Origin of the sequence: Chelativorans salis (assembly GCF_025336525.1) — a bacterium.
GTDB classification, from domain to species: Bacteria; Pseudomonadota; Alphaproteobacteria; order Rhizobiales; family Rhizobiaceae; genus Chelativorans; species Chelativorans salis.
Map to the genome: position 1 here is coordinate 1191928 of NZ_JAOCZP010000001.1, position 51063 is coordinate 1242990.

Annotated in this window: 51 protein-coding genes (1 of these 51 only partly in view); 31 read left to right on the forward strand and 20 right to left on the reverse strand. The window is 63.5% G+C overall.

Annotation, left to right across the window (positions count from 1 at the left end):
• From N5A92_RS05545 to N5A92_RS05560, 4 genes are all read left to right on the forward strand, one after another.
• Positions 1-207 carry the 3' end of a 3-hydroxyacyl-CoA dehydrogenase NAD-binding domain-containing protein gene (locus N5A92_RS05545; protein WP_260900895.1) on the forward strand. 2016 nt of this gene lie to the left of the window's left edge, so 207 of the gene's 2223 nt are visible here — the last part of the coding sequence; its start codon lies beyond the left edge, outside the window; it ends in the stop codon at positions 205-207.
• A gap of 6 nt (positions 208-213) precedes the next feature.
• Entirely contained in the window at positions 214-759 is a 546-nt protein-coding gene (locus N5A92_RS05550) for a thioesterase family protein (RefSeq protein ID WP_260900896.1), read from the forward strand.
• A 123-nt stretch (positions 760-882) separates the two neighbouring features.
• Complete coding sequence (locus N5A92_RS05555; protein WP_260900897.1) at positions 883-1518, forward strand: 2-hydroxychromene-2-carboxylate isomerase; 636 nt, start codon at positions 883-885, stop codon at positions 1516-1518.
• A gap of 68 nt (positions 1519-1586) precedes the next feature.
• A complete protein-coding gene (locus tag N5A92_RS05560) occupies positions 1587-2222 on the forward strand; it encodes a S24 family peptidase (RefSeq protein WP_260900898.1) in 636 nt (211 codons plus the stop codon).
• A 231-nt stretch (positions 2223-2453) separates the two neighbouring features.
• Here N5A92_RS05560 and N5A92_RS05565 read toward each other — a convergent pair whose 3' ends face one another.
• A complete protein-coding gene (locus N5A92_RS05565; protein WP_260900899.1) occupies positions 2454-4115 on the reverse strand; it encodes a lysine--tRNA ligase in 1662 nt (553 codons plus the stop codon).
• A 143-nt stretch (positions 4116-4258) separates the two neighbouring features.
• On the opposite strand from N5A92_RS05565, the gene N5A92_RS05570 reads away from it, so the two are divergent.
• Together N5A92_RS05570 and N5A92_RS05575 are read left to right on the forward strand one after the other, a co-directional pair.
• Positions 4259-4675: a tellurite resistance TerB family protein gene (locus tag N5A92_RS05570; RefSeq protein ID WP_260900900.1), complete on the forward strand. Its 417-nt coding sequence runs from the start codon at positions 4259-4261 to the stop codon at positions 4673-4675.
• A 58-nt stretch (positions 4676-4733) separates the two neighbouring features.
• Positions 4734-5558 (forward strand): sterol desaturase family protein, encoded by an 825-nt coding sequence (locus tag N5A92_RS05575; protein WP_260900901.1) that lies wholly within the window; start codon positions 4734-4736, stop codon positions 5556-5558.
• Here N5A92_RS05575 and N5A92_RS05580 read toward each other — a convergent pair.
• Positions 5552-6385, reverse strand: a complete 834-nt coding sequence (locus tag N5A92_RS05580; protein WP_260901018.1) for a transporter substrate-binding domain-containing protein — start codon at positions 6383-6385, stop codon at positions 5552-5554. The two genes, N5A92_RS05575 and N5A92_RS05580, sit on opposite strands and share 7 nt — an antisense overlap.
• Positions 6386-6838: 453 nt before the next feature.
• Here N5A92_RS05580 and N5A92_RS05585 point away from each other — a divergent pair, with 453 nt between their 5' ends.
• Positions 6839-8779 carry a glycosyltransferase gene (locus N5A92_RS05585; protein WP_260900902.1) on the forward strand — a complete coding sequence of 647 codons (1941 nt, stop codon included), beginning with the start codon at positions 6839-6841 and terminating at the stop codon, positions 8777-8779.
• Here N5A92_RS05585 and ppk2 read toward each other — a convergent pair.
• Positions 8701-9600 carry a polyphosphate kinase 2 gene (gene ppk2, locus N5A92_RS05590; RefSeq protein ID WP_260900904.1) on the reverse strand — a complete coding sequence of 300 codons (900 nt, stop codon included), beginning with the start codon at positions 9598-9600 and terminating at the stop codon, positions 8701-8703. The genes N5A92_RS05585 and ppk2 overlap by 79 nt on opposite strands.
• 85 nt (positions 9601-9685) lie before the next feature.
• Between ppk2 and N5A92_RS05595 the strand changes: the two genes are divergently transcribed.
• Both N5A92_RS05595 and phoU read left to right on the forward strand, forming a co-directional pair.
• Positions 9686-10951, forward strand: coding sequence for an ATP-binding protein (locus N5A92_RS05595; RefSeq protein ID WP_260900905.1), 1266 nt, complete (start codon positions 9686-9688; stop codon positions 10949-10951).
• Between the two features lie 120 nt (positions 10952-11071).
• The gene (gene phoU, locus N5A92_RS05600; protein WP_260900906.1) at positions 11072-11794 is read left to right on the forward strand and encodes a phosphate signaling complex protein PhoU; all 723 of its coding nucleotides are present in this window, start codon (positions 11072-11074) and stop codon (positions 11792-11794) included.
• Positions 11795-11836: 42 nt separating this feature from the next.
• Here phoU and N5A92_RS05605 read toward each other — a convergent pair whose 3' ends face one another.
• Both N5A92_RS05605 and N5A92_RS05610 read right to left on the reverse strand, forming a co-directional pair.
• Positions 11837-12517, reverse strand: a complete 681-nt coding sequence (locus N5A92_RS05605; protein ID WP_260900907.1) for a dual specificity protein phosphatase family protein — start codon at positions 12515-12517, stop codon at positions 11837-11839.
• A 304-nt stretch (positions 12518-12821) separates the two neighbouring features.
• A complete protein-coding gene (locus tag N5A92_RS05610; RefSeq protein WP_260900908.1) occupies positions 12822-13334 on the reverse strand; it encodes a GcrA family cell cycle regulator in 513 nt (170 codons plus the stop codon).
• 385 nt (positions 13335-13719) lie between these two features.
• Between N5A92_RS05610 and N5A92_RS05615 the strand changes: the two genes are divergently transcribed.
• From N5A92_RS05615 to N5A92_RS05625, 3 genes are read left to right on the forward strand one after another with little or no spacing between them, the layout of a single operon-like run.
• Positions 13720-14913, forward strand: coding sequence for an aspartate aminotransferase family protein (locus tag N5A92_RS05615; protein WP_260900909.1), 1194 nt, complete (start codon positions 13720-13722; stop codon positions 14911-14913).
• 14 nt (positions 14914-14927) lie between these two features.
• Positions 14928-15842: an ornithine carbamoyltransferase gene (argF, locus tag N5A92_RS05620; protein WP_260900910.1), complete on the forward strand. Its 915-nt coding sequence runs from the start codon at positions 14928-14930 to the stop codon at positions 15840-15842.
• Positions 15839-16822 carry an Hsp33 family molecular chaperone gene (locus N5A92_RS05625; protein ID WP_260900911.1) on the forward strand — a complete coding sequence of 328 codons (984 nt, stop codon included), beginning with the start codon at positions 15839-15841 and terminating at the stop codon, positions 16820-16822. The genes argF and N5A92_RS05625 overlap by 4 nt, the downstream gene beginning before the upstream one ends.
• 13 nt (positions 16823-16835) lie before the next feature.
• Here N5A92_RS05625 and N5A92_RS05630 read toward each other — a convergent pair whose 3' ends face one another.
• Positions 16836-17858 carry a sugar-binding transcriptional regulator gene (locus tag N5A92_RS05630; RefSeq protein WP_425248530.1) on the reverse strand — a complete coding sequence of 341 codons (1023 nt, stop codon included), beginning with the start codon at positions 17856-17858 and terminating at the stop codon, positions 16836-16838.
• 121 nt (positions 17859-17979) lie between these two features.
• Here N5A92_RS05630 and N5A92_RS05635 point away from each other — a divergent pair, with 121 nt between their 5' ends.
• Complete coding sequence (locus N5A92_RS05635) at positions 17980-18780, forward strand: hypothetical protein (protein WP_260900912.1); 801 nt, start codon at positions 17980-17982, stop codon at positions 18778-18780.
• A gap of 210 nt (positions 18781-18990) precedes the next feature.
• Here the strand turns inward: N5A92_RS05635 and ptsP are convergent, their stop codons facing one another.
• From ptsP to N5A92_RS05660, 5 genes are read right to left on the reverse strand one after another with little or no spacing between them, the layout of a single operon-like run.
• Entirely contained in the window at positions 18991-20949 is a 1959-nt protein-coding gene (gene ptsP, locus N5A92_RS05640; RefSeq protein WP_260900914.1) for a phosphoenolpyruvate--protein phosphotransferase, read from the reverse strand.
• A gap of 30 nt (positions 20950-20979) precedes the next feature.
• Complete coding sequence (locus N5A92_RS05645) at positions 20980-21363, reverse strand: PTS glucitol/sorbitol transporter subunit IIA (protein ID WP_260900915.1); 384 nt, start codon at positions 21361-21363, stop codon at positions 20980-20982.
• Positions 21364-21386: 23 nt separating this feature from the next.
• Positions 21387-22409: a PTS glucitol/sorbitol transporter subunit IIB gene (srlE, locus tag N5A92_RS05650; protein ID WP_260900916.1), complete on the reverse strand. Its 1023-nt coding sequence runs from the start codon at positions 22407-22409 to the stop codon at positions 21387-21389.
• A gap of 16 nt (positions 22410-22425) precedes the next feature.
• On the reverse strand, positions 22426-23184 hold the full coding sequence (gene srlA / locus N5A92_RS05655) for a PTS glucitol/sorbitol transporter subunit IIC (RefSeq protein WP_260900917.1): 759 nt from the start codon (positions 23182-23184) through the stop codon (positions 22426-22428).
• Positions 23185-23227: 43 nt separating this feature from the next.
• The gene (locus N5A92_RS05660) at positions 23228-23668 is read right to left on the reverse strand and encodes a transcriptional regulator GutM (RefSeq protein WP_260900918.1); all 441 of its coding nucleotides are present in this window, start codon (positions 23666-23668) and stop codon (positions 23228-23230) included.
• Between the two features lie 154 nt (positions 23669-23822).
• On the opposite strand from N5A92_RS05660, the gene N5A92_RS05665 reads away from it, so the two are divergent.
• The 3 genes from N5A92_RS05665 (at position 23823) to N5A92_RS05675 (ending at position 27190) form a co-directional block, all read left to right on the forward strand.
• Positions 23823-24470, forward strand: a complete 648-nt coding sequence (locus N5A92_RS05665) for a hypothetical protein (RefSeq protein ID WP_260900919.1) — start codon at positions 23823-23825, stop codon at positions 24468-24470.
• An 86-nt stretch (positions 24471-24556) separates the two neighbouring features.
• Entirely contained in the window at positions 24557-26227 is a 1671-nt protein-coding gene (locus tag N5A92_RS05670) for a Na/Pi cotransporter family protein (RefSeq protein WP_260900920.1), read from the forward strand.
• A gap of 51 nt (positions 26228-26278) precedes the next feature.
• Entirely contained in the window at positions 26279-27190 is a 912-nt protein-coding gene (locus N5A92_RS05675; RefSeq protein ID WP_260900921.1) for an SMP-30/gluconolactonase/LRE family protein, read from the forward strand.
• An 18-nt stretch (positions 27191-27208) separates the two neighbouring features.
• On the opposite strand, the gene N5A92_RS05680 is transcribed toward N5A92_RS05675, so the two are convergent.
• Positions 27209-27727, reverse strand: coding sequence for an A24 family peptidase (locus N5A92_RS05680; protein WP_260900923.1), 519 nt, complete (start codon positions 27725-27727; stop codon positions 27209-27211).
• A 165-nt stretch (positions 27728-27892) separates the two neighbouring features.
• Positions 27893-28078: a Flp family type IVb pilin gene (locus tag N5A92_RS05685; RefSeq protein ID WP_260900924.1), complete on the reverse strand. Its 186-nt coding sequence runs from the start codon at positions 28076-28078 to the stop codon at positions 27893-27895.
• A 292-nt stretch (positions 28079-28370) separates the two neighbouring features.
• Between N5A92_RS05685 and N5A92_RS05690 the strand changes: the two genes are divergently transcribed.
• The 11 genes from N5A92_RS05690 (at position 28371) to N5A92_RS05740 (ending at position 39307) form a co-directional block, all read left to right on the forward strand.
• Entirely contained in the window at positions 28371-28802 is a 432-nt protein-coding gene (locus N5A92_RS05690) for a pilus assembly protein N-terminal domain-containing protein (protein ID WP_260900925.1), read from the forward strand.
• Positions 28803-28931: 129 nt separating this feature from the next.
• Positions 28932-29477, forward strand: a complete 546-nt coding sequence (locus N5A92_RS05695) for a TadE/TadG family type IV pilus assembly protein (RefSeq protein WP_260900926.1) — start codon at positions 28932-28934, stop codon at positions 29475-29477.
• Positions 29453-30124: a TadE/TadG family type IV pilus assembly protein gene (locus N5A92_RS05700; protein WP_260900927.1), complete on the forward strand. Its 672-nt coding sequence runs from the start codon at positions 29453-29455 to the stop codon at positions 30122-30124. Before N5A92_RS05695 ends, N5A92_RS05700 begins: the two co-directional genes overlap by 25 nt.
• 87 nt (positions 30125-30211) lie before the next feature.
• On the forward strand, positions 30212-31444 hold the full coding sequence (locus N5A92_RS05705; protein ID WP_260900928.1) for a phosphopentomutase: 1233 nt from the start codon (positions 30212-30214) through the stop codon (positions 31442-31444).
• Positions 31437-32330, forward strand: coding sequence for a bifunctional DNA-formamidopyrimidine glycosylase/DNA-(apurinic or apyrimidinic site) lyase (gene mutM, locus N5A92_RS05710; protein ID WP_260900929.1), 894 nt, complete (start codon positions 31437-31439; stop codon positions 32328-32330). The genes N5A92_RS05705 and mutM overlap by 8 nt, the downstream gene beginning before the upstream one ends.
• 141 nt (positions 32331-32471) lie before the next feature.
• Positions 32472-33245, forward strand: coding sequence for an enoyl-CoA hydratase (locus N5A92_RS05715; RefSeq protein ID WP_260900930.1), 774 nt, complete (start codon positions 32472-32474; stop codon positions 33243-33245).
• A gap of 153 nt (positions 33246-33398) precedes the next feature.
• Positions 33399-33665, forward strand: coding sequence for a 30S ribosomal protein S20 (gene rpsT / locus N5A92_RS05720; protein WP_260900931.1), 267 nt, complete (start codon positions 33399-33401; stop codon positions 33663-33665).
• A gap of 832 nt (positions 33666-34497) precedes the next feature.
• The gene (gene dnaA, locus N5A92_RS05725; RefSeq protein WP_260900932.1) at positions 34498-36027 is read left to right on the forward strand and encodes a chromosomal replication initiator protein DnaA; all 1530 of its coding nucleotides are present in this window, start codon (positions 34498-34500) and stop codon (positions 36025-36027) included.
• 190 nt (positions 36028-36217) lie between these two features.
• Positions 36218-37336: a DNA polymerase III subunit beta gene (dnaN, locus tag N5A92_RS05730; protein ID WP_260900933.1), complete on the forward strand. Its 1119-nt coding sequence runs from the start codon at positions 36218-36220 to the stop codon at positions 37334-37336.
• Entirely contained in the window at positions 37333-38511 is a 1179-nt protein-coding gene (recF, locus tag N5A92_RS05735; RefSeq protein WP_260900934.1) for a DNA replication/repair protein RecF, read from the forward strand. The genes dnaN and recF overlap by 4 nt, the downstream gene beginning before the upstream one ends.
• A gap of 31 nt (positions 38512-38542) precedes the next feature.
• Positions 38543-39307, forward strand: a complete 765-nt coding sequence (locus tag N5A92_RS05740) for a molybdopterin-synthase adenylyltransferase MoeB (RefSeq protein WP_260900935.1) — start codon at positions 38543-38545, stop codon at positions 39305-39307.
• A gap of 76 nt (positions 39308-39383) precedes the next feature.
• Here N5A92_RS05740 and N5A92_RS05745 read toward each other — a convergent pair whose 3' ends face one another.
• Complete coding sequence (locus N5A92_RS05745) at positions 39384-40385, reverse strand: 2-hydroxyacid dehydrogenase (protein ID WP_260900936.1); 1002 nt, start codon at positions 40383-40385, stop codon at positions 39384-39386.
• Between the two features lie 209 nt (positions 40386-40594).
• Between N5A92_RS05745 and N5A92_RS05750 the strand changes: the two genes are divergently transcribed.
• Positions 40595-41149: an SH3 domain-containing protein gene (locus N5A92_RS05750; RefSeq protein ID WP_260900938.1), complete on the forward strand. Its 555-nt coding sequence runs from the start codon at positions 40595-40597 to the stop codon at positions 41147-41149.
• Between the two features lie 162 nt (positions 41150-41311).
• On the opposite strand, the gene N5A92_RS05755 is transcribed toward N5A92_RS05750, so the two are convergent.
• Positions 41312-41485 carry a hypothetical protein gene (locus tag N5A92_RS05755; RefSeq protein WP_260900940.1) on the reverse strand — a complete coding sequence of 58 codons (174 nt, stop codon included), beginning with the start codon at positions 41483-41485 and terminating at the stop codon, positions 41312-41314.
• A 296-nt stretch (positions 41486-41781) separates the two neighbouring features.
• Positions 41782-42213 carry an iron response transcriptional regulator IrrA gene (irrA, locus tag N5A92_RS05760; protein WP_260900941.1) on the reverse strand — a complete coding sequence of 144 codons (432 nt, stop codon included), beginning with the start codon at positions 42211-42213 and terminating at the stop codon, positions 41782-41784.
• Between the two features lie 235 nt (positions 42214-42448).
• Between irrA and fabA the strand changes: the two genes are divergently transcribed.
• From fabA to fabI, 3 genes are read left to right on the forward strand one after another with little or no spacing between them, the layout of a single operon-like run.
• Positions 42449-42961 carry a 3-hydroxyacyl-[acyl-carrier-protein] dehydratase FabA gene (fabA, locus tag N5A92_RS05765; RefSeq protein ID WP_260900942.1) on the forward strand — a complete coding sequence of 171 codons (513 nt, stop codon included), beginning with the start codon at positions 42449-42451 and terminating at the stop codon, positions 42959-42961.
• Positions 42962-43008: 47 nt separating this feature from the next.
• A complete protein-coding gene (fabB, locus tag N5A92_RS05770) occupies positions 43009-44229 on the forward strand; it encodes a beta-ketoacyl-ACP synthase I (RefSeq protein ID WP_260900943.1) in 1221 nt (406 codons plus the stop codon).
• 10 nt (positions 44230-44239) lie between these two features.
• The gene (gene fabI, locus N5A92_RS05775) at positions 44240-45070 is read left to right on the forward strand and encodes an enoyl-ACP reductase FabI (protein ID WP_260900944.1); all 831 of its coding nucleotides are present in this window, start codon (positions 44240-44242) and stop codon (positions 45068-45070) included.
• Between the two features lie 6 nt (positions 45071-45076).
• Here the strand turns inward: fabI and N5A92_RS05780 are convergent, their stop codons facing one another.
• From N5A92_RS05780 to N5A92_RS05795, 4 genes are all read right to left on the reverse strand, one after another.
• Positions 45077-46081, reverse strand: coding sequence for a class I SAM-dependent methyltransferase (locus N5A92_RS05780; RefSeq protein ID WP_260900945.1), 1005 nt, complete (start codon positions 46079-46081; stop codon positions 45077-45079).
• Positions 46082-46161: 80 nt separating this feature from the next.
• Entirely contained in the window at positions 46162-48309 is a 2148-nt protein-coding gene (gene pnp / locus N5A92_RS05785; RefSeq protein WP_260900946.1) for a polyribonucleotide nucleotidyltransferase, read from the reverse strand.
• Positions 48310-48566: 257 nt separating this feature from the next.
• The gene (gene rpsO, locus N5A92_RS05790) at positions 48567-48917 is read right to left on the reverse strand and encodes a 30S ribosomal protein S15 (protein WP_313958388.1); all 351 of its coding nucleotides are present in this window, start codon (positions 48915-48917) and stop codon (positions 48567-48569) included.
• 63 nt (positions 48918-48980) lie between these two features.
• A complete protein-coding gene (locus N5A92_RS05795; protein ID WP_260900948.1) occupies positions 48981-50720 on the reverse strand; it encodes a sensor histidine kinase in 1740 nt (579 codons plus the stop codon).
• Positions 50721-51063 lie beyond the last annotated feature (343 nt).

The following is a 51063-nucleotide window of genomic DNA, read 5'->3' on the forward strand; positions in this document are numbered from 1 at the left end:
GGCTTCGCGCCGTATACGGGCGGCACGCTGTCATACATCGACGGCATGGGGGCGGAAGCGTTCGTCGATCTCGCCAAGGGCCTGCAGAAGAAGTACGGCAAGCAGTTCAAGCCGCCGAGGCTTCTTCTGGAGATGGTGGAGAAGGGCGAGACCTTCTACACCCGCTTTGCGCCCGACGGCGCGGGAGAGATGAAGAAGGCTGCCTGATCCGCGATGTATGTCTGGATGCGGCTTCTGCGGGTCGCGGCGACCTACAAGCGCCGCGGCCGCGTCACGGTGGGCGAGGAAGGCCGGCTGGCCTTCCGCTGCCTGCCGACCGACCTCGATATGAACTTCCACCTCAACAACGCCCGCTACATGATGCTGGCGGATATGGGGCGCATCGACATCTTCCTGCGCGGTGGCCTCGTGGCGGCGGCAAGGAAACGCGGCTGGGGTCCGCTTCTGGGCGGGCTGCAGGTGGCTTATGTACGCGAAATCCGCCTGTGGCAGCGCTTCGAGCTGGTCTCCAGCATCGAGACCTGGGAGGACACGCAGATCATCGGACGCCATCGCTTCCTCCTGCAGGATGGCCGTACCGCAGCGATCATCCTCACCACCGGCGGCATCTACGACTTCAAGGGCCGCCGCTTCGTGGAGGCCGGGGCGGTCATGGCCGCGATCGGCAACGACGCACCCCCGCGCCCGCCTCATGAAGCGGAACAGACATTCATGGCTTCGCATCGGGGGCTGAGAACGGTAGCGACGAATGGCTCTTGAACCGGCAGTTTTTGCTTACGGACGCGTGGAGATCCTGCGTATCTTGCATTCCTCACGCTATGTTGTTCTGTCGGCGCTATTCAACGCATGAGCGAGCGAATAGGACCGGTTTCGGAGGCTTCCATGTCAAAGACCATCGACTACTACATGACGGCGCTGTCGCCGTTCTCCTATCTCGGGCACCAGGCCCTGCGTGCGGTGGCGCAGAAGCATGGCGTGTCGCTCAAGGTGAAGCCGGTGAGCCTGATGGGGCTTTTCGAGAATTCCGGCGCCGTGCCGCCGGCCAAGCGCCCACCGGTGCGCCAGCGCTACCGCTTCCTCGAGCTGCAGCGCGTTGCCGACTATCGCGGCATGCCCATCAATCCGAAGCCGCGATACTGGCCGGTGAACCCCGCCTTGGCCGACCAGACGATCATCGCCCTGGTGGAGGCCGGCCACGACCCGCTGGGCTACGTGGCGCAGGTTTTCGCTGCCCTGTGGGTGAATGAGGAGGATATCGCCGACCGCGCGGTGCTTGCCGCTCATCTGCGCGCAGAAGGGTTCGATTCGGAGGTCATCCTGCCGGCGGCCAACAAGCCGGAGACCGCCGCCATCCGCGCCCGCAACACGGAAGAAGCCATCGCCGCCGATGCCGTGGGCGTGCCTGCCTATGTGCTTAACGGCGAGGTCTTTTGGGGGCAGGACCGGATCGAGTATCTGGACCATGCACTGGCCAGCGGGCGGCCGGCATTTTCCGCAGCTCCGTTTATGGACAAGTAATCCCCGACGGGTTAGAAAGGCTGGACAGGTATTTTTTCCTGTTTCGGCTGTTTCGGGAGGAATGGGGCGTGCTTTCGCACGAAAAGGTGTGGTCTGCCATTGACGCGCTCGCCGCGCGCTACGCGCTGTCCGCATCCGGGCTTGCCCGCAAGGCTGGGCTCGATTCCACCGCCTTCAACCGCTCCAAGCGCTATTCCGCCGATGGCCGTCCGCGCTGGCCTTCAACAGAATCGCTAGCCAAGGTGATGGAAGCCACCGGCGCCTCGCTCAACGAGTTCATGGCGCTGGTTGATGACAACGGCGCGCGAGGGTTGGCACGCTCCAGCGTGCCGCTGATCGGCTTCGCCCAGGCCGGCGCCGGCGGTTTCTTCACCGATGCGGGCTTTCCCGTCGGCGAGGGGTGGGAGCATGTCGACCTGCCGGGCAAGATGAGCGAAGGAGCCTATGCGCTGGAGGTGCAGGGCGATTCCATGCTGCCGCTCTATCGTGACGGCGACGTTCTCGTGGTCGAACCGACTGCCCGGTTGCGCCGCGGCGACCGGGTAGTCGTCAAGACTGTCGAGGGCGAGGTGATGGCCAAGGTGCTGGAGCGCCAGACGGCGCGCCAGATCGAGCTCCTGTCGCTCAACACCGACCATCCCAACCGCTTGCTGCAGAGGAACGAAGTGGAGTGGATTGCCCGTATTGTCTGGGCTAGCCAATAGGGATGGAGGGCGGCATCCCGCTCTCGTGGTTCGCCCTTCGGCAAGCTCAGGGGCTCACCAAGAGGTGGCGTTTGTGCCTGCCCTTCGACGTCAACGCCTGCAGAGCGCTGCCTTGCCTTTTACCCTCATGGTGAGCCTCCTGAGCTTGCCGAGGGTAAAGGCACGCACGAACTTTCCACCGCGTGTTTGATAACGCCTGGAAGCGTAGCACCGATTCTGCTGCTGTCTCCCTTATGCGGCTAATTCCCCGGCCAGCGCCTTTTCGATCAGCGCGCGGGTCTCCGCGATGCCGTAGAGGGCCGCGAAGGAGCCGAAGCGGGGGCCGCGTTCTTGGCCGAGAAGCACCTGATAGAGCATCTGGAAGAAGGCGACGGAGACGCCGGGGCCGCCGGTCGGGCTCGTGCGCTTGTGGTCCTGGTAGCGCTCGATCCCGCGTGCCACGTCGAGCGCCGCATTCTGGATGTCCTCGCCGCTGGCGTCCGGCGGTAGAGTTAAAAGCTTCTCCGCGAGTTCGGCGAGGGCCTGCCGCTCGACCTCGTCGGGCGCCCGGAATTCCTTTGTCGGCTTCACGAAATCATCAAAGTACCGGATGGCATAATCGGTCAGCCGGTCGAGCGCGGGATGCGTTTCGGCGGTCACGCCTGACGCGTAGCGCGAGATGAAGCCCCAGAGCACCTCCTTCTCGTGCGCATTCGAGGCGCTGACGAGATTGAGGAGCAGCGCGAACGGTACCGGCAGGTCGATATCCGGCGGATTGCCGTCGTGGATGTGCCAGACGGGGTTGCCGAGCCGGTTTCGCCAGTCCTGCCTCGGATAGGCGGACAGGAAGGAATAATATTCGTCCACCGCCTTCGGGATGACGTCGAAATAGAGCTTTTTGGCCGCTTTCGGCTTCTGAAACATGTAGAGCGACAGGCTCTCCGTCGGCGCGTAGGCGAGCCACTCGTCGATGGTGATGCCGTTGCCTTTGGACTTGGAGATCTTCTGTCCCTTCTCGTCCAGGAACAATTCGTAATTGAAACCCTCGGGGGGGCGGGCGTCGAGTGCGCTGCAAATCTGCGCCGCCAGCTTCACGCTGTCGATCAGGTCCTTCCCCGACATCTCGTAGTCGACGCCAAGCGCCGCCCAGCGCATGGCCCAGTCCGGCTTCCACTGCAGCTTGGCCTCACCGCCGGTTACCGGAGTCTCGAAGCGCTCGCCGGTTTCGGGGTCGCGCCAGACGATAGTGCCAGCGTCAAGCTTGCGTTCGTCGATGGGCACCTGCATGACCACGCCGGTCTTCGGATGGATGGGCAGGAAAGGCGAATAGCTCTGCGCCCGCTCCTCGCGCAGCGAAGGCAGCATGATTGCCATCACCTCATCGAAGCGTTCCAGGACCTTCAGCAGCGTCGCGTCGAAGCGGCCGGAGGTGTAGTAGTCGGTGGAGGACGCGAACTCGTAATCGAAGCCGAACTGGTCGAGGAACGCCCTGAGCCGCGCGTTGTTGGCGGCGCCGAAGGAAGGATACTCGTTGGAGAACGGATCCGGCACGCGCGTCAGCGGCTTGCCGAGATGCGCGGAGAGCATTTCGCGGTTGGGTACGTTGCCCGGCACCTTGCGCAGGCCGTCCATGTCGTCCGAGAAGCACAGGATCTTGGTCTTCACCCGATCCTCGGTGAGGATGCGGAAAGCGTGGCGCACCATGGAGGTGCGCGCCACCTCGCCGAAGGTGCCGATATGTGGCAAGCCGGACGGTCCGTAGCCGGTCTCGAACAGCACCGTCTCCGGGAAACCAGCCCCCTCATAGCGTTTGACGATCCGCCGCGCCTCCTCGAAGGGCCAGGCCTTGCTCTCGGCGGCCGCCTCGAGCACCTCAGGCGTGAGTTCGAGCGCTTTTCTCGTGGTGGTCGTCATGTTCGTTGTCCAGTGGCAAGGCTGTTTCCGTCGCTGGTCTAAGGCTGGCCTCGCGGTGCGTCAATCGAGACCGCGATTTTTCGTTGCGGTGACCGGCGGCGGTGCATAGGCTCGGCGGACTTGGAGAAGGAAAGGGACGCCGAATGAGCCTGCAGCCGTCAGCCCATGAAGCGCTGATCTATCTGATGGTCGTGATGTCGGCGGCCGACCGAGACATGACCGATGCCGAACTGGGCAGCATCGGCAGCGTCATCCATCGGTTGCCCGTCTTCAAGGATTTCGACGAGAACCGCATCATCGAGGTCGCCCGCCAATGCCAGCAGATCCTGCAGGAGGATAACGGGCTGGAGCGTATCCTCGCTGCGGTGCGCGACGTCGTGCCGACCAGGCTGCACGATACGGCCTATGCGCTGGCCGTGGAGGTGGCCGCGGCGGATCTGCACGTGGAACCGGAGGAAAAGCGCATGCTGCAGATCGTGCGCAGCCGCCTCCATATCGAGCCGCTGGTTGCCGCGGCGATCGAGCGCGCCGCGCGTGCCCGCCACCGGCCCCTGGTCTGACACGCCCGCTCAAGCGCATGTGACTGGCTTCTGGGCCACAGGCGCGGAATAAGAGGGCATGGAAAATCTAATGCTTTCCGAGGCCGCGATCCGGCTCCTCGCCTTTGCCGTCATCTTCGCGGCCATGGCAGCCTACGAGCTGTGGTCGCCACGGCTGGAGCGCGATGAGATGGCCGGCGCGTGGAAGACACGGCGTTGGGTGACAAATCTGTCGCTGGTTCTCATTTCCTCTGCGATCCTACGCGTCGTTTTCCCGGCCGCTGCCGTGGGCGCGGGGCTGTGGGCGGAGGCCGAGGGATGGGGTCTTTTCCGCTATTTCGGCCTGAATGCAGTGCTTGCCGGAGCGCTTTCTTTCGTGCTGCTCGATTTCGCCGTCTGGCTGGAGCATGTGGCGAGCCATAAGATCCCGCTCCTATGGCGCATTCACCGCATGCACCATGCCGACAACGGCTTCGACGTGACCACTGGGCTGCGCTTCCATCCCTTCGAGATCCTGATCTCCATGCTGTGGAAGGCGGCGGTGGTGGTGGCGCTGGGGGCGCCGGTGCTGGCGGTGCTTGTCTTCGAGATCGTGCTCAACGGCACGTCGATGTTCAACCATTCCAACATCAACATTCCGCGGCCCGTCGACCGCTTCCTGCGGCTTATTCTCGTCACGCCGGACATGCACCGCGTGCACCATTCGAGCATCCGCGGCGAGACCGATTCGAACTACGGCTTCAATTTTCCGTTCTGGGACCGCCTGTTCCGAACCTATGTGGGCCAGCCGCGGCGCGGCCATCGGGACATGGAGATTGGGCTCAGGCAGTATCGCGGCGCCGGCACGACCAAGCTTCTATGGGCGCTGGTGCTGCCGTTCCTTGCCAACCGGCGCGATCAATAGAAACCGACCGGGAAGTAGCGCAGATAGAGCTCGGCGAAGGTGCCGCGCTCTTCGATCTTCTGCAATGCGTAGTCGAGTGCCCCAGCCAGCGCCGGCTGGTCCTTCCGCACAGCGATCGCCAGCCCGTGACCGAGATATTCCGGCGCCAGGTATGGCCCGCCGGCAAAGACGCAGCAGCCTTCTGCATCCGGGCCGACGAGCCAGAAGCCAAGCCGCATGCCGTCGCCGAAAACGGCATCGAGCTTGCCCGCTTTCAGGTCGCCGAGGAGCCATTCCCGTCGCGAATAGGTTACCACACGCGCCTCGGCGAACAGGTCGCGCAGCATCTGTTCGTGTGCCGTGCCGGCCCTGACGCCGACACGTTTGCCGGCGACCTTCTCATGAAGGGGCTCGGCAAAAACGGCATCCTTGGGTGTGACGAAGCGGGCGGGAAACTGCAGATAGGAGCGCGAGAAGAGATATTTTTCACGCGCCTCCCGTGTGATCGCCAGGCCGGCGATCAACGCCTCACCCTGGCCATCATCCAGCGCAGCTTCCAGTTCGTCGAAAGGCAGAGCCTGGATTTGGCAGCGGTCCTCCAACTCGAGCGCTTCGCAGATGGCGCGTGCCAGATCGACGTGGAAGCCAGCGAGACGGCCATCGGAATCGAGGAAGTTGAAAGGGAAGAAATCTGTCGTCGTCAGGAAACGCAGCCGCTGAAGGGGCAGGACCTCCGGCTTCGGCAGGCGTTGCTTCGCGTCCCATATCTGTGGGATCCGTGTCTCCGCAGCGCCGGGCGATGCGCTGCCCAGCACCATGACGATGGCCAGAAACACGGCGGCGAACATGCGCAAGATATCGATCCTCCATCCCGCTTTGGGCAAGCTATAGCCTAAACGGCTGACCAGTGAAACGCTGGCTGCGGCTACAACCACCACCTGTATTGCCCTCATATGTACGGTGTTGACCGCTGCGTCGGAATGACACAGTATGAAAAGCGTTGGGGACATCAGTTGGAGCAATATCGGCTCCAGTCTGAAATCAGGGGCGCAAAATGCAAACGGTACCTTCAAGGGGCCGGCGCTGGTGCTGCCGCATCACTGCCGGAAGGGGAATATTGTGTGCTAAATCCAGCACGTCCGCGTTGCATCCGAATTTGAGATACTTTTTCCGGCGAAGTCCAAGCCAGCGACGCTCCGCCTGCTGAGGTGCGGTCACGAGTTCCCGCGCTTCGGCGCACATGTCGTTGGTGATGCATGTTTGTACCGGATAGAGTTGAGGCGGCCGGCCGCAGAGGACCGGTGTCGCAAGGCGATACAAGAGCGCCGTCGGGACTGGCGGAGTGGTGGCCGATCCTAGAGAAGCTTGGCCTTCCCTATAGTGAACTTCGCGGCGTTGAGGGCCGCGCCAGCCTGGCCGGCGTTCCGTTTCAGGCGGAGCTTATAGCTTCCGGGCTGGTGAACGAGGCCAAGCTGTTTCGCGCTCTCGCGCAGCATCTTGGGCTCGGCTTCGTCGCCGATGTCCGGCCCGAAAGCCTGCTCATGCGCCAGCATCATTGTCTGAGCGCCCTGCGCCGCGTCGGCGGCGTGCGCACCGCAGCTGCTCTGGACGCCGCGGGCCAGCCAATGCTTCTGATCGCTCCGGACGGCCTGAATATCGCGGCAATGCTGCGCTACCTGGAGCGCTATCCGCGTATCGCACGGGCAATGCGCGTCGTGGCGCCCTCCGTCCTGAGGCGGGCTGTCTTGGGCCGGGCAAGGGAGAGCCTTACACGCATAGCGATCAACGGGCTTTTCGAGGCGTTGCCGAAGTTTTCCGCGCGTTTCGTCGTCAATGCGTGGCAGGGTGCCACCCTCGGTGCGCTTGCGGTGGCCTTGCCGGCGGGCTTGCTTCTATGGCCGAGCCAGGTGCTGCTGGTGCTGCATGTCGTGCTGTCGCTTTCCTTTCTGTCCTGTGTCGCCCTGCGGCTGGCGGTCGCCAGCAGCGTGCGCCAGGCGCCGCCCATGACGGTTCTCAAGGCCGTCAAGACGGAGGAGATGCCGGTCTATACGGTTCTCATTGCGCTCTACAAGGAAGCGGAGATCGTTCCGGATCTCCTGCTTGCGCTGGGGCGCCTCGTCTGGCCACGCAGCAAGCTGGAGATCAAGCTCGTCTGCGAGAGCGACGACAGCGAGACGCTGGAGGCCCTTCGCGCGCAGGAATTGCGCTCCTATATCGAGGTGGTCGAGGTGCCCCCGGAAGGACCGCGCACGAAGCCGAAAGCGCTGTCGTACGCCCTACCGATGACCACCGGCGAGCTTCTCGTTCTCTACGATGCGGAGGACCGGCCGCACCCTTTTCAACTCGTCGAAGCCTGGCAACGCTTCCGCGAGAGCGGCGAGGAACTGGCGTGCCTGCAGGCGCCGCTTGTCATCTCGAACCGTCGCGAAAGCTGGATCTCGGCGATGTTCGCCTTCGAATATTCGGCGCTGTTTCACGGCGTTCTGCCGTGGCTCGCGCGCCATGGCCTCGTGTTGCCGCTGGGCGGCACCTCGAACCATTTCCGCCGTGCGGTTCTGGAGCGCGTCGGCGGATGGGACCCATGCAACGTCACCGAAGACGCCGATCTCGGCCTGCGCCTGCGGCGGCTCGGCTATGAAACGGACACCATCACCTTCCCCACCTATGAGGATGCGCCAACCGGCTTCCGCGTCTGGCTACCGCAGCGAACACGCTGGCTCAAAGGCTGGGCGCAGACATGGCTGGTGCATATGCGCGACGTCCGGGAGATGGTGCGGGATCTGGGGCCGCATTCGTTCGCCGTGACACAAGTCCTGTTTCCAGGCATGTTTCTTTCGGCGTTGGGCAACTCCATCTTCCTGCTAACGATCCTGGTGCTGTCGGCGTACTTCGCCTTCCATGGCGAGATACCCACTCAGTATAGCACGATACTCCTGCTCGATCTTTTCAATGTCGTGTTCGGTTACGGCGCCTTTCTGGCACTCGGGTGGTGGACGCTGCCTACGCCCGAACGCCGCGACCTTTGGAAACACGTGCTGCGGACGCCCGCCTACTGGACGCTTCTGTCACTCGCGGCCTGGCGCGCGCTCTGGCAACTCTACCGCCGCCCGCATCACTGGGAGAAGACGCCGCACCGGCCGAGCCGGCCAGCAGGCACCAGAGGTCAGCGCAGGAGTGCAGGGCCGGCGCGAACCACTTTATTGTCTTCCTCGCCGATCGCCTCGACATCGCGGCCAGGATAGGACAACGCAGCGAGCATGTGGCGGATTACACCCAGACGAGCCCGGCGCTTGTCGTTTGCAAGCACGACCGTCCACGGCGCATCATGGGTATGGGTGCGCTCGATCATAAGGTCGCGCATACGTGTGAAATCGTCCCATTTCTCCATGGCGGCCAGATCGATCGAGGAGAACTTCCAGTATTTCAGCCGGCTGTGCCGGCGGGCGTGGAACCGCTTAAGCTGCGTCTCCCGGCCGATGTTCAGCCAGAACTTGAAAAGGTGGATGCCGTCATTGACGATCATGCGCTCGAACTTCGGCGCCTCGTCGAGGAATTTTTCGTGCTCTTGCGGCGTGCAGAAGCCCATGACGGGCTCAATGACGCCCCTGTTGTACCAGGAGCGGTCGAAGGTGACGAACTCGCCGGCAGTCGGTAGCTGCGCCGCATAGCGCTGGAAATACCACTGCCCGCGCTCGGTCTCCGTCGGCTTCACCAGTGCCACGTTGCGTGCGGTGCGTGGGTTCAGATATTCGCGCACGCGCTTGATGCTGCCGCCCTTGCCGGCCGCATCACGGCCCTCGAACACCGCCACCACGCGCTCACCGCTTTCCCGTAGCCAATCCTGCAGCTTGACCAGCTCTACCTGCAACGCCTCGAGCTGCTTTTCGTAGGTTTTCTTCTTCAGCTTGTCGTCATAGGGATAGCCGCCCCCCGTGAGCGCATGATCCTCGACCCACCCTGGAAGCTTGGGATCGTTGATGTCGAACTGGCGCTTGACGCCGTCGACGTACAGTGTCAGCGACTTGCCGACTTCGGAAGTGTCGTTATCCAGAGCCTTGTTCATAAAAGTCGATCCCTCGCAGCGATAGTAGGTTGATGCTATTGGCGGTGCTCGGCAAGGTCTAGGGTCTGTCGACAGGGAGGCATGCATGGAAGGTGATGAAAACGGTTCGTCTCCCGAATGGCTGAAGGCGGCGAAGAGGCGCCTGGGCCGCAACTGGCCTGTACTCGCTGCCGCTTCAGCGGCGTTTCTTGCCCTCGATCTCCACCTGGGCGGCGGTGGGCTAGCTGCTGCTGGTGCCGTCGCCTTCGTGCTTGCCGTGGCGATGCTGTTTCCCGGCGGGGGCGGTGAGCGTGTTGCCATGCAGAGAAGCGAAGGTCTCGCCCCCAATATAGACACGCTTCCGGCCATACACCTCGCCGAGGCCGTCCAGGATCCGCTCTATATCTTCAACCGTGGCGGCGAGGTCGTCTATGCCAACGCGGCAGCTGCGGTAGCCTTCGGTCCCATCGCCCCGGGCGCTTCGTTGCAGCTCAAATTCCGCGCGCCGGAGATGCACGATTTTATCGCCCGCGTGCTTGCCGACGGTGAGCCGTCAGCAACCGACTATGCCGAGCGTGTGCCAATCGAGCGCGTCTACCGCGTTTCAGCCATGCCTATTGGAGAGGGAACAGGGCTTTTCGTGCTTTTGTTCAAGGACCAGAGCGAGGCGCGCCGCATCGACCGCATGCGCGCCGACTTCATCGCCAACGCCAGCCATGAGCTGCGCACACCGCTCGCTTCCGTCGCCGGCTTCATCGAGACGTTGCGCGGGCCAGCCCGCGACGACCCGAAGGCGCGCGAGAATTTCCTGCAGATCATGCAGAACCAAACCGCCCGCATGGCGCGGCTGATCGACGACCTCCTATCCCTCTCCCGCCTGGAAATACGACCTTACGTGACGCCGAGCGACAAGGTCGATTTGCGCCTGCTGCTCGAAGGCGTCGGGGATTCGCTGGCTCATCTTGCAAGTGAATCCGGTGTTGCCATTGAATTTGAGCTGCCGGAGACACCGCTGGAAGTAGCGGGCGACCGCGACGAACTGGTGCAGGTGTTCGAGAACCTGGTGGAGAACGCCTGCAAATATGGAAGCTCCGGCGGCCGCGTGGTCGTTTCGGCTGAATATGCCGGGCCCGGGGGTGAGAAGACCGTCACCGTAACGGATTTTGGCCCGGGGATCGCCGAGGAGCACATCCCGCGCATCACCGAGCGCTTCTACCGCGTCGACGTGGAGACGAGCCGTGCACAGAAGGGCACGGGCCTCGGCCTGTCGATCGTCAAGCACATCCTCACCCGCCACGGCGCGCGCCTGTCGATCAGGTCACGGGTAGGCGAAGGCTCGTCCTTCACGGTCCATTTCCCGCCGCGACCTTAAAGCGCTGCCCGTCCGTTCGGACGGCACTGGCAATCCTCATGCACAGGCCTATCTTTTTCCCGTCATCTGCGTAGCCTACGAAAGACTATAGGTGATTTGCGTCAGCGGAACGGTAACACCATGCAAAGCCAGCACATCATGCGTTCGTTCGATGAGGAACTGCGCCTCCTGACCAACCAGATCGGCGGGATGGGCGGCTATGCCGAACGCATGGTGGAGCAGGCGGTCGCGGCGCTGGTGAGCGGCGACGCCGCACTTGCCAAGAAGGTGATCGAGGACGACGCCTTCCTGGACGAGAAGGAGCGCGAGATTGGCGAGAAGGCTGTCATCATCATCGCCAAGCGCCAGCCGATGGCGGGGGACCTGCGCGAGATCGTCGGCGCCATACGCATTTCCGGCGACCTGGAGCGTATCGGCGATTTGGGCAAGAACATCGCCAAGCGCGTCGCCGCGGTGACGGAGGCTCGCCAGCCGACACGGCTCTTCCGTGGCTTGTCGGCTTTATCCGACCTGGCGCTTACCCAGCTCAAGGAGGTGCTCGACGCCTACGCTTCCCACTCGGCCGACAAGATCAGCTTCGTGCGCGACCGCGATGAAGAGATCGACGCCATGTACACCTCGCTCTTCCGCGAGCTTTTGACGTACATGATGGAAGACCCGCGGAACATCACCGCCTGCACCCACCTCGTTTTTTGCGCCAAGAACATCGAGCGTATCGGCGACCACGCCACGAACATCGCCGAGACTGTCTATCACATCGTCACCGGCACCGTGCTGCCGCCCGAGCGGCCGAAGGAAGACAAGAGCCATAAGATAGTAGCGCCGACGCAGCAGGAAGATTGACGGGCGACGGCGCTTGTCCGCGATACACCGAGGCGGGACCGCCTATCTGACGGCAGGCTCGAGATCCTGCCGGCCGGCGGGAAGGCTCATTGGAAGCGCGCTGTCTTTCCGCTGCTCTTCTTGCGACGTCGCCGGTCCGGCCTCCCTGGAAGAAGATGTGTCGGGCGCGAGCAGTTTTCCAAGTGCAGCCCAGCTTCTGTCCATGGCGTAAGTTGGCGAAAGATAGGGAATCCCCACATGACCATAGAAGACGGAAAGCTGCTTTCCGGCCCTCACCCGGCTGATGCCTGCCACGGCGAACATATAGAGGGCGGAGATCAGGCCGCTGCGGTCCGCCCCGGCTTTGCAGTGGATCAGGATCGGCTTTTCCGCCTCCTTCAGTAAGTTGATCAGCTTGGCCGCCCGCTCAAAGGTGAGTTCCCTGTCGGCCGACATGGGAAAGTCGCGGTGGGCGATGCCAAGCTTCCTTGCCGTGGCGACCTCGCTCACGAACCAGGGTTCGTCATCATCGTGGCCGCGCAGGTTCACGATCGTCTTGATGCCATGGAGATCATGATAGCGCTCCAGCCGCTCCGGCGTCGGCGTGGCCGAACGATAGAGTTCACCCGGTATGACGGTATGGAAATTCCCGTAGAGGTGCAGAGCAAGAAGATATGTCCCGGCAACAGCAGCGCAAGCAAGTATTGCGAGGCCGATGCGCCGCACAAAAAGCATTGATAACATCAAATAGTTCCATAAAATGTTTTGTTATTTCGCAATATGATCCAGGTTATTCGATATACGATGGGTAAATTTTCTACAATAATCGTAATCTATGCTTAAGTAAGGAGGCAAAAATAAGGTGGACATGCGCCTGTGAACCGCATGTCCTTCTCTGGATAAGGATAGTTGTCTTCCGATGGACAGGTACACAGAGTGGGGCGCTCATCGCGGGAATGCCGTCAGACGGTGGCCGGTAAAAACGGCGAGCAAAAAAAGAGGCGGCTTGTGCCGCCTCAGAATATCCCCACCTCGCGGTCTTCCCGCCCTATCTGTTGCGGCGGCGCTCCGAGGCCGGCTGGTAGGCGAGCTTGGAGTGATAGGTGCAGTAGGGGCTGCTTTCCCCTGCGTTATTGCCGCAGAAGCTGAAATCCTCCGAGAGCGGATCGCCATTCGGCCACTTGCAGGTGTGCTCGGTAAGCTGCACCAGCTTCAGGTTGCGGGAGATCGGCACTACGACATTCTCGACCGGGCGCAGCCGCTGGTAAGCGACCGCGTCCTCCTCGAACTGCACCTTGAGCGCGGTGGCGCCCACGGAAGCGGTGATCGGGCGGGAGCTGCGTTGCCGCCGCGCACCTCCACTACCGCCTGAGGCCGTGCTCTTCTTCTGCCGCGCCGGAGATGCGGCGGCGCGGCCGCGGCTGGAAAGCTTCAGCCGATGCACCTTGCCGATGACAGCGTTGCGGCTGACGCCGCCCAGCTGCGCGGCGATCTGGCTCGCGCTCAGGCCCTCGGCCCAAAGCTTCTTCAGCATCTCGACGCGCTCGTCTGTCCAGTTCATCAGGACACGCTCCTGTGCAAGCGTGCGGAATCCGGGTGGGCTTCCATCCAGCACAAAGCCGGAGGGACACCACATCTACTCGGGTATGATGATCGCCGCACGAAATGTAGTCGTTACAGGGGCAAACTACATTATCGGTTGACTCCGTGGCAAGAGTCCGGCAGGCGCCGCGAATCTGTTTTTGCGGTTTTCCCCAACTTGGACGAATCCCGCGCCTGAGGCAGTGCCTGCGCTCATGTCGGGAATTGCCGCCCCGCGTTGACTTCGCGCCGGAAAACCCTGATAAAAGCCCGCGTGCCGCCCCTCGGGCGGCATTTTGGTTTCATCGGCTTGCCGGCGGCATTTTCCCGTGCCGCGCACCACAGGCCCTCCGGAGAAAGTATTCATGAGCGGTTCGGCGCTTTACGATACGTATGCTCGCCTTCCCCTCGCCTTCGAGCGCGGTGAAGGCTCGTGGCTGATGACCGCCGACGGCACGCGCTATCTCGACTTCGCCGCCGGCATCGCCGTCAATTCGCTGGGGCATGCGCACCCGCATCTGGTGGCAGCGCTCGTCGGCCAGGCGGGCCGTCTCTGGCACATCTCCAATCTCTACGAAGTCCCCGGCCAGCGCCGGCTCGGCGAACGGCTGGCGGAAGCCAGCTTCGCCGACAAGGTGTTCTTCACCAATTCCGGTGCAGAGGCGCTGGAATGCGCCATCAAAACGGCCAGACGCTACCATTTCGTCAACGGCGAGGAAAACCGCGTCCGCATCATCACCTTCGAGGGCGCCTTCCACGGACGCACGCTCGCCACCATCGCCGCCGGCGGACAGAAGAAGTACCTGGAAGGGTTCGGCCCGCCGGTCGAGGGCTTCGACCAGGTGCCCTTTGGCGACATGGAGGCGGTGGAGAAGGCGATCAGACCGGAGACCGCCGCTATTCTCGTTGAGCCGGTGCAGGGCGAGGGCGGCATCCGCCGGCTTTCCCTGGCCGCCATGCGCAAGCTGCGCGAGCTATGCGACAAGCACGGGCTGCTTCTCGTCCTCGACGAGGTGCAGAGCGGCGTCGGCCGCACCGGAAGATTCCTGGCGCACGAATGGTCGGGCGTGAAACCGGATATCGCAGCCGTCGCCAAGGGCATCGGTGGCGGTTTTCCCATGGGCGCCTGTCTGGCCACAGAGGAAGCAGCCAAGGGGATGACGCCCGGAGTTCACGGCACCACCTTCGGCGGCAATCCGCTCGCCATGGCGGTTGGCAATGCGGTGCTCGACATCGTGCTGGAGGAAGGGTTCCTGGAGGACGTGGCGCGCAAGGGCCTGCTCCTGAAGCAGGGCCTCGCCGCCATCGCCGACGCGTTCCCCGAGATCGTCGAGGAAATCCGCGGCGAGGGCCTGATGCTGGGCATACGCTGCAAGGTTCCCAATGCTGTCGTCCAGAAGGCGATGCGGGAGGAGAAGCTTCTATGCGCGCCCGCAGGCGAGAACGTGCTGCGCCTGCTTCCCCCGCTCAACGTCAGCGACGAGGAAATACAGAATGCACTGGAGCGCATCCGCGCCGCCATGGAGGCGGTGACGGCCGCCGCGCCTGCTGACGGCTGAGTGAAGGAAGGCCCATGACGAGCCCACGCCATTTCATCGACATTTCCGCCGTCTCCGCCGGCGATCTGCGCTTCATGCTCGACGACGCGCGCTCGCGCAAGGAGAGGCTGAAGGCGGGCGAGCGCGAGAAGCCTTTCGCCGGCAAGGTGCTGGCAATGATCTTTGACAAGCCATCGACGCGCACGCGCGTTTCCTTCGATGTTGGGATGCGCCAGCTTGGCGGCGAGACCATCATGCTGACGGGCGCGGAGATGCAGCTTGGCCGCAGCGAGACGATCGCCGATACAGCCAAGGTGCTGTCTCGCTATGTCGACGCAATCATGATCCGCACCACCAGCCACGACCGGCTTCTGGAGCTGGCGGAGAATGCCGCGGTGCCGGTCATCAACGGGCTCACCGACGACACGCACCCCTGCCAGATCATGGCTGATATCATGACTTTCGAGGAGCATCGCGGCAGCGTGAAGGACCGGCTCTTCGCCTGGACCGGCGACGGCAACAACGTGCTGCACTCCATGCTCGAAGCCTCCGCCCGTTTCGGATTCCGGCTAAATGTCGCCGTCCCTGCGGGCAGCGAGCCGGAACCGCACTATATAGAGTGGGCCAAGGCCAACGGCGGCCGCGTCGCGATCATCCATTCGGCCGAGGAGGCGGTGCGGGATGCCGACTGCGTGGTCACCGACACCTGGGTCTCGATGGGCCAGGAGCATCGCGCCCGCGGCCACAACGTGTTTCAACCCTATCAGGTGAACGAAGAACTGATGCGTCACGCCAAAGACAATGCCCTGTTCATGCACTGCCTGCCGGCGCACCGCGGCGAGGAGGTGACGGATGCCGTCATCGACGGACCGCACTCGGTGGTCTTCGACGAGGCGGAAAACCGCCTTCATGCGCAGAAAGCGGTTCTCGCCTGGTGCCTCAATCCGTGAGCGAACAGACGATCAGGCTGGGAGAGTTCGGCTTCGCCGGCGACGACTACGTCGTGCCTTTCGACGTGGAGGCGCTGGACGTACGCGGCCGCGCCGTCCAGGTCGGCCCCATGCTCGACCAGATCCTCGCGCGGCATGACTATCCCGAGCCGGTAGCGCGTCTGCTCGCCGAGGTGATCGTACTCACCGTGCTCCTCGGCAGTTCGCTCAAGTTCGACGGCAAGTTCATCGTCCAGACACGAACGGACGGGCCGGTCGACATGCTGGTGGCCGATTTTACCACCCCCGGCTCCGTACGCGCCTATGCGCGCTTCGATCAGGAGCGCCTGGACGAGGCCGTCGCCCAGGGGGAGGCTTCGCCCGAAGCGCTGCTTGGCGTCGGCGTGCTGGCGCTCACCATTGACCAGGGCGAGCATACCCAGCGCTATCAGGGCGTCGTCGAGCTCAACGGCTCTACGCTGGAGGACGTCGCGCGGACCTATTTCCGCCAGTCGGAGCAGATCCCCACCGAGGTGCGGCTCGGCGTCGCCCGCATCGTGGTGCCGGGCGACAGCGGCGGGGAGCGCTGGCGCGCCGGCGGCCTGCTCCTGCAGTTTCTGCCCGCCGCGCCCGAGCGCAGCCGCATGGCCGACCTGCCGGGCGGCGACGGCGATGAGGACGACAACAGCAACGGCCATCCGGAAGACAACGCCTGGCAGGAAGCGCTCGCGCTTGTTGAGACAGTGGAGCCGGACGAACTGCTCGACCCCTCCGTCGGTACTGAGCGCCTGCTTTACCGCCTGTTCCATGAGCAGGGCGTGCGCGTCTACGAGGGCGTAGGCGTGAAGGAGGAATGTTCGTGCTCGCGCGACAAGATCAAAGCGATCCTCGACGGATTCACCGCCGAGGAGATCGAGGAGAGCACGGAAGACGGCATCATCCGCGTCAGCTGCGAGTTCTGCTCTAAGGAATATACCTTCGATCCGGAGGACTTCGGGTAAGGCGAGGCCCGTTCTAGCCCTCAGCCTCAAGCAGCCGGCGGGCTGAGAACTCGTCGGTGATCAGGACATGCGGCTCGATCACCGCCAGAGCGCCGAACAGCGCCTCGGTCTTATCGGCACCGCCCGAGGTGAGAATCCGCCGCTTGCCGTGGCGAATCTCGTCAAGGCCGACAGACATGACGAGATCGTTGAGCGGATGGTCGACGATCCGGCCTTTGCGGTCGATGAAGTGAAAGAGGATGTCGCCCACTGCGCCGGCGGCCTTCAGCGAATCAAGTTGTTCCTCACTCAGGAAGCCCACCTGATGCGTCGTTGTGGTGGCGGCGGCCAGGCCACCGACGCTCAAGACCACCATGTCCAGTGCGCTGGACATCTCGAAGATATCCTTCAGGCCGCAGCGCTCGATCAGAGCCTGCCGCGTCTCAGCGCTGTCGACAAGCGCCGGCGCCGGGATGAGATAGGCATTGCCGCGAAAGGCCTGGGCGAACTGCCAGGCAAACTCGGCCGGATTGAACCGACGTGCATGGATGATGCCGCCCAGAAGCGAGATAACCTGCAGGTCATCGAGCTGGCGCCCGGTGAGGAAGGGGAGGCAGTTCAGGAGTGTGCGGCCCCAGCCGACGCCGACCCTCAGGCCGGACTCGACGGCCTCGGAGAGATACCGGCCCGTGGCCGCGCCGATGGCGGGGGTGACGTCGGCCTCGGGTCCGGAGGCCGGCGCGACGATGGCGCGCTCCAGGCCGAAGTGCTTTTCCAGGCGGCGCTCAAGCGCGACGATCTCGACCAGCTCGCCCTCGATGGCGATCTTCACCTCGTTGCGCAGCCTGGCCTCGGCAAGCATGCGCACGACCGTGACACGGCCGACGCCGAGCACATCGGCGATGTCGCTCTGGGTCATCTGTTCGATGTAGTACATCCAAGCGGCGCGCAGGCGGGCGCGGTCGGAGCGTGACGGTGCGGCAAGTCGGTCGCCCGTCATCTCGGCGGCCGCTGATTTCCTGGCCTTGCCGCCGCCTCTGCTCTGCCGTCCTGCCAACGAAATCTCCCTTGACGTGTCGCCGGCGGCCGGTTCCTTCTTCGCAACGGCACCGATCCCCGCTAAATTGTTTTGCGAAGTCTGTTTTCGGTATGCCCTTCGATGGATAGCAACAAGAGCCATGGTTGAGAACCCCGACGAAAAAGGGAGCGCACCCCTCGGTGGCCTGAGCGAGGAACTGGCAAGCGCGGTCAGGGACCGCGTGCGCGACGCGCGCCATGTGGTGCGCCGGCTTGCCTCCGGTAGCGCGAGAGATGTTGCCGTCAGCCGTCAGTCCTTGACGGCCGGCCCGCGGGAGTTGCTGCGCGAGGTGGCGCGAATCTCCGATACTGCCCTTACCCAGGCTGAGACGATCGCCGTCTCCTTTGCGCCGCCGCCCTTGCGGCCGCACCGGGAGGAAAGCGGCCTGCTCGACCCGCGGCTTCATTTCGCGCCCGGCGGTCTGCGCGGCGCCGCACTGTTCAAGCGGGATATGTACCGGCTTACTAAAGGCATTCTAGCTGCTCTCGGCCTTGCCGACCCGCTGATACATGAATCGCGCCTGGGCGACGCGCGTCATGCGCTGGAACGCGGCAGCGCCAGGCTTGTGGCGGCGGCGCGCAACGGCGACGAGCAGGCCGCCTGCCAACTTGCCGCGCGCCTGGCCCTGGAACTGGCGCGGCGCGAGCCCGTCATCCTTGCGCTCACCGGCGGCCCGAGCCGCCGTAAGGCCGAGATCGTCGATTTCAGCTATGCGATCATTGGCCTGGCGGTCGCCGTGGCGTGGACGAATGCGGGGGCGAGCGCGCAGGCAGAACTGATCGACGGCACCGTCACGGCAGCGTTAGCGCGGCAGGAGGAGCTGGAAAGCGCGATGGCCGCCGAGGATGCGGAGGAGCGGTTGGCGGCTGTTTACGCGAAGCTTGCGCCGCATCTGCCGTAGTAGGGCTATTGCTTGTGAATTGAGCTATGTTCGGCTTTGCCGGACCCCCACCATCAATCCCTCCCCTCAAGGGGGAGGGAAGCTCGGTCAAGCCCGCCATCGTCCCCTCCCCCTTGAGGGGAGGGGTTAGGTGGGGGGTCAGTCGCAAACCACATGCGATTGCCCTGCCCGCCGTAAGACTTGCAGCGCATCAGGATCATCAGCCCCGCCTCACCCCTTGGCGGCGTACTCTGCTACCGCCTTCTTGGCCGCTAGCACCGAAGCGGGGCTCATGCTGAGTTCGCTGATCCCCATCTTCAGAAACCGCGGGATGAGCACGGTATCCGCCGCCGCCTCACCGCAGATGCCCACCATGATACCCGCCTCGACGCCCGCCTTGGTGGTCAACTCGATTGCCCGCATCACCGCCGGGTTCGATACGTTTCCGAGCCCGGCCACCGACATGTTGAGCCGATCGGCGGCCATGATGTACTGGGTGAGGTCATTGGTGCCGATGGAGAAGAAGGCGGATTCTGCAGCCAGCTCGGGGGCGATCAACACGGCGGCCGGCGTCTCGATCATCACGCCGAGGGCGAAGCGGCGGAAGGCCTTGCCCTCTCGCTCGAGTTCGGCTTCGCAGGCTTCGATGAGGGTGCGCGTGCGGCGTAACTCGTCAAGGGTCGACACCATGGGCAGCATCACCTTGAGGTTGCCTTCGCGGTTGGCCCTCAGGAGCGCGCGTAGCTGCGGCTTGAAGATCGCCGGGCGGTCTAGGCACATGCGGATGCCGCGCCAGCCGAGGAACGGGTTTTCCTCGTCAGGGAAATCGATGCCGGTCACCGGTTTGTCGCCGCCGATGTCGAGCGTGCGCACGATCACGTCTTCCGGCGCGAATGCGGTGGCAAGCGCTGCGTAGGTTTCGTACTGCTCCTCCTCGGAGGGGAGCATGGGGTGGGCCATGAACATGAGTTCGGTGCGGAAGAGCCCTACGCCCATGGCGCCGGCGGCGCGGGCGTTGTCAATCTCGGAGAGAGCGCCGAGATTGGCGGCGATGGTGATCGCCCGGCCATCGGCCAAAACCAGCTTGTGATCGACATAGGCGGTAAGCGCTTTTCTCTCCTCCTCCTGGCGGGCGATGCGGGCGGTGAGGTCGCGTTCGAGTGTCTCGTCGGGGTCGGCAAAGGCGAGGCCGTGGCCGCCGTCGAGGGCGGCCCACCCTGCGGTGCGGAAGACCTCGATGGTGGAACCGAGCCCCATGACGGCAGGAATGCCGTGATTGCGGGCGATGATGGCGACATGGGAAGTGGCGCCGCCGTGCCCACACAGGATGCCGGCGATGCGGCTGAGCGGCGCGCGCGCTAACTCGAAGGCACCGATGTCCTCGGCCACCAGGATCGCCCCGTCCGGCACTCCGGAAAGATCCACGTCCTCCTTCTCCGTCAGCGCTAGGCAGATCTGGCGCGTCACCGCGTGGAGGTCCTCGGCGCGGGCCTTCATGTAGGGATCGTCCAGACCCTCGAACTCCACTGCGAGAGCCTCTCCCGCCGCAAGCGTGGCCGAGACGGCGTCTAGCCCGCGGCCGATGGTCTCCTCGGCGCGGGCGATCAGATCCTCGTCGTTGGCGAGCTCGATCAGCGCCTTGACGATCTCGGCATCGGCCGATCCGGGAGCAGCAGCGGCAATTATGGTTTCCATGCGTCCGGTGACAGCGGCGACGGCCTTCCGGAGCCGGGCCTTCTCGGCCTCCCGCTCGGCAGGCGGAATGTCTGTGTCGGCCGGTTCGAGCGTCGGCGGGAAATAGGGGAAGACGGGGCCGAGTGCCACGCCTGCGCTGGCGGCGGCGCCCTTATATCCGCCCGGCTGATGCGACGCCTCTCCGGCCACTGCAGTGCCTTCGGTGGACGGCTGTTGTTGTTCGGGCTCGTCGCCCAGCCCGGCCTGCGGGTTTTCGAGATAAGCCAAGAGCATGCCCATTGCCTCGTTCTCGTCGGGACCGCAGACCTTGAGCGTCACCTCGTCGCCTTCCTTGACCGTCAGGAGCATCAGCTTGACCGAGCTCTTGGCGCTAACGGTCTTGCCGCCCTTGGCGATCTCGACATCCGACTGAAAGGCCTTGGCGAGCTTCACGAAGCGGGCTGCCGGGCGGGCGTGCAGCCCTTCCTTCACTCTGACGATTGCCGAGCGCTCCATGATCCGTTTCCTACAGGCGGTCGGCCGGCTTCAGCCGGCGCTTTCTATGATGATGTCGGTGCCCGATTTGAGCTGCGCGGCGAGATCCGCACCGTCGATCGGGTCGGCGCAGATCTCGCCCGGGCGGTCGGCCTGGGAGGCGCCGTTGAAGCTGAATACGACGTGGCCCATGTCGGTCACCTTGGCCCAGGCCGTCTCACCGACGGCCGTCACGCTGGCGGCAAGGTCACCGATGCGGATGGTCGAGCCGACGGCGGGCGGGGGACCGGCCGGCCCCTCCGCAGCGTGGAGAACCGATACTTCGGCAAGCTCGGGCGGCGCGCCATCGGCGAACAGGATGAGGACGCCGCCCTCGGCGAGGTCCGCCACTTCGGGCCCGATACTTGTCAACCGGGTCTTGTAATGGATCGTCATGAAGGACCTCTTCTTCCTCACACCTACAGAACGAACAGGCTGACCACCCAGGCGATGAGCACCGAGACCGGGCCCATGAACTGGCGGCTGACCAGCACCGCCGGCACGCCGATCTCGATGGTCTTCGGCTTGGCCTCGCCGAGCGCCAGCCCCACCGGCACGAAGTCGCAGCCGACCTGCGTGTTGTAGGCGAAGAGCGCCGGCAGTGCCATGGCCGGGGCGATGGTGCCGTTGGCGATCTGCGGGCCGATGATGGCGACGCCGATCACCTGGGCGATGACCGCGCCCGGACCCAGTATGGGCGACAGGAACGGCAGGCCGCAGATGGCCGAGATAATCAGGAGGCCGACGATGTTGTTGGCAAGCGGCCCCATGGGCTGAGCGAGCAGATCGCCGATGCCCGTGTAGAGGATGAGGCCGATCAGCATGGTCACGAAGGCCATGAAGGGCAGAACGTTGCGCACCACCTGGTCGATGGTCCTGCGGCCGGCATTAAAGAAGATGCCGACGACGCGGCCCATCACGCGGCCAATCGAGCTGATAAGGCCGATGAGGCCGCCCCCTCCCTCTTCGGCCACTTCGGGTGCTGCCGAGGGGGTGGAGAAGTTAGCCGCGGACTTGGCCGCCGTGCCGCCGGTGGCACCCGTGGTGACTGCCTCGGCCGCATCCGCCGGCGCCATGTCGCCGGGCGTGACGCCGGAGACATAGATATCCTCGGTGATGAACTGGGCGAGCGGGCCAGCCTGGCCGACCGGCATCACGTTGATGGTGGGAATGCGCTTGCGCGGATAGACGCCACAGCGCGCCGTGCCCCCGCAGTCGACAATCACCGCTGCGAGCTCGCCCTCGACGGGCGGCGTACGGAAGCCGTCGACTACCTCGGCACCGGTCAGCTCGGCGAGACGATGGGCGACGGGATGGATCTTGCCGCCGGTGATCGAGACGATCTTGCTGCGCTCGATGGTCGGCTTGATGACCAGCGGTCCGCCCCAGCCACCGGCGCCCTTGGAGACTTTTACGGCCGTGAATTCCTTGACTGTAACCATTGTTTCCTCCCCACCCCTAGAGCTCAACGCCCTGCCGGCGCGCCATGATCGCCGTGATGCGCTCCGTCAGGATGCCCTTGAGCAGGATGACGAGGAGACCGACGATGGCATACCAGATGGCGACCGTGATGTGATAGCCGGTGGGCACGGCGCCGTTGCGCTCCAGTTCCAGAAGCGCAACGAGGATGCCGCCCCAGACGAAGTATTCGCCCGGATTAACGTGCGGGAACAGGCCGAGCGGCGGGTGCACATAGGAGACGGCCGCATCGTAGAAGGCCGGCTTGTGCTTCTCCTCCAGGAACGTGCCGAAGGTGTAGGCCATCGGGTTGGTGAGGAAGAAGACGGCGATCACCGGTAGCACCGTGTAGCGCGTCAGCGCCACGCGGCCGGCCCACTGGGCGGCGCCGTGCACGCGCTTCTCGCCGATCAGCTCGGTGAGTGCATAGAAGGCAGTCATCAGCACCACCAGGGTGGGGATGATACCGGTTACGAAGCCGGCGAATACTTCGCCGCCTTTCTGGAAGATGCCGATGAAGTAGCGTCCGGCGGCGGATAGCCAGCCGACCTGTTCCTCCTGCTCGACTTCCTGCAGCCGCTCGCGGAATTCTTCGACCGAAATGCCGTTGTCCGCCTGAGCCAGAACGATCAGGTCGCTGCCGCCGTGATCGACGGCCTGTCTGCCGTGCATGACGGCTTCCGATACGAGGCCGCCGGCATGCGACAGGCTTGCAGTGGCCAGGTCGGCATGTTGCGACAACATAGATAGAATGGACATGTCACCTCCCATTTTCTCGCGGCACATCCGCCCGCGACGCTTGCTAAGCCCGTTTTTCCGCTGTTCTCAGCACAGCCGTCGTGGCCTCCTCGCCCGCTCCCCGTGCCCTGTCTATCTGCTCAATAGCGCGTGCCGTTGCCACGGCGACGCCGGTCTCGGCCCGGCCGAGCGGACCAGAGGCATCCCGCAGCGCGTCGAGCGGGAGCCCTTCATACTCCGGCACCCGCGCGAACTTCGCGAAGACGGACCGGCCGCTCATCTGCAGGAACCGCTCGACGCGCAGTGCCTCGTCCACCACGACGAGCACGATGACGCCCTTGCCGAGCCGGCCCTTGGCATTGCCGGCGCCGATATAGCCCTCCGAATACTTGTTGGAGATGCCTTTCATCACGTCGGTGTAATGGCGCATCTGCAGCCACACGCCGAAGGACTGCAGGGCCCAGACCGCCGCCAGGGCAAGAATTGCCCACTGCCATATTGCCATAGAGAACCTCCCCAGGCTGCACGCCGCGCGGGCGCCTTCCTCCGTTTGCTACAAGAACATCTGTTTTCTGAGTTGTCAATATGTATAAAAGCGGCCAGAATTTGGTCCGCAAAGAGTGTGCCTGCGCTGGCGCCGGCGATGCAAGGAGGGCATAATGGACATCATGTTTCACGACGCGTTGGCTTCACTTCCCGATTTGCGCCATCGGCTGCGGCAATGGCGGTGGTTCCGCGTCGCCTTCCGCAAGAACGCCGAGCAGGTGCGTTCCGCCTTCGGCATCCGCTACGAGATCGACGACGTCAAGCTGGCGCGCGCCTTCTTCAATTGGCTGGAAGCGTTGGAGCGCGCGCGGCCGTATGCCGGGGTCGCCCGCTCCGATGTGATCGTTTTCGGCGCCGGTGCCGTCCTTTGCGAGCTTCTGCGCGAGCACCCCGCCCAGTACATCGCCGACAGCGGGCGCAAGGACGTGCCCGAGGAGCTGAGGGAGACGGCCGAGATCGCGCATTTCTGGCCCGTGGGATTTCTCTATACGAGCTTCTGCATCTCCGGCATCATGACCATCCATGAGCAGGAGTTCGGGAAGGCGAAGCCTCTGGCGGCTTGCGTCGACGAAATCCGCTTCTGGTGGTCGTTCAAGGAGAACGTCGCCGACATGCCGGCCATGGCCATCCCGTTCCTCGACCGTATTGTCGGGCAGGAGCCGAACTGGATGATGCCGGCGGCGGTAGCCGACCGCCTCGCCATCCGCGGTGCGTTGCAGAGTGGCGGCGGGGGCAGCGGTGCTATCGCCGGAACCCATTGATCGTCCACCGCATTCACTGAAGCACGGGCGGCCGCTTCACGCTGCAAGGAGCCGGATATGCATGCCATGAGAAACGGGAAGGCGCGATGAGCGGCACGCTTGTGATCGCGCATCTTGCCGGCGCGGTGGCGCTGCTCCTGTGGGCAACACGGATGGTGCGCACCGGCGTTACCCGCGCCTATGGCGACGTTCTGCGGCAGAAGCTGCGGCGCGCACTGAAGAACCCGCTGATCGCCGTCCTGGCCGGCACGAGCATGGCCGTTGCCTTGCAAAGCTCGACTGCCGTCAGCCTTCTCGTCGGCTCGTTCGTCGGCTCCGGCATCGTCGGCGGGACGGCTGGCCTTTCGGCCGTGCTCGGCGCCGATCTCGGCTCAGCCTTCGTCGTGCGGATCCTGAGCTTCGATCTCGGTCTCCTGATCCCGGTCTGCCTGTTCGCAGGCACCACCATTTTTCTCGCCACCGAGCGGCGGACGTGGCGCCAGTTCGGGCGCATCCTCGTGGGGCTGGGGCTTCTCCTCCTGTCTCTGCAGATGATCGGCGAGGCATCGGAGCCGCTGCGCGAAAGCACGATCCTGCCGGTCATCACCGGCTATCTCGCCCAAGATCCCGGCATAGCCTTCCTCATCGCAGCGATCGTTACCTGGCTCTTCCATTCGAGCGTCGCCGCGGTGCTGCTGATCGCGGCACTTGCCGCGCGGGGCGTTATACCCGCCGAACTGGCGATCGTTCTAGTGCTCGGTGCCAATCTCGGGGCCGGAATGATCGCCATGGCGCTTTCGAAGACGATGCCGGCGGCCGCGCGCGCCGTGCCGGCGGGCAATTTGATGCTGCGCGGCCTGTTTGCCCTCGGTGCCGTACTTGCCTTCGTCACGCTGGCCCCCTCACCCGCGCTCCTTGGCGCCGATCCGGCCGCGCAGGCGATCCACGCCCATATCGCATTCAACCTGATGGTGGTCGTTCTCGGCCTCCCCTTGGCACCCCTTGTCCATCGCGCTGCCGAAGCGATCCTCCTGCGGAGCGGAGCTCCTGCACATGGCACCGCGGAAGTCCCCTTTGAGACCGAGGTCAGCGCCTTGGACCCCGACGCGCTGCAAAGGCCGGCGGAGGCGCTCGCTAACGCGACGCGGGCGGTGGTGCGGCTGTGCGAGACGGTGGAGGTGATGCTGGTGCGCATCATCGACCTTTACGAGAACTACAGCCAAGAGGGCGCGGAGGCGCTGGCCGCACTCGACGACCAGATCGACCGGCGCCATGCGGCCATCAAGCTGTATCTGGCGGAGATGGCAGCGAGCACCTTGAGCGACAAAGAGGCCCGGCGCGTGCAGGAACTGCTCGGCGCCTCCATAAAGCTCGAACAGGCCGGCGACATCATCGTGCGCAACATGCTCGTCCACGTGCGCAAAAAGCACGACCGGGAACTGGCGTTCACGCCCGAGGGCTGGCGCGAGGTCTCGGACTTCCACGCCGCCGTTCTGGCTAATGCTCGGCTGGCCTTCAACGTGCTGGTATCGCGGGACAAGCAGACGGCGCGCCAACTTGTGCTGGAGAAGGACCGGCTGCGCGAGCGCGAAAAGGAAACGAACGAGCACCATTTCGAGCGGCTGCGCCAACGGCAGATCGATAGCATCGAGAGCAGCGCCTTGCATCTCGACACGATCCGCGACCTCAAGCAGATCAACTCGCTCCTCACCTCGAGCGCCTATCCGGTGCTGGAGGAAAAAGGCATGCTGCGCGCCTCGCGCCTGGACGCGGCTTGAAAGTGGCGAGTGCGGGGCCGGGGCGACCAGATAATCCGAGATAGGCGAAGAATGACAAAAACAATCAACCCGGACGTGGAATGCGTCGGCGAGGCGAAAGCCGTGCTTGGCGAAAGTGCATGCTGGTCGGCGGAGGACGAGGCGCTTCTGTGGGTGGATATCCTCGGCCGTAAGGTGCTGCGCACCGATACCGGCAGTGGGCGCACGGACGAATGGGCGTTTCCCGAGCAGACGGGTTTCGTGCAGCCGGCGGATGACGGCACATGGCTGGTCGGCCAGGAGAACGGCATGCTGCGCCTCGATCCGGAGACGGGTGCGCGAGTGAATTTCCTCGCACTCGAGGCGGACAATCCGGCCACGCGGACGAACGATGCCGGCTGCGACCGCCAAGGCCGGCTTCTGGTCGGCACCATGCATCTGCCGGAGATCAGTTTCGAACCGGTCGGCACGCTCTACCGCATCGCCGGGCGGGGAGCGGCGGAAATGATCGATACCGGCCTCTATGTGCCCAACGGCATCGCCGTCAGCCCGGATGGCGGCACGGTCTACTGGGCCGACACCTATCGCACACGGCGGCAGGTGTGGCGGGCACACTATGATGTCGCCAGCGGCGCAGTGGGCGAAAAGCAGCCCTTCGTGCAGCTCGACGAGACACTCGGCCGGCCCGATGGGGCGGCGGTGGATGCCGCCGGCTGCTACTGGGTGGCCGCCGCGTCAGGATGGCAGCTCCTGCGCTACACGCCTTCGGGCGAACTCGACCTGATCGTCCGCCTCCCCGTGCAGCGGCCGTCGAAGCCTGCCTTCGGCGGGGCGAATTTCAGCACGATCTTCATCACGACGATCAGCGAGGGGCTGGGCGAGGACGCGCCGCGAACGCAGCCGCTGGCGGGGCGCTTGCTGGCGATTGATGTTGGCATCCAGGGGCTGCCGCCGGTGCGCTTCCGACTGGCTGGCGGCGAATAGCGGCGGGCCGCGCGGTAGTTAACCCGCCAGGTGGGTGATGGCCCACTGCATCAGCGGCGTTTCTCCATAGGTCAGAAGCCCGCCAACGCCGAGCGCGACGCCGTAGGGGATGCCGGCCTTCTCGTCGGCGAAATGGCGCAGAAGCACGTTGTTGCCGGCCAGCACGGAGAGGCTGGACTTGCGGAAGATCAGGAGGGCGATGGTGAGGACGCCGCCGGCGAGGGCGGAGATCACTAGATAGTCCACCAGCCCGAGGCTGAAGCCGAACCACACGGCGGTGGCGGCCAGAAGCTTGGCATCGCCCCCGCCCATGCCGCCGATGGCGAAAAGCGCGAAGGTGACGGCCAGCACCGCTGCGCCTGCGGCGAAATGCATGCCGATCTCGGGCCATGCCATGCCGGTGAACGGCGCCAGCGCGGCAAAGGCAGCGATGAGCAGGATGGAGACGCGGTTGGCGATGGTCATCGACACCATGTCGGACACCGCGGCGAAAGCCATGCAGAACGGGAAGATGACGAAAATCGCTGCTACAAGCATTAGACAACACGCCGTATTGAACCAGGGCAGCGTAAAAGGGGTGGTCTTAATTATTGGTGAAGTGTTCGAAAGTTCATAAGGTTGCAGTTTTCAACGAGTCTTCGGTAAAAACAGAAACGTCGCCCGCAGATGATGCAGGCGACGCCCCTAAATTTGAGCGGTTAATTATTCCGCCGGATTCTGCGCCTTCTCCATCTCATCGCTGACCTTTCCAAAGGTCTCGCTGATTTCGGTACCCAACGTGCCGGCGGCGGCGATAATGCCGATGGCGATGAGCGCCGCGATCAGGCCATACTCGATGGCGGTTGCGCCGGACTCGTCCTTCAGGAAACGTGCGAATAGCTTGGACATGAGAACTCCTTAAGCTCCAGGTTAACAGCACTTCCGCCGGCGTTTTTCCCCCGCCGATCAGAATGCTGGGAACTTAGTCGGCAGCCCTTTCGATGCCTTTAATAAACAGTCTTACCGAAACCTTTCAGATGCTGCGTTCTTCCCCTGGTTAATCACGACTTAAATAACATAGAGTTTTTTACTTAGCATTTTCGTCGAAAAGCTTTTCGCCATCGAGGCAATTCTTTTTAACCGTTAGTTCACCAATACCATTCATATTTCAGGGTGGATGGCGATACGGGGTAAAGGGCAGATGACGGGGACGAGACTCTTAGGATTGAAAGCAGCATTTGTCACAACGCTTCTGGCGGGGGCGTTCGTGCTGCCTGCGGCAGCGCTTGCCGAGGCGGGCATCAACGTGGTGATGAACCAGGCCAAGGTGGTCAAGCTGACGCGCGCGGCCGACACCATCGTCATCGGCAACCCGGAGATCGCCGATGCCGCCGTGCAGGATTCCAAGACCATCGTGCTTACCGGCAGAGGATTCGGCGTGACCAACCTGGTGATCTTCGACGCCGACGGCCAGCCGATCGTCGACGAACAGATCGTCGTGTCGCGGCAGGCGGCGAATTCCGTGCGCATCTACCGCCGTGCCGAGGTGCAGACGCTTTCCTGCACGCCCTACTGCGAGGGTGCTTACAAGACCGACGCCGAGAGCGCCTCGGAAAGGGAAATGAGCCAATAGGCTCAAGGGCTGGCGGAGTTTGACATCCGGTTAATACCGGACTGCCAATTTTAACGTGCCGGAAAACGGGAATGCAACTGCCTTGAGCTATGTTCCCGGCATTCGCTCTCCAGTGGGTGGGGTTCGGGCATGGAAGGTCTGAAGGCGACAACTAAAACGGGCGGGCGGGTGACACCAGCCAAGCTGCTGCGTCGATTCTGCAAGGACAGAAGAGGCTCCACCGCCATCGAGTTCGCCATTCTGGCGCTCCCGTTCTTCGTTGTTCTTTTCGCCATTCTGGAAATGTGCGTCAGCTTTGCCGCGCAGCAGGTTATCACCAACGCGACAGACGAGATCGGGCGCAAGTATCGCACCGGCGAGCTCAAGCCCGCCGACATCAATCAGCAAGAGCTTCGAGCAATGCTGTGCGAGCGCATTAGCGTTATCGTGTCCAACGACTGTCCCGGCTTAAATTTCGATCTGCAATCGTTCGAAACATTCCAGTCTATTTCTGATGAACTTAAACGCAATCCAATCCCCAGTACCTACAAATACCTTCCTGGAGAAGCGCTTACGAAGAACATGCTGCGCGTTTTTTATGAATGGCCGGTGATGACTAATATCATGGCTGCCCGCGCTGGCGACACAGCTTTGCTTTTCGCGACAACCACATGGCAGAACGAGCCGTTCAATTAAAAGAGGGCATCGCGGGGGCGATCATGAATATTCACGCCAGACAAGGAACGCTCTGCACCGCGTGGCGCACCTTCCAGCGCTTCATCGCCGCAAAGCGAGGCGCTGCCGCGCTAGAGTTCGCGCTTATAGCGCCCCTCATGTTCGCCTTCTACTTCCTAACGATGGAATTTTCCCAAGGCATCGACGCCAACAGGAAGCTGGGCCGCGTGGCCATTGTCGTCGGCGATCTCGTCAGCCAGTCATCCACTGTGGCAAAAGATGAGCTGGGCGCAATCATGGATATCGGAGAGGCAGTCCTCCAGCCCTATGCCCGCAGCGAGCCGAACATATCCGTTGTCGCGATCCAGATTTCCGACGATGAGACGCCGAAGGTTGAGGTGGTATGGTCGTGGCGCTTGAAAAATGGTAGTTATGGCCGCGTCTATCCGCCGGGCACCGAAATCAAGGACGTTCCGAAGGATCTGATAAGTGCTGACGCCTTTCTCATCCGTGCGGGCGCGGAGCTGAGCTATAAGCCGGTCATCACCTGGACCGATACGGCAAAGAAGACACTTGGCTTGATGGCTGCGTTCGACAGCATCGAGATGGGTGAAAGCTATTATCTGCGGCCGCGCGTGACGCGAAAGATTTCTTGCAGCGATTGCTGACGCGGAAAGCGCTGCGCGTCATTCACAGGTTCCGATTGCCACGGCACACCGGCCCTCTTATGTCTGGACTCCAATCCGGAGTCCGCCATGGCACGTGCTTTCCTCTTCGTTCTCGATTCCTTTGGCATCGGCCATGCAACGGATGCGGAACGATTCGGCGACGCGGGCGCCGACACCTACGGCCATATCGAAGCTGCCGCCGCCAGGAGCGAGGCGGACCGCGCGGGCCTCAGGCAGGGGCCACTCAGCCTGCCCAACATGCGCGGCCTCGGGCTGGACCATGCGGCGGCCCTCGCCGCCGGCCGCGACCGGGCGCCCGGGCATGTTCCTACCGGCTTTTTCGGCGCGGCGGACGAAAAGTCCAGCGGCAAAGATACGCCGTCGGGTCATTGGGAGATGGCCGGCGTGCCGGTGCCCTTCGAGTGGGGGTATTTCCCTGAAACCGTCCCCACCTTCCCGGCTGAACTGACGGACCGCCTGATCGCCGAGGCGGATACTCCCGGCATTCTCGGCAACTGCCATGCCTCGGGCACCGAGATCATCGCCCGGCTGGGTGAGGAGCATATCCGGACTGGGAGACCGATCTGCTACACCTCGGCCGACTCTGTCTTCCAGATCGCCGCCCATGAGAGCCATTTCGGGCTGTCCCGCCTCTATGCCCTGTGCGAGACGGCACGCCGTCTTGTCGACGAATACAATATCGGCCGCGTCATCGCCCGGCCGTTCGTGGGCGAGAATGCCGGCACCTTCGAGCGCACGGCAAACCGGCGCGACTACGCCGTGCCGCCACCCGAGCCCACACTGCTCGACCGGGTGATCGCCGGCGGGGGGCATGTGCTGGCTGTCGGCAAGATCGGCGACATCTTCGCCCACCAGGGCGTCTCGGAGGTGCGCAAGGCGGCGGGCAACATGGCGCTGTTCGACGCCACACTGGATGCCATGGAAGAAGCGGAGGAGGGCGATCTCGTCTTCACCAACTTCGTCGATTTTGACACGCTCTATGGCCACCGGCGCGACGTGGCAGGCTATGCCGCCGCGCTGGAAGCCTTCGATCGCCGTCTGCCGGAGGCGCTGGCGCGGCTCAGGCAGGGAGACGTGCTCATTCTCACAGCCGACCACGGCTGCGACCCCACCTGGACAGGCACGGACCACACGCGCGAGCGCATTCCGATTATCGGCACTGGGCCGGGCCTCGACACGGGGTCCATCGGTCTCAGAAGCACCTATGCCGATATCGGCGAGACGATCGCCGCGCATCTGGGGCTGGCGCCCGGCCGCCACGGCAAGGCGCTCCTACCGGCGCAGAGCGCCGATGCCTGAACTGCCCGAGGTCGAGACCGTCCGTCGCGGCCTGCAGCCGGCGATGGAGGGCGCGCGTGTTTTGACCGTCGAGCAGCGGCGGCCAGATCTGCGCTTTCCCTTTCCAGCCGGTTTCGCCGGGCGGTTGAAAGACCGCACCGTGACCGCGCTCGGCCGGCGCGCGAAGTATCTCCTGATGCACCTGGAGGACGACAGTGTTCTCATCTGCCATCTCGGCATGTCCGGCTCCTTCCGCGTCGAGGCAGGGGAGGACGAGGCGCTGCCCGGCGCCTTCCACCACACACGTTCGAAAGACGGAAAGCACGACCATGTGATCTTCCATCTGAGCGGGGAAACGGGCCCGCCCCTCCGTGTCATCTACAATGATCCCCGCCGCTTCGGGTTTATGCTGCTTACCAAGGCTGAAGATCTCGATGCCCATCCCCTGCTTGCCGGGCTCGGTGTGGAGCCGACGGGGAACGCGCTGGACGGCAGGCTGCTCGCCCGGCTTCTCGCCGGCAGGCGAGCGCCGCTCAAGGCCGCGCTCATGGACCAGCGCGTCGTCGCCGGCCTCGGCAACATCTATGCCTGCGAGGCGCTGTGGCGGGCGAAGCTTTCGCCGCGCCGTACGGCCGCCACTCTGGCGGCGCGCGACGGCGGCGAAACGGCGCGCAGCGCACGCCTTGCCGAGGCGATCCGCACGGTCATTGCGGACGCCATCGCCGCCGGCGGCTCCTCGCTGCGCGACTATATGCAGACCGACGGTACGCTCGGGTACTTCCAGCACACGTTCAGCGTCTACGACCGCGAGGGAGTGCCTTGCCGCACGGCCGGATGCGAGGGTACGGTGCAGCGCATCGTGCAGGGTGGACGCTCCACTTTCTATTGCCCGGCCTGCCAGCGGTAGGCTATCTGCAACGCCGGATCGGATCGTCGTTTCACAGAACCGATGGCCCGATCCAACCCTTTGCCTGTAGCAACTTCGGACGGAAAGCGGGCTTCCACTTTTCCTGGAATTGCTCTGAAACAATGCGAGAGGACGATCTTCATGGCTTATGAGACCATCCTGGTAGAGACGCGGGGGCGCGTGGGCCTGATCACGCTCAATCGGCCCAAGGCGCTGAACGCGCTCAATTCGCAGGTACTGGAGGAAGTAGTCGCTGCGGCCGAAGCCTTCGACGCGAACGCCAGGATCGGCGCCATCGTCCTTACCGGCTCGCAGAAGGCTTTCGCTGCCGGCGCCGACATCAAGGAAATGCAGGCCAAGTCCTATGTCGAGGCCTATATGGAGGACTTTTTCTCCGGCTGGGAGCACTTCACGCGCGTGCGCAAGCCGGTGATCGCGGCGGTGGCCGGCTATGCGCTGGGCGGCGGCTGCGAACTGGCCATGATGTGCGACTTCATCATCGCTGCCGACAATGCCAAGTTCGGGCAACCTGAGATCACACTGGGCGTCATGCCCGGCATGGGCGGCTCGCAACGGCTGACGCGCTTCGTCGGCAAGTCCAAGGCCATGGAGATGTGTCTGACCGGGCGCATGATGGAGGCCGAAGAAGCGGAGCGCTGCGGCCTTGTCTCGCGAGTGGTGCCTGCGGGCGAACTGATCGAGGAGGCGCTGGAGGTGGCCGGCAAGATCGCCGAGTTCTCCCTGCCCGCCGTGATGATGACCAAGGAAGCGGTCAACCGCGCCTACGAGACGACGCTCGCCGAGGGGCTGCGCTTCGAAAGACGGGTATTCCATTCCATGTTCGCCCTCGACGATCAGAAGGAAGGCATGGCCGCCTTTACCGAAAAGCGCTCGGCGCAGTTCAGGAACCGCTGAGAAGGCACCCACAGGCCGTTGACGCATCCGGCAAGCTGCACTATAAGCCGCCCAACTGAGGCGGCCCGTCGGCTGCCCTTTTAGTTTGTGCGCCTCAAGAGCCTGCCAGACAGGTGGCCTTGCGGCAGCGACAGTTGAAACGAGAGAGGACAGATGGCCAACACCACTTCGGCCAAGAAGGCGGTGCGCAAGATCGCCCGCCGCACCGCCGTAAACAAGAGCCGCCGCTCGCGCGTCCGGGGTTTCATCCGCAAGGTTGAAGAGGCGCTGGCCGCCGGCGACAAGGAAGCCGCGCAGAATGCGCTCAAAGCGGCCCAGCCGGAGTTGATGCGCGCCGCCTCCAAGGGGGTGGTACACAAGAACACCGCGTCACGGAAAGTTTCACGGCTATCCCAACGCGTGAAAACACTGGGCGCCTGAAGCCCCCTCCAGCGTCTTTGAGAACCCGGTCTTTGACCGGGTTTTTCTTTGCCGACCAATGGGTTGGCTGGCCGTGCGAGAAGTGCTCGCCGGGGGTTCGATTTTTTGTTTGCCGGCGCTGTTTCTTGAGGGCTAGGAAAACTGTCATACGGGGCCCGCGTGCCGATTGGTTTTCAGCGAAAATATCGCTGTATAAACAGCAACTTATAGCCCTTTATCCACAGCCTAAACTTGTCATTGTACGCAGGTACATCATCCACGAATGTCAAGCAGATTTTTTGGTTTTTTTTTTGCTCGCAGCCATGCCCTACGGGCTCCGGAAAAGCTTCTGGAATCAAAATGGCTTAACGATTTTGACTCGGTGACCGAAGACATTTTGGGGTTGTCGACAAGGCCTGATTCGTAAAAAAAGCGTTAGAGGCGCACTTGCCCTTTCCACAAGGATTTCGGTAATGTCAGTCCATCGCAAGGGCAGGCGCAGAGCCTGAAAGATCAAGCCAAAAAGGCGGCATTTGCTGCGTGGAATTTTCCGCGCGCCGGCCTGCTTTTGCCCGCGCAAATTTTGAGGGATCCGGCGGGTTCGTCACCGTTGCAGCGCAGGAGTGCCGGTCTGGCATAAAGCCGGAACGCTATCGCTGTGGCTGCGCGTGACCTCGGGGGAGGCCAAGGGGTCCATTTGGAACAATTTTTGGGAAAGGAGGTGCGGCGAGAGTCGGTGCGGAATGATGAAAGATGACACGGACGGGCGGGGCCGGATCGTGCCAGGTGAGATCATGTCGGCGTGCGATAGACACGCTCGTTTAAAAACAAACAATTTTACAGGGAATCGAGGATGCAAAGCGGCGTTGAGAGGGAAGTTGAGGGAGCTTTGTCTTTTCACAGTTCCGCAACTGAGGGGGAAGAGATGACCGGTGCCGGATCGACCGCTGTGTTCGATCGGGTCAGGGCGCATTTGAAGGCGCGGCTGGGCACCGAGGTCTACTCGAGCTGGTTCGGCCGAATGAAGCTGGCGGAGACTTCCAAGGGTGTTGTCCGCATTTCCGTACCCACGGCTTTTCTGCGTGCCTGGATCAACGGCCATTATCTCGACCTCATCACGGAGCTCTGGCAGGCTGAGGATGCTTCCGTGTTGAAGGTGGAGTTCGTCGTGCGCACGGCGACGCGGGGTACCATCACCCGGACCGAGGCCAAGGCGGTGGCGACACGCAAAGTCTCCCCTCAACCTCAGGGCGCGCCGTCGCCCGGCGCAATCAATGGCAAGCGCCTCGGCGGCGTGAGCACAGGGCGGGCCGAACCTGCCGGACGGCCGAGCATCTTCGGCTCGCCACTCGATGGCCGCTACACCTTCGATTCCTTCATTGAGGGAAAGTCCAACCGCGTCGCCTGCGCAGCCGCTCGCACAGTGGCCGAATCCTCTTCCAGCGCGGTGCGCTTCAACCCGCTTTTCCTACATGCCTCGGTGGGGCTCGGCAAAACCCACCTTCTGCAGGCAATAGCCGCCGCTTCGTTGAAACACCGGCCGCAGTCGCGCGTCGTCTACCTGACGGCAGAATACTTCATGTGGCGCTTTGCCACCGCCATCCGCGACAACAACGCTTTGACGCTAAAGGAACAGCTGCGCGACATCGACCTGCTCATCATCGACGACATGCAGTTCCTGCAGGGCAAGTCGATCCAGAACGAGTTCTGCCATCTTCTGAACATGCTGCTCGACAGCGCCCGCCAAGTGGTGGTTGCCGCCGATAGGCCGGCCGCCGAGCTGGAGTCGCTGGAACCGCGCGTGAAATCGCGCCTCAACGGCGGCGTCTCGCTGGAAATCTCCCCGCCTGATTACGACCTCCGGCTAGCCATGCTCCAGCAGCGGCTCACCGCCGCCAAAGCGGAGGACCATTCGCTCGACATCCCGCAGGAGGTGCTGGAGCATGTGGCGCGCGCCGTCACCGGCAGCGGCCGCGAACTGGAAGGCGCCTTCAATCAGCTCGTCTTCCGCCACTCCTTCGAACCGCAGATCACGATGGAGCGCATCGACGAGATTCTTGGCCCCGTCTGCCGCGTCGGCGAGCCGCGGCGTGTGCGCATCGAGGACATCCAGCGCATCGTCGCCCGCCATTACAACGTGTCGAAGACGGAACTTCTGTCCAACCGGCGCACGCGCACCATCGTCAAGCCGCGCCAGGTGGCCATGTACCTGGCCAAGGTGATGACGCCACGCTCGCTTCCCGAGATCGGCCGTCGCTTCGGTGGACGCGACCACACCACGGTGCTGCACGCGGTGCGCAAGATAGAGGGCCTGTCGGGCAACGACGGTCAGCTGGCGCAGGAGATCGAGCTTCTGAAACGGCTCATCAGCGATCAAGCCTGACGCCCAGAAGTGGGCCAAGTGCCTGCAAAACAGGCGTTATCCCCAAAAAGCCTGCGGAAAACGGTCTCGGCCTTTCCGCGGGCTTGCCTTTCTTGACGATTTCCTGTCAGTTTGCAGCGAATCCGGCTCAACGCCGTGACGGGCATGGTCCATGCCGCTCCGCTCTTCATCCAGGCGAGATACACCGGTCATGCGTGTAATTCTTGAACGTTCAAACCTTCTGAAGTCCCTAGGCCACGTGCACCGGGTGGTCGAACGACGCAATACCATCCCCATCCTCTCCAATGTGCTCTTGTCGGCCGATGGCGCCAGCCTGGAGATGAAGGCAACCGACCTCGATCTCGAGGTAACGGAGGCAGCCGCCGCCAATGTCGAGCAAGCGGGCGCCACCACCGTGCCCGCACACCTGCTCTACGACATCGTGCGCAAGCTGCCCGAGGGGGCCGAGGTGATGCTGAAGATGGACGAGAGTGGCAACGCCGTGTCCGTTACCTCCGGCCGCTCCACCTTCCGCCTGCAGTGCCTGCCGCAGGCGGATTTCCCGGAGCTTTCCGCCGGTCAATTCTCGCACATCTTCCGCCTGGAATCGGAAGCTCTGCGCAATCTCATCGAGAAGACCCAGTTCGCCATCTCGACCGAGGAGACCCGCTACTATCTCAACGGCATCTACCTCCATACGCTGGAGGCGGACAGCAAGCTCATGCTGCGCGCCGTGGCGACGGACGGCCACCGGCTGGCGCGGGCGGAGATCGAGGCGCCGGCGGGCTCGGAAGGCATGCCGGGCATCATCATCCCGCGCAAGACCGTGGGCGAGCTTCAGAAGCTCGTGGACGACCCGGACGTGGCGGTGACGGTGGAACTGTCGGAGACCAAGATCCGCTTCACCATCGGTAGCGTCGTCCTCACCTCAAAGCTGATCGACGGCACCTTCCCGGATTATCAGCGCGTGATTCCCACCGGCAACGATAAGGAACTGATAATCGACCGGCAGAGCTTCTCGGCCGCCGTCGACCGCGTGTCGACGGTCTCGTCCGAGCGCGGCCGCGCCGTGAAGCTTTCGATCGCCGACGGGCAGGTGACGCTCACCGTCAACAACCCCGACTCCGGCAGTGCGACGGAAGAGATTCCCGCCGGCTACGACGCGGAAGCCATCGAGATCGGTTTCAACGCCCGCTACCTTCTCGATGTCGCTGCGCAGCTTACGGGCGGCGAGGCGAAATTCCTTCTGGCCGATGCCGGCTCTCCCACCATCGTCCAGGACACGTCCGACCAACGGGCGCTCTATGTCCTGATGCCGATGCGGGTGTGACGACGGCACCGTCAACGCTGGCCGGTGAGAGGCGCCCGGCACAGGTCCATATTGAAAAGCTGCGGCTGGTTAACTTCCGCAACTACGGCTCGTTGTCGCTGGCGCTCGAGCCGGGTGCGGTGGTGCTGACAGGCGAGAACGGCGCCGGCAAGACCAATCTTCTGGAGGCGATCTCCTTCCTCTCGCCCGGCCGCGGCCTGCGGCGCGCAACGCTGGACGAGGTGGCGTTGATCGGCAGCGAGGATGGCTTCGCCGTGCATGCTGAAATCGAGGGACCGTTCGGCACTTGCGGCATCGGCACCGGCACGGCGGGGACGGTCGTCGAGGGTGCGGAGACAACTCGCCGCGTACGCATCAACGGTGAACCTGCCCGCAGCGTCGATGCTCTCCTGGAATGGCTGCGCCTCATCTGGGTCACCCCTGCAATGGACACGTTGTTCACGGGGCCGGCCGCGGACCGGCGCCGCTTCCTCGACCGCCTCGTACTGGCGATCGACCCGGCCCATGGCCGCCGCGCGCTCGACTATGAGAAGGCCATGCGGGCGCGCAACCGGCTGTTTGCCGACGAGGTGCGCGACGACGCCTGGTTCGACGCCATCGAGACGCAGATGGCCGAGACAGGCGTGGCGATCGCCGCCGCGCGCGCCGAGATGGTGCGCCTCTTGTCGGCGATGATCGAGCGGTTGCCCGCCGACACGCCCTTCCCGAAGACGCTCATCGCCCTGGAGGGTACGGTCGATGAGGAGATGGGCGTCAAGCCGGCGGTCGACGTCGAGGAAGCGTTCCGCACTCGCCTGCGCGAGGGGCGTTACCGCGACCGGGCGGCGCGCCGCGCGCTCGAAGGCCCGCACAGGAGCGAGCTTCTGGTGCGGCACGCGCCCAAGGACATGCCGGCCGAAAGCTGCTCGACAGGCGAGCAGAAGGCACTGCTGCTGGGCCTCGTGCTTGCCCATGCTCGGCTGACGGCGGAGCTTTCGGGAACGGCACCAATCCTGCTCCTCGACGAGATCTCCGCCCATTTCGACACCGGAAGGCGCGCCGCCCTGTTCACGATCCTGGAGGAACTGAACTGCCAGGCCTTCATGACCGGAACGGAGGCCTCGCTCTTTTCCAGCCTCCAAGGCCGAGCCCAGTTCCTCACCGTCGCTGCCGGCAGCGTCCGCCCCACCGCCTGACAACCCGGCGTTTGCGCAGTATGGTCCGCCCATGAACGAGCACCCCGTCCTGTCCACCCAAGAGCTGGAGCGCTATGCCCGTCACGTCGTGCTGCCGGAGATCGGCGGTGCCGGTCAGCAGAAGCTGAAGCGCGCTCGCGTGCTGGTGCTGGGTGCCGGCGGTCTTGGAGCGCCGGTCCTGCAATATCTGGCGGCGGCCGGCGTGGGCACGTTGGGCATCGTCGACGACGATGAGGTTTCGCTGTCGAACCTGCAACGCCAGATCATCCACGATACGGGAGCCGTCGGTTCCTCGAAGGTCGACAGCGCCAAGGCTGCGATCACTCGGCTGAACCCGCATGTGGCAGTGGAGACGCACATGCTGCGCCTCGACGAAGAAAATGCACGGGCGCTTGTGGCACGCTACGACATCGCCGTGGATGGCTCAGACAATTTCGAAGCGCGCTATGCGCTGGCCGACGCCTGTGCGGCTGAGCGCCGCCCCCTGGTGACTGCGGCGGTCGGCCGCTTCGATGGTTCGCTTACCGTCCTGAAGCCTTTCGAGACGGATGCCGACGGCGTTCCCCTGCCCGGCTACCGCGATCTCTTCCCCAAGGCGCCGCCACCGGGCGTCGTTCCCTCCTGCGCGGAAGCCGGCATCATCGGTGCATTGACCGGTGTCATGGGTTCGCTGCAGGCGATGGAGGTGATCAAACTCGTCACCGGCATCGGCGAGCCGCTGGTGGGGCGGCTATTGCTCTACGATGCGTTGGCGGTGCGTTTCGAGACGGTGCGCTATCGGGCGAAGCGGAGTTAGGCAACTCCGCCCCCTGCCCTGGCCATCCTTCACCGCAGCTTCCACCTTCGCCCTGAAGACTCCGGCGCGTTGCCTCTCACACCCTGCGCGGCAGAACGCGGTCGGGCGGGCGGTGGCCGTCGAAGAGGGTGCGGATGTTGATGATGACCTTCTCGCCCATATCGATGCGCCCCTCGATGGTGGCCGAACCCATATGCGGCAGGATCACCACCTTGCCTTGGGAGGCGAGCCTGACAAGCTTCGGGTTTACCGCCGGTTCGTGCTCGAAGACATCCAGCCCGGCGCCGGCCAACTTGCCGCTCTCGAGCATGCCGATTAGGGCGTCCTCGTCGACGACGTCGCCGCGCGCGGTGTTGACGATGTAGGCGGATGGTTGCAGCAACGCCAGCCGCCGCGCCGATAGCAGGTGGAAGGTCCCCGGCGTCGACGGGCAATTGATCGAGATGATGTCCATGCGGGCCAGCATCTGGTCGAGGCTGTCCCAATAGGTGGCTTCCAGATCGTCCTCGATCATCGGCGCCACGCGGTGGCGGTTGTGATAGTGGATCGACAGGCCGAACGCCTTGGCGCGGCGCGCCACGGCCGTGCCGATGCGCCCCATGCCGACGATACCGAGCCGCTTGCCCCAGATGCGGTGTCCCAGCATCCAGGTCGGCGACCATCCGGCCCACTTTCCGTTGTCGGCCAGCACTGCCGCACCCTCCGTCAACCGCCGCGGCACCGCCAGCATCAACGCCATGGTCATATCGGCTGTGTCCTCGTTGAGGACGTTCGGCGTGTTGGTGATGGTGATGCCCTTTTCCGCCGCCGCCGAGACGTCGATGTTGTCGACGCCATTGCCGTAATTGGCTATCAGCCGCAGCTGCTCGCCTGCCTGCGCGATGAGCGCGGCGTCGATTCGGTCGGTGATGGTAGGCACCAGAACGTCTGCTTCCTTGACGGCAGCCACCAGCTCAGGCTGGCTCATCGGCCGGTCGTCCACGTTCAGCCGTGCGTCGAACAACTCACGCATGCGCGTTTCGACCTGGTCCGGCAACTTACGGGTGATGACGACGAGTGGCTTTTTTCTGCCGACCATGGCTACCTCAATCCCTCCCCGTTGAGACCTCTTTAACCAAGACCAGCGACACTTCAAGGCCAAGCCGTTCCCGGACGTCGGCCACGGGTCTCGATGTCTAGCAAGCAGGGGCGGCGAAGACAAAGAAAAAGGCGAAAGCCTGTGTTGCGTGAGGCCGTGGCGGGAACCTCCGGGGTGCCGGCGCGGCCCATGCCTGCCGGGAGAATGGAATGCCGCGTTTGGCGCTGTGTCGTGGGTTGCCGATCCTTGTTCTCGCCCTCATGGCGACCGTGGCGTCGCCCTCGATATTCCCATCGGAAGCAATTGCCCAGAGCCTCGAACGCGGGCCCAGCGGCCTGCCGCTGCCGCGCTTCGTCAGTCTCAAATCCGGAAGGGTCAACATGCGCGTCGGCCCCGGAACCGACTATGCGGTGGAGTGGCTCTATCTAAAGCCGGGGCTGCCCATGGAGATCATTCAGGAATATGACAACTGGCGCCGCGTGCGCGACGCCGACGGCGCCGAAGGCTGGATCAACCAAGCCCTGCTCTCGGGCCGGCGTACCGGCGCCGCCGCACCCTGGTTCAAGGGCAAGCAGGCGACGATCCCACTGCGCGCTCAGGCTGAGGAAGACGCGCGCCACGTTGCGGAAGTGGAGCCAGGCGCCATCGGCGAGGTGCGGGTCTGTAACGGCGAGTGGTGCCGCATGAGCTTTTCCGGCCATGAGGGCTGGATGAAACAGACGCTGGTCTGGGGGGTGTATCCGGGCGAGACGATCGAGGACTAGAGCGCGGTGCGTTCGCACAAAGGAAGTTCTAAATTCTTGAACCCGCTATTTTCTAGCCGATGCATCTGGCTGGCTGATGGAAACGATCGGTATCGCCTGCCGTAAGGCGAATGAAGCGAGCCGGCCGTAGATCGGTCGGCCCGCGATGTGGGAATCCCGAACCTATATCCCTTTCAGCAGATTGCCCGCCGCCAGCACGACAAAGCCGACGAGCAATAACCAGTATTGGTAGGCACCAAGGCCGCCGAGTGCAATGCCGATCGCCGGCAGCAGTGATAAGATTGCCAGAACAATGGCAATGATGAAGACAATCTTGGTGGGTGCACTTAAGCTCATATCCCTCTCCATCTCAAATAGCTCGAAAAGCGAGCGCTGGATCCTAGGCATGGAGAGAGATTCGTGGAAACAGAAAATAAAGCTACATCCAAATTCTTCCGATCTTTTCCGGAAAATTTCAAATTCCTCAGGTCTTTTGAAGCTCCGGGCATCGGCTTCCAGGTGTTGGGCAACAGCCGCTCGGCACGAATTTGACGCCAAGTCGGTTAAGCTCTGTGTCTTAGGGAATTCGGGAGAAGACTATTGGAAGCCTTGAGCGCCGCGACGCAGAGGAACCTTCAATATTTTCCGCAGAATCACTGCCGCCGAGGGCGCAGCCGTACCAGGATATCGACGTGGGCGATTTCCATGCCGTCGGGCGGGACCGGCAGGTTTTCGACCTTCACCGGGCCTTCGGGGATGTCGACGAGGCGGCTCTCGCCTTCCAGGAAAAAGTGGTGATGGTCGGACGTATTGGTATCGAAATAGGTCTTCGAGCCCTCCACCGGCAGGATGCGCAGCATGCCGGCCTCGGTGAACTGGTGCAGGGTGTTGTAGACCGTGGCGAGCGAGACACGCACGCCGGCATCCAGTGCCTCCTCGTGCAGTTCCTCCGCCGAGACGTGGCGATCGCCGGTGGCGAACAACAACTCCGCCAACGCCACGCGCTGCCGTGTCGGGCGCAAACCCGCTTCACGCACGCGCCTTTCCAGCGCGGGACCGTTGAACTGGAAGTCTAAAGCGGTCAAGAAAACCTTTCCTGCCTTTGCCGTTCGCCTCTTTGCGACGGGCATGGTGATGCCCTTATTCCGCCATTCACATATATTCCGGGACGGATAGGCGATCAATAGCGGCACGATGTCCGAAATGCGCAGAATCCCGGATCGGATAATGCCTTCAGGCTGTTTCCTACCAGAAAGAAGCTGTGATAGGGAGATTGTACAATCAGCCCGTAAAAGCGGGTGGCGAACGAAATGGGATTTCATGGCGCAGACAAAATCCAGCTACGACTACGAAGACCTTCTGGCCTGTGCCCGCGGCGAATTGTTCGGCCCGGGCAATGCGCAGCTTCCGGCTCCACCCATGCTGATGTTCGATCGCATCACGGAAGTGAGTGAAGAGGGGGGCGAATTCGGCAAGGGGTTCATCCGCGCCGAACTGGAGATCAAGCCGGATCTCTGGTTCTTTCCCTGCCATTTCATCGGCAACCCGGTGATGCCCGGCTGCCTCGGCCTCGACGCTATGTGGCAGCTGACCGGCTTTTTCCTCGGCTGGCTGGGCTTGCCCGGCAAGGGCATGGCGCTGTCGACGGGCGAGGTCAAGTTCAAGGGCATGGTCACGCCGAAGAACAAGAAGGTCGAATACGGCGTCGATTTCAAGCGCGTGATGCGCGGCCGGCTGGTGCTCGGCATCGCCGACGGCTGGCTGAAGGCCGATGGTGAGCCTATCTACAAGGCCACCGACCTCAGGGTTGGCCTTGCCCAGCAGGAAGCCTAGTTTCAACAGTTTGCGGACGGCCGCGAAAACGGCCCAGGGAGAACGACATGAGACGCGTGGTAGTCACCGGCCTCGGCATCGTATCGTCCATCGGCAACAACGCCGATGAGGTTGCGGCCTCGCTGCGCGATGCCAAATCGGGCATCAGCTTCTCGCAGGACTTCGCCGATCACGGCTTCCGCTGCCAAGTATGGGGTGCGCCGACGCTCGATCCTGCGGAAGTGGTGGACCGGCGGGCCCTGCGTTTTCTCTCCAAGGGAGGCGCCTGGAACCATGTGGCCATGGAGCAGGCGATCGCCGATGCCGGGCTTCAGACGGACGAGATCACCAGCGATCGTATCGGCATCATCATGGGCTCCGGCGGGCCGTCGACGCGCACGATCGTCGAGGCCGCCGATACGACGCGCGAGAAGGGCTCCCCCAAACGCATCGGCCCCTTCGCCGTGCCCAAGGCCATGTCATCCACGGCTTCGGCCACGCTTGCCACCTGGTTCAAGATCCATGGCGTGAACTACACGATCACCTCGGCCTGTTCCACGTCGGCCCATTGCATCGGCAACGCCTATGAGCTGATTCAGTGGGGCAAGCAGGATATGATCTTCGCCGGCGGGCACGAGGATCTCGACTGGACCATGTCGAACCTGTTCGACGCCATGGGCGCCATGTCCTCCAAGTTCAACGAAATCCCGGCGACCGCCTCTCGCGCCTATGACGTCAGCCGCGATGGTTTCGTGATCGCCGGCGGCGCCGGCGTGCTTGTGCTGGAGGAGCTGGAGCATGCCAAGGCGCGTGGCGCCAAGATCTACGGCGAGGTCGTCGGCTACGGCGCCAACTCCGATGGCTTCGATATGGTGGCGCCTTCGGGTGAGGGCGCTGTGCGCTGCATGAAGCAGGCGCTTTCCACCGTGGACGGCAAGGTCGACTACATCAACACGCATGGCACGGCGACGGAGGTGGGCGATTCGCGCGAGATCGGCGGCATCCGCGAGGTCTTCGGCGATGACATGCCCCACATCGCCTCCACCAAGTCGCTCACGGGTCACTCGCTGGGGGCTGCGGGCGTGCAGGAATCGATCTATTCGCTGCTGATGATGAAGGAAGGCTTCATCGGCAAGAGCGCCCATATCGAGGAGCTCGATCCCGAATTCGAGGGGGTGCCCATCGTGCGCGAGCGCATCGATGATGCCAGGATAGACACCGTGCTGTCGAACTCTTTCGGCTTTGGAGGCACCAACGCGTCGCTCGTTTTCCAGCGTTACGCAGGCTAAGGGGCGGGCGATGGACAATTTGATGAAGGGCAAGCGCGGCCTGATCATGGGGGTCGCCAACGATCACTCGATTGCCTGGGGGATCGCCAAGCGGCTTGCCGGACAGGGCGCGGAGCTTGCCTTCACCTATCAGGGGGAAGCCTTTGGCCGCCGTGTGAAGCCGCTGGCCGAGCAGGCGGGATCGAAGCTGCTTTTGCCCTGCGACGTGGAGGATAGCACCTCGATCGATAGCGTTTTCGACACGCTGAAGCGAGAGTGGGGCTCGCTCGATTTCGTGGTGCACGCGATCGGCTTCTCCGACCGCAGCGAGCTGAAAGGGCTCTATGCCGACACGACCCGCGAAAATTTCATCCGCACCATGGTCATCTCCTGCTACTCCTTCACGGAAGTGACACGCAAGGCGGCGGCGTTGATGGAAAACGGCGGCAGCGCGCTGACGCTCACCTATGCCGGCTCCGTCCGCGTCATGCCCAACTACAACGTAATGGGCGTTGCCAAGGCGGGGCTGGAGGCGAGTGTGCGGTACCTCGCCAACGATTACGGGCCGCGGAATATCCGCGTGAACGCCATTTCCGCCGGCCCCGTGCGTACGCTGGCCGGCGCGGGCATTTCCGACGCGCGGCACATGTTCACCTACCAGCAGCGCAACTCCCCTCTCAGGCGCACCGTCACCATAGACGAGATCGGCGGTTCGGCACTCTATCTGCTCTCCGACCTTTCTTCAGGCGTGACCGGCGAAATCCACTATGTCGATTCGGGCTACAGCATCGTTTCGATGCCCGTTCTGGAGGAGCTGAAGCGCTCCGGCGAGGCTGCCGAGAAGATCGAGGCGGGGAAGTAGGCCGAACTATTTCCGGCCCCAAAGGACCTTGTATGTCGCGTCGCGGCAGATTTCGCCGTGATGCTTGAACGAGGACGCAATAGCTGTTTCGTAGGGCAAGGGGCGGTTGGCGACGAGGAACAGGCGCCCGCCGGGCGCGAGCGTATTTGCCGCCACCCCAATCAACGCGCGCCCGATGTCGGGTTCCGCGGCGCGGCTGCGATGAAACGGCGGGTTCATGACGATCGCCTCGTAGCGACGGGCCACCGGTTCACTCATAAGATCATGCCAGAAGAAGTCGCAGGCGGTCTCGGGGGCATGGGTAGCGAGATTGCGCTTTGCCGCCTCCAACGAAGCGTGGTGAGCCTCGTAGAGGTCGATTGCAGCGATGGAAGGCTGCTTCGCCAGCCACAGCGACAGATACCCCCAACCGGCTGCGAAATCGGCCACGCTTCCCGAAATGTCTGAAGGCAGATTGTCGGCTAGCAGCTGAGAACCGGGATCAGCGCCATCATCGGAAAATCCACCGACAGCTGTCTCGTATCCTTCCGGTGTAACGCGCGCTGGACCGGAGAAGATCGCTTCGTCGGGCCTTGCGGGGCGGCGTAGCCAGAAGACTATGCCGTGGTGCTTTGACAGGCGATCCTCGAGCGGAACGAGTTCGGACAGACGCTTGGTAAAGCCCGGCGCGCCGTCCCTCTTGGTGCCGGCGGCGAGGATGAGGCCATGCGGCCGCACCCGGCGGAGCGCTTCGGCCAGCCGTTGTTCGTTCTCCCGCCGGTGGCGGCCGAGGAGAAGAAGGGCGGCATCGTAACCTTCGCCCTCGGCCTGCGGCGCGACGGAAAAGCCGGCGCGCTCTAGCCCCAGGTAGTCCGGCCGGAAGCCTTGCACGACCTGAATATCCGCCGCGAAGTCCGGAGGCAGTTGCAGGCCAGCCGACGCGCCGAAGAAAATGACGCGCTCGCCGGCGCGGGGTGTTTCGAGAAGACTGCGCTCGAAAGGGAAGAGGAGCGTTGGCAGGGCGTCGTTCATGGGCGGTCGTGGGTGTGAGGCGGAAACGAAAACGGGCGCAGCCGTGGCCGCGCCCGTTCTAACGCGTGAGCGGGAAGAAATCAGCCCTCGGCTTCTTCCTTCTCTTCCTTCTTCTCACGGGCGATTTCCTTGCCCGTCTCCTGGTCGACGACCTTCATGGAGAGCCGTACCTTGCCGCGCTCGTCAAAGCCCATCAGCTTGACGAAGACCTTGTCGCCTTCCTTGACGACGTCGGTGGTCTTCTGCACGCGCTCCGGCGCGAGCTGTGAGATGTGCACCAAGCCGTCCTTGGGGCCGAAGAAATTCACGAAGGCGCCGAAGTCGGCGGTCTTGACGACCGTACCCTCGTAGATCTCACCAACCTCGGGCTCTGCCGTGATGGAGTGGATCCACTTCTTCGCTGCCTCGATCTCCTTGGCGTTGGAGGAGGCGATCTTCACCGTGCCGTCGTCGTCGATGTTGATCTTGGCGCCAGTCTTCTCGACGATCTCGCGGATCACCTTGCCACCCGTGCCGATCACATCGCGGATCTTGTCGGTCGGGATGTTCATCACCTCGATGCGCGGCGCGAACTCGCCGAGCTCGGAACGGCCTTCGGAGATCGCCTTGGCCATCTCGCCGAGGATGTGCAGGCGCCCACCTTTGGCCTGATCGAGGGCGACCTTCATGATCTCCTCGGTAATGCCGGTGATCTTGATGTCCATCTGCAGCGAGGTGATGCCCTCGTCGGTGCCGGCGACCTTGAAGTCCATATCGCCGAGATGGTCCTCGTCGCCGAGGATGTCGGAAAGGACGGCGAAGCGCTCATCTTCCTTGATGAGACCCATGGCGATACCCGCCACCGGCTTGGCCAGCGGCACACCGGCATCCATCAGCGCCAGCGAGGTGCCGCAGACGGTGGCCATGGAGGAAGAGCCATTCGATTCGGTGATCTCGGAGACCACGCGCAGCGTGTAGGGGAACTGCTCCGGCGTGGGCAGGAGCGGATGCACCGCCCGCCAGGCAAGCTTGCCATGGCCGATCTCGCGCCGGCCGGGGGAGCCTATGCGCCCGGTCTCGCCCACCGAATAGGGCGGGAAGTTGTAGTGCAGGAGGAAGGACTCCTTGTAGGTGCCGGTGAGCGCGTCGATGAACTGCTCGTCCTCGCCCGTGCCCAGCGTGGCGACCACCAGGGCCTGCGTCTCGCCGCGGGTGAAGACGGCTGAGCCGTGCGTACGCGGCAGCACGCCGACTTCCGCCACGATCGGACGAACGGTCTCGAGGTCACGGCCGTCGATGCGGGTGCTCGTGTCGAGGATGTTCCAGCGCACGATCTTGGCCTGCAGGGCCTTGAAGACGGTAGAGACCTGCTCGGGCGCCCACTTCGGCTCCTCCTCGCCTTCGGGCAGGAAAGCCTCCTTCACTTTGCTCTTGGCCGCGTCGACGGCGCCGTAGCGAGCCTGCTTGTCGGTGATCTTGTAGGCCTCGCGCAGGTCCGTCTCCACCACCTTCAGCATCTCGCCTTCGAGCGCGGAAAGATCCTCGGGGAGGAACTCGCGTGGCTCCTTGGCGGCCACTTCGGCGAGCTTGATGACGGCGTCGATAACCGGCTGGAAGTGCTTGTGGCCGAACATCACGGCGCCGAGCATGACGTCCTCCGGAAGCTGCTGGGCCTCCGATTCCACCATCAGGACCGCATCCTGCGTGCCGGCGACGACGAGGTCGAGCTTGGTCTCTTCCATCTCGTCGAGATGTGGGTTGAGCACATACTCGCCGCCGATATAGCCGACGCGCGCCGCACCGATCGGCCCCATGAAGGGCACGCCCGAGAGTGTCAGCGCCGCCGAGGCGCCGACCATGGCAACGATGTCCGGATCATTCTCCAGGTCGTGCTGCAGCACGGTCAAGATGACCTGGGTGTCGTTCTTGTAGCCGTCGACGAAGAGCGGGCGGATCGGCCGGTCGATGAGGCGGGACGTCAGCGTCTCCTTCTCGCTCGGGCGGCCTTCACGTTTGAAAAAGCCGCCAGGGATCTTGCCGGCGGCGAAGGTCTTTTCCTGGTAGTTGACGGTCAGCGGAAAGAAGTCGAGACCAGGCTTCGGCTCTTTGGCCGAAACGACGGTGGCGAGCACGACCGTCTCTCCATAGGTTGCGAGCACGGCGCCGTCGGCCTGGCGGGCGACCTTGCCCGTCTCCAGGGTGAGCGTGCGCCCGCCCCACTCGATTTCCACTTTGTGATGATTGAACATGACTTGTCCTTGTTTACGGAAGGCCGCGCGCCTTTCGGCACGCGGGCTTCTTTCTCTCTTCTTGTTCGGGACGAGTCATGGGCAAGACAACGGGAAGCTTGGTTCCGCGCCGGCACTCCGGCTTTCAAGCGTCCTGCAATCCTGCCCCATGACCTGTCCGTCGGCAGCTCCCCGGTTTCCTTCCTCGGGAGCCATTACCGGCGTTTCGACGCCGGGATGTCGGCGGCGGACCCGCAAGACGGGCCCGCCGGCCGAAACTAACGACGCAGCCCGAGCCGCTCAATCAGCGTCTTGTAGCGGCCCTCGTCCTTCCTCTTCACGTAGTCAAGGAGGCGGCGGCGCTGCGAGACGAGCTTGAGCAGACCACGGCGGGAATGGTTATCCTTCTTGTGGTCCTTGAAGTGCTCGGTCAGGTTGATGATGCGCTCGGTCAGGATGGCGACCTGGACTTCCGGCGAACCGGTGTCGCCATTGGCGGTCGCGAATTCCTTCAAAAGCTCCTGCTTGCGCTCGGCAGTGATCGACATCGTAAGTCCTTTCTGATGATCGAGGAGACGTGTCGCCCATAGCCGGGATGTCGTCCAGCCAGGGCCGTTAGACCGCGCAATCGCGCGATATCGCCGCGCATATAGTGCATAACGGCAAAGATTGCTAGCTAAAACCACCGCTGCTCACCTGAGCGATTCCTGGGATGACAGGTGCGCGTGGTCCGGCAGAAGCCGCTTGACCGGAATCTGGAAGATGTATTCCAGCCCGTCGCGATGGAACGTGCGGGAGATCTCCGCGTCAAGCGTTCCGCCCACCATGCGCTCAATGATCTCGGTGCCGAAGCCGCGCTTGGCCAGGCGACGCCCACCGTCTTTCACCACATGCTCGCGCCAGACGATCGTCAGGATATCGTCCTCGACCCGCCAGGAAATGACAAGCCGGCCCGTCCTGGTGGCGAAAGCGCCATATTTGGCGGCGTTGGTGGCAAGCTCGTGGAATGCCACGCCGAGGGTCTGAGCGGCCTGGTTGCTGAGTCGGAACAGCGGGCCGGAGAGCTCCAGCCGCTTAGCGGTCTCGGGCTTGAAAGGGTCCACCTGAGCGAGGATCAGCGCACGCAACTCGACGCCCCAGGCACCTCCGGCGATAAGCAGGTCCGTCGACCGCGCGAGCCCGTAGAGCCGTTTCTGAAAGGAGTCCAGGAAGGTCGACAGCGAACCGGCATGGCGCGCCGTCTGCTTGGCCATAGCGGAAACGACGGTGAGCTGGTTCTTGGCCCGATGCGCCACCTCGCGCATCAACAGGCGAATTTCGCCTTCCGCCTTCTTTCTATCGCCGGCTGCCTCGGCAAGTGCCACCGAGACGGTGGTAATCTCGGCGACCGGATAGACGCTGGCTTCGATCTGTTCGCCTGCACCCAGCCGCCGCGCATCGTCCGCCAGTCGCCGCACCGGCTTGGCAATCTGCCGTCCCAGGGCCCAGGCCGCCCCGGCACCGATCGTGATGATGATGATGGTGCCACCGAAGAGCTGTCGCAGCGAACGGCGCATTGGCTCCTCCACCGCGGCCGTGGGCGCCCATGCGACGACTTTCCAACCGCCGTGGCTCGCCTCTTCGACGATGGCGAGATAGGATTCGGCACCGTCGCCGACAGCCCGCACCGTCTGCGGCGAAAAGCCCGATGGGATGTCGAGGAAGAAAGGCTTGCCCACGTCCGATGACATGAAGGAAGAGGCGATCACGCGGTCGTAGCGATCAAGAAGAGCGGCGTTCCAGCCGCCTCGCAGCATCTGCTGCGACAGCGCGTCAGCCATGGTTTCGGCATTTCGCCGCGTCACGAGCAGGCGCGGCGGCCGGTTTTGCTGAATGTAGGGCAGCGTAGCATTGAACATCCATTCGCCCGACGTCTCCTCGCGGAAAACGCCGGAAATGGCAGGGGCGCGTTCAGCGAGCGCCCTTTGCAAGGTTGCCGGATCCGATGCCGGGCCGAGCGGCGCGCCGTATGGTTCCCGCGTGTTCATGAGTTGCCGGAGATTCTCGTCGAATAGGACCAGATGCGAGCCCGAGCTGGCAAGCGCCAATCTCGCTCGCTCATAGAAGTCCTCGACGTTGCCTGCGGCCAGCGAGGGCGTGGTCGACAGCACGCGCAGTGTCATTATCATGCCTCGAAGCTCACCGTCGACCGCCTCGGCAATCGAGCTGGCCATAGCCTCGGCCAAAGTGTTCACCACCTCCCGCTGAGCGTCGTTGTTGCGCTGCAGGAGCACTGTGGAGATGGCGAGGGCGGGGATGATGGTGACCGCGATCAAAAGGAAGAGAAAGAAGCCTATCGGCTTCGGACCGGACAATCGCGTGCGCAGACGCTCGCCGAGGCCGGCCACCGGCCCGGCGTCTATGTCGCCTGTCTCCGCGTCACTCTTTGCCATCGTGCCTATCCAACCGCATCATCTCCTCAAATGCCGAACTCAGGCAAGTGTTGCATGGCGGTCCCTTGGTCGGCCAGGGCTGTAGGCGCGGGTTAGCCATTGCCGGTGCTCCTTTGCGTCGCCGTTCGGTCCTTCGACAAGCTCAGGATGAGGACGGATGTGCGCCATCGCTGCCACGCCCGGCTGCACCGTCTGGCTGTTGATTGGTTGGGAAGCGGGGCGCGTTGTACGAGCCACTCTATTAATTTTAAGGCGCGCGCAACGCGCCCCGCCGGCCGCTGTCCCGACATTCGACCGGTCTAAGGGCTCTTTCTGGCTCCGGACGGACACACGCAGTGAAGCG

Bases quoted from the DNA above. Each gene is read 5' to 3' on its own strand.
- N5A92_RS05550 (WP_260900896.1), top strand. From the start codon at position 214: ATGTATGTCTGGATGCGGCTTCTGCGGGTCGCGGCGACCTACAAGCGC.
- N5A92_RS05555 (WP_260900897.1), top strand. From the start codon at position 883: ATGTCAAAGACCATCGACTACTACATGACGGCGCTGTCGCCGTTCTCC.
- N5A92_RS05565 (WP_260900899.1), bottom strand. From the start codon at position 4,115: ATGACGACCACCACGAGAAAAGCGCTCGAACTCACGCCTGAGGTGCTC.
- N5A92_RS05570 (WP_260900900.1), top strand. From the start codon at position 4,259: ATGAGCCTGCAGCCGTCAGCCCATGAAGCGCTGATCTATCTGATGGTC.
- N5A92_RS05575 (WP_260900901.1), top strand. From the start codon at position 4,734: ATGGAAAATCTAATGCTTTCCGAGGCCGCGATCCGGCTCCTCGCCTTT.
- N5A92_RS05580 (WP_260901018.1), bottom strand. From the start codon at position 6,385: ATGTTCGCCGCCGTGTTTCTGGCCATCGTCATGGTGCTGGGCAGCGCA.
- ppk2 (WP_260900904.1), bottom strand. From the start codon at position 9,600: ATGAACAAGGCTCTGGATAACGACACTTCCGAAGTCGGCAAGTCGCTG.
- N5A92_RS05595 (WP_260900905.1), top strand. From the start codon at position 9,686: ATGGAAGGTGATGAAAACGGTTCGTCTCCCGAATGGCTGAAGGCGGCG.
- phoU (WP_260900906.1), top strand. From the start codon at position 11,072: ATGCAAAGCCAGCACATCATGCGTTCGTTCGATGAGGAACTGCGCCTC.
- N5A92_RS05605 (WP_260900907.1), bottom strand. From the start codon at position 12,517: ATGTTATCAATGCTTTTTGTGCGGCGCATCGGCCTCGCAATACTTGCT.
- N5A92_RS05610 (WP_260900908.1), bottom strand. From the start codon at position 13,334: ATGAACTGGACAGACGAGCGCGTCGAGATGCTGAAGAAGCTTTGGGCC.
- N5A92_RS05615 (WP_260900909.1), top strand. From the start codon at position 13,720: ATGAGCGGTTCGGCGCTTTACGATACGTATGCTCGCCTTCCCCTCGCC.
- argF (WP_260900910.1), top strand. From the start codon at position 14,928: ATGACGAGCCCACGCCATTTCATCGACATTTCCGCCGTCTCCGCCGGC.
- N5A92_RS05635 (WP_260900912.1), top strand. From the start codon at position 17,980: ATGGTTGAGAACCCCGACGAAAAAGGGAGCGCACCCCTCGGTGGCCTG.
- ptsP (WP_260900914.1), bottom strand. From the start codon at position 20,949: ATGGAGCGCTCGGCAATCGTCAGAGTGAAGGAAGGGCTGCACGCCCGC.
- N5A92_RS05645 (WP_260900915.1), bottom strand. From the start codon at position 21,363: ATGACGATCCATTACAAGACCCGGTTGACAAGTATCGGGCCCGAAGTG.
- srlE (WP_260900916.1), bottom strand. From the start codon at position 22,409: ATGGTTACAGTCAAGGAATTCACGGCCGTAAAAGTCTCCAAGGGCGCC.
- srlA (WP_260900917.1), bottom strand. From the start codon at position 23,184: ATGTCCATTCTATCTATGTTGTCGCAACATGCCGACCTGGCCACTGCA.
- N5A92_RS05660 (WP_260900918.1), bottom strand. From the start codon at position 23,668: ATGGCAATATGGCAGTGGGCAATTCTTGCCCTGGCGGCGGTCTGGGCC.
- N5A92_RS05665 (WP_260900919.1), top strand. From the start codon at position 23,823: ATGGACATCATGTTTCACGACGCGTTGGCTTCACTTCCCGATTTGCGC.
- N5A92_RS05670 (WP_260900920.1), top strand. From the start codon at position 24,557: ATGAGCGGCACGCTTGTGATCGCGCATCTTGCCGGCGCGGTGGCGCTG.
- N5A92_RS05675 (WP_260900921.1), top strand. From the start codon at position 26,279: ATGACAAAAACAATCAACCCGGACGTGGAATGCGTCGGCGAGGCGAAA.
- N5A92_RS05680 (WP_260900923.1), bottom strand. From the start codon at position 27,727: ATGCTTGTAGCAGCGATTTTCGTCATCTTCCCGTTCTGCATGGCTTTC.
- N5A92_RS05685 (WP_260900924.1), bottom strand. From the start codon at position 28,078: ATGTCCAAGCTATTCGCACGTTTCCTGAAGGACGAGTCCGGCGCAACC.
- N5A92_RS05690 (WP_260900925.1), top strand. From the start codon at position 28,371: ATGACGGGGACGAGACTCTTAGGATTGAAAGCAGCATTTGTCACAACG.
- N5A92_RS05695 (WP_260900926.1), top strand. From the start codon at position 28,932: ATGGAAGGTCTGAAGGCGACAACTAAAACGGGCGGGCGGGTGACACCA.
- N5A92_RS05700 (WP_260900927.1), top strand. From the start codon at position 29,453: ATGGCAGAACGAGCCGTTCAATTAAAAGAGGGCATCGCGGGGGCGATC.
- N5A92_RS05705 (WP_260900928.1), top strand. From the start codon at position 30,212: ATGGCACGTGCTTTCCTCTTCGTTCTCGATTCCTTTGGCATCGGCCAT.
- mutM (WP_260900929.1), top strand. From the start codon at position 31,437: ATGCCTGAACTGCCCGAGGTCGAGACCGTCCGTCGCGGCCTGCAGCCG.
- N5A92_RS05715 (WP_260900930.1), top strand. From the start codon at position 32,472: ATGGCTTATGAGACCATCCTGGTAGAGACGCGGGGGCGCGTGGGCCTG.
- rpsT (WP_260900931.1), top strand. From the start codon at position 33,399: ATGGCCAACACCACTTCGGCCAAGAAGGCGGTGCGCAAGATCGCCCGC.
- dnaA (WP_260900932.1), top strand. From the start codon at position 34,498: ATGCAAAGCGGCGTTGAGAGGGAAGTTGAGGGAGCTTTGTCTTTTCAC.
- dnaN (WP_260900933.1), top strand. From the start codon at position 36,218: ATGCGTGTAATTCTTGAACGTTCAAACCTTCTGAAGTCCCTAGGCCAC.
- N5A92_RS05740 (WP_260900935.1), top strand. From the start codon at position 38,543: ATGAACGAGCACCCCGTCCTGTCCACCCAAGAGCTGGAGCGCTATGCC.
- N5A92_RS05745 (WP_260900936.1), bottom strand. From the start codon at position 40,385: ATGGTCGGCAGAAAAAAGCCACTCGTCGTCATCACCCGTAAGTTGCCG.
- N5A92_RS05750 (WP_260900938.1), top strand. From the start codon at position 40,595: ATGCCGCGTTTGGCGCTGTGTCGTGGGTTGCCGATCCTTGTTCTCGCC.
- N5A92_RS05755 (WP_260900940.1), bottom strand. From the start codon at position 41,485: ATGAGCTTAAGTGCACCCACCAAGATTGTCTTCATCATTGCCATTGTT.
- fabA (WP_260900942.1), top strand. From the start codon at position 42,449: ATGGCGCAGACAAAATCCAGCTACGACTACGAAGACCTTCTGGCCTGT.
- fabB (WP_260900943.1), top strand. From the start codon at position 43,009: ATGAGACGCGTGGTAGTCACCGGCCTCGGCATCGTATCGTCCATCGGC.
- fabI (WP_260900944.1), top strand. From the start codon at position 44,240: ATGGACAATTTGATGAAGGGCAAGCGCGGCCTGATCATGGGGGTCGCC.
- N5A92_RS05780 (WP_260900945.1), bottom strand. From the start codon at position 46,081: ATGAACGACGCCCTGCCAACGCTCCTCTTCCCTTTCGAGCGCAGTCTT.
- pnp (WP_260900946.1), bottom strand. From the start codon at position 48,309: ATGTTCAATCATCACAAAGTGGAAATCGAGTGGGGCGGGCGCACGCTC.
- N5A92_RS05795 (WP_260900948.1), bottom strand. From the start codon at position 50,720: ATGGCAAAGAGTGACGCGGAGACAGGCGACATAGACGCCGGGCCGGTG.